This is a genomic window from Mycobacterium sp. 852002-51163_SCH5372311, from assembly GCF_001667115.1.
Taxonomy (GTDB): domain Bacteria; phylum Actinomycetota; class Actinomycetes; order Mycobacteriales; family Mycobacteriaceae; genus Mycobacterium.
The window spans coordinates 1-57,671 of record NZ_LZIJ01000167.1; the positions used below are offsets into that span (position 1 = coordinate 1).

The following is a 57,671-nucleotide window of genomic DNA, read 5'->3' on the forward strand; positions in this document are numbered from 1 at the left end:
GAACCCCCGCCCCCAGCGACACCGTCGGCATCAATCTTCCCAAACCCGAACGACTCCGGACAGCTTGACAACGCCCGTTTTAGGCGATTCTGCGTCTGCTCGCGCTACCTTCCGCACGCCGTTCCAAGAATCCTCCAAGAATCCTTTTAGGCCGCAGCGACAGCGTTGCGTATCGGCCGCATAGGGACAGCTGCGACGCATGGTCCCCTACCCGGCCATGTCCGTCGCACCAGGAAGCACCATGACCGAGATCGTCCACGACCTACCGCCCGTGACCCGTAGCGGCCTCACGGAACTGGCCCCGCTATTAGATGCGTTGGCCGCGGTCGCTGTGCGTGGCGAAGTGCCGGGTCCTGAGCTGCTGGCTCGCGTCGCGCAGGCCCGGTCGAGGCTGTCGATCCTGGCTTCGCCGCCCGCTGATGGGGAGCCGTACTCGCGCTCGATTCTGCGTGTCGACGACGAGGTTGAGATCATGCTCGCGCGCTGGCGTCCTGGACACAGCTGCGCACCGCACGACCACGGAGGTTCGGGCGGCTTCGTCATCCCCGTCGAGGGCTCGTTCATGGAGCGCCGGTTCAGTTGGGACGGCCCGCGACTGGGCGTGGCCGAGAAGGCGATCCGCCCCGAAGGCGCGCCGATTCGCATCACGCCCGACGTCATTCACGACATGACGGCCGGACCGTACGGATTGACGCTGCACTTCTACAGCCCGCCGGCGGCGGGCATGCGGGTGTTCGACATGGAGCGGGCCGAGGTGCTGGAGCTGGTCGGCAACTACGGGGCATGGATTCCGCAGGGCAATCACCCACGCGTCCCCTTCGCGCAGGCGACACCCAAAAGCCAACTGATGCCGTTGATTTGGGTAGCGCACACCACCCACTACCGCGGCGGGTCGGCCGAATTCGCCGTCGCCGCAGTCACCATGGCTCGCGAACTGGCCGCCGCCAATCCCGACGCCGAGGTGGTGGTCTCCGGCCTGCACCACAAGGCGGACTTCGCCGCCCAGCTGGCCCAGTTCGCCGGCTCGGGGCGACGGCTCAGCGAGCTGCACCTGATCAGCCACGCCGGAATGTACGGCCCGATGTTCGGCTCGACGGACTGGCCCGAGCAGTTCTCGCCCCACGAGTGGCGAGAAATGGCAATTCCGTTCTCCCCTAACGGGCGTGCATACTTCCACGCCTGCCGCACCGCGCGCTGGTTCGCGCCGTTCTTTGCCGACGTGTTCGGAGTTCCCACGTTCGGCAACTACAACTACACCACCGTGTCTGCTCGCAAAGACCGGTTTGCGTGGGCGGGTCGCCATCCGGCGGCCCGCCCGAGTCTTTATATGATCGCCGCGCCAGGGAAGAAATCGCATGGCTGGAGCGGAAGCATCCGCAAGTACTCCGGCTGCGCGGCGGAGCCATTGATACAGAGCCTCCCGGCCGCATCACAACCGGAACGGTCCTACGACCGAGTGGCCGAACTCTACGACCGCGCCTACGCGGACATCAAGGTCCGCGAGGCCGAATGGCAATGGATGGCCGAAAGGGTCGGTCAGGCGCGAACCGAACTCGGTCGCGGCCTGCGGGTGCTGGAAATCGGTTGCGGCAACGGCGCTTTGCTGCGCGAGCTGGACGACCGCGGCGACATCGAATTCGGCATCGGGGTGGACAGCTCGGCCGGAATGCTCGACAAAGCCCGGGAGCGCAGCCGCGACCACAGCAGGCTGCGGTTCGTCAAGGTCAACGGGCCGGACCTGGATATTCCCGACGATCACGTCGACGTGGTGATCTCGTTCCTGTCGTTCCGTTATCTGGACTGGGATCCTGTGATGGCCGAGATCCGGCGCGTGCTGGCTCCGGCCGGTCGGCTGTGGGTGGTCGACATGGTGCAGCACCCGGTTCGCGCGCGGGAGTTGGGCGTGCTCGCGCGTTCGTCCGTGGCGCATCTGCGCACGCGACGGGCCCGGCCGCAGTTCGCTAAGGACCTGACCGCGTTGACTACCCACCCCGACTGGCTGAACATGGTGCAACACAATCCGATTCGCGCCGAGCACGAGTATCAGTGGTATTTCGCCAGCCGCTTCCCCGGAACCCGGCTGGAAACACTGACGGCCACCAGGTCTGCGCGGGTGGTGGCATTCGATTCCGGACCATTGGACAAGGGGCACACCGCCCCCCTCACCTATCCGTGACGCCCATGACCACAAATTCATGCTTGGGGATCGTCGATTGGGGCATCGGCGGCATCGGCTTGGTTCGCGCGCTAGATGAGATGGCGCCTGGGCTGCCAATCGTGTACTGGTCAGATGCGGGGGCCACACCTTACGGCCGGATGGGGAGCGACGAGCTGGCATCCCGGCTGACCACCGTGGTCACCGCGCTCGCCGAGCGGGGAGCCAACGAGGTGGTGCTGGCGTGCAACGCGGCCAGCACCGTCGTCGGACGGCTTGCCCCGGCACCGATTCCGGTGCAGGGCATCATCGAGCACGGATTGGCCTCTGTTCCCGACGACATCGCGGGTCCTATCGGTGTGGTAGGCGGACGTCGCACCATCGCCGGCGGCCACTACCGGCGCGGCCTCGAAAGACGAGGCCATGTCGTCTTGTCTCGGGTGGCGCAGCCGTTGTCCGCCCACATCGAGTGCGGCCGCACCGGTACACCGCAATTCCGCACAGACTTGGCCAGGATCATCGCGCCGTTACGAGGGGTCGACGCGCTGGTCCTGGCCTGCACTCACTACCCTGCGGCTAGTCGGTGGTTCAAAGCCGCTCTACCGCAAGCCTTGTTGATCGATCCGGCCGAGCGGCTGGCCGCGGCAATTGCAGCACGGCATCCATGCACTCAGGCAGGGCAAGGTTCACGCGTGTTTTTGACCACCGGCGATCCCGAGGCCATGCGGGTCGGCGCAGCCCGCGCCTGGGGTTCCGTCGTGACCGCCACCACCGTTACTCGCGCATCAGGCATGGCGGCCTGAGAAAGCTCAAAGCGCCCAAGCGGCAAGCGGTTCGAACCCAAGCGCAAGTGCTTTCGCGCGCAACTGCGCCGTGAACTCGTCGTGGCCGGCCTCGTCACCCCGCGCGCGGGCAAGCAACCCGCGGAGGCGCAGTAGGGGCAGTTCGTTGAGAATGTAGCCGGGATCGGTCGGTACCGCTGCGAACCGGTCGATGGCGGATTGTGCTTCACAGAGGTCGTTTTCGGTGCCGCGGGCGACCAACGCCTCCACCAAAGCGGTGACGGCCGACCAGCGCCAGGTCATTTCGCCTTTCGCATAGCTGCTTTCCACGACCGTGCGGGCCAGCTCAACCGCCTCGTCCAGATGTCCGTCCCTGGCCTTCTGCTTTGCAATTTCGGGCTCGACGATTAATGTACCGAGACCAATGAAGCGCTTCTTGATGGCGGCCTCCCAGACCTGAGCCAAAAGAACTACACCCTGGTCGTAGTCCGAACCACCGTGATGAATCTGCGTGAAGCCGTAGGTAAGTCGGGCCAGACCGAGAGCAAAGTCGTCACCGCTCTGCTCGGCGATACGCAGTGCCTTAGCGGTGTCCGCCAAGGCCGCCGCGTCGGCGGCTACGGCGCCGAACGGGATAGCCAAAACGTACTTCCACATGATCGCAGCAACGTAGCTGGTGGCATCGAGTGGAGCCGATATCGCGATTGCTGCATCGGCATCGGCTTGCCAGTCCGGCTTTCCCCCAAGCATTTTCGTGAAACCGGAGAGCCCCATCGCCATTCCCAAGGGTGAGCCGAACACGAGATCGCCCTTGGTCGGGTCCCCCGCGGCCAGGTCGATGACTCGCTGCGCCAACCGCAATGCTGCGTGGATCTCACCGGCCTCCATCTTGGCGTAGATGCCCGCATAGAGCAGGCCCACTGTGAGCGTCGGGTCACCCATCGATTCGACCAGTGCGGTGAACTCGTCTACCAGTGCTGCGGCTTCGCGACTGCGACCATCGGCAGCGAGCGCCATGATGAAGCCCGACATGCCGATAGCCATAGACACCTGATCGTCAGCCAGCCGGCAGAGTTCACGAAGTTCCTCGAACCCGGTGTCAGCGGGACGGACAAGGGCCCAGGCTGTGGTGGCGCACAGCAGAGTTCGGGGCTCGATCTGCATCCGTAGCCGACCCGGTTCATCAGCGGGCAGTCGTTCGGCGACCTGGCATGCACGCTGCCAATTGGTGCGGGCCGATGTCAGGTCTCGGTAGCGAGACCACGCTCCGGCCCGCATGTGCCACTCGAAGGCGGCCTGCAGATCTCCTGCGGCTTCGAGATGTTCGGCAATCAGAGCGGCATTCTGGTCGACAGACTCGGGATCGCGCGCTTCGATGACGGTGGCGACTCGCCGATGCAGTTCGGCCCGTTCGGATTTCAGCTGTGACTCGTAGGCCACCGCGCGGATGAGCGGATGGCGAAACGCGTACTCGGCGGGCGGAGTAAACCGCACCTGATCGATGAGTTCGAGTCGCAGCAGCTCCGAAAGAGCGGCCGCCAGCGTGTCGGTATCGCCCAGCACGGTGTCCAGCACGTCGGGTGTAAATCGTGCTCCGACAACAGCTCCCGCATAGAGCGCCCGCTTTGCAGTGCTCTCGAGGCGATCGACGCGGGCAGCGATTGTGGCCTGCAGCGTGCTCGGTAGGCTGATTGTCGCGGTCGGATGCCGACAGACATAGCCGCCACGATCGCCGTCGAGCACACCCCGTCCGGCCAAGTCCCGGACGATCTCTTCGACGAAAAATGGGTTCCCGACGGCCTGCTCGGCGATTTGCTCGGTCAGCTTCGCCACCGAGGGATCCTCACCCAGCAGCTCACCGACGAGTGCGCGGGTCTGTGTGGCATTCAACGGCGCCAGGGCAATCGTCTGGCCACCTGGCGGATGCGACAGCGGGCCACGGTATTCCGGACGATAGGTAATCAGGACTACTGAGTGGGTTTGCGGGACGACGGTGAGAAATTCGGCCAGCATGGCCTCACTGGCTTCGTCAATCCAGTGCGCATCCTCGACCACATATACCGCGGGCCTGACGCGGGCCAAGCCCGCCGCGTTCAGCATCGCGGTCAACCGGCGCCGCCGCGCGTCGGGAGTGATGGGAGGCAACGCAATTGCGGAGTCAGCGATCCCGAGCAGATCATCGAGCAGCAGCAGGTCCTCAGGGTCCGCATCGGGGATGCGCTCGCGAACCGTGGCCCGGGCCGCATCAGCTGCGACATCGCCGATACGGAACACCGCTCGCAGCAGACGGGCCACCACATGGAAGGGAACGTCTCGGGTGTGGGATTCGCAGTATGTGCTGAACACCTCGACGCCGCGGCGAGCGGCGAATGACGTCGCCTCACCGACCGTACGGCTCTTGCCGATGCCCGCCGGTCCGACGACCCCGGCCACACAACCATCGCCATCGATTGACTGATCGACGATCCCGCTCAGCGTGTTGAGCTCCCAGGTGCGGCCCACCAGGTTCGGCTCGCGGCGCTTGCGCTGCATGCGCTCGTCGCCGACTGCCACCAACCTGCGCGCGGGAACCGGCACCTTTGCACCCTTGATATGCAGCAGCTCGGAATCGCCGAGCACCGTGGCATGCTCCACAAGCGTGGCGGTGGATTCACTGATCATCACGCCCCCGGGCGGTGCCGCCGATTCCATGCGTTGCGCCATCCCGACCTGCTCGCCGATCGCGGTGTAACCTGCTGCACCCGAAGCGATTTCACCGGCGATCACCTGACCGGAATTGAGCCCGATCCGCAATTGCAGCGCGATCCCGTCCGAGCGCTCGAATTCGCCTGCCAGGCTGCGTATTTCGTCCTGTATGCGCAAAGCGGCCAGACAAGCGCGCAGCGCGTGATCTTCCAAGGCTACCGGCGCGCCGAACACCGCCATGATGCCGTCGCCGGTGAACTTGTCGACCGTGCCGCCGTAGCGCTGCACAGCAGCGGCCGACCGGCTGAATACCTCGGCCATGATTTCGCGCAACCGCTCGGCGCCCACCGACACTGCGATATCCATTGAGTGCACCACGTCGGCGAACAAAACGGTGACCTGCTTGTACTCCGCCGAACCGGCGCCGCGCCTCAGCGGCGTACCGCACTCGCTGCAGAACTTCGCCGATGCGGCCAACGGAGTTCCGCACGACGAACACGACACTTCCGTGGTCGTCATTCTCCGTATGGTGTCACTAGTCGACACTTTCGGTGGACGGAATCGCCAAGCAGCTATTGGCCCGTCCGCCGGCCAGGCAAGGGCGAACCGACGCGGTGGGCGGTGACGTCGAATCCGAGCCGGCGGTAGCGGTCAAGCGCGAGATCCAGATTCCGGACTGGGACGATTGGCGATACCGAGGTGAAGTCGATTCCGGGCACACCACAGTCTGGCAGCCGGCGGCACGACACAATGAAGCCCATGAAGCCCATGACCACACCACTAATTGAGCGCGACGCGGGCCAGACCGCCGCTTACCGAATCGCGGCGCTGTTGCTCGGCGTCGGCACCGTCCACTTCCTGGCACCCAAACCCTTCGACGACATCATCCCTGTCGAGCTGCCGGGAAGCCCGCGGTTCTACACCTACGCATCGGGTGTGGCCGAGTTGGTCATCGGAGCGCTGCTGCTCCCGCGTCGGACCCGCCGGGCCGCCGCGACAGCCGCCGCCGCCCTGTTCATCGGCGTCTTCCCGGGAAACGTCAACATGGTCCGGCTGTGGTGGAACAAGCCATGGCCGATGCGCGTCGTTGCGCTCGCCCGGCTGCCGCTACAGATTCCCATGATCACCACGGCGCTGAAGGTCAGACGCAACAGCTGACAGCTAGGACATTTGGCGCAGTGAGCGTCCCCAAATGCCGGACGGCGCGGCGCCTGGTTGTGCAAATAGGGACTTTCGGCCGCAGCTATTGCGCGGCCGGTCTCGGTAGCCTGTTGACTTGTCAACTGTCGAGAGGGGCTGGGCCATGGCAGCGACCGGCGATGGCGTCACCATCCTGTCCGAACACGAATGCTGGGATCTGCTCAAGAGCATGTCGCTGGGGAGGCTGGTCACCGCCGCCGACGGCCGGCCGCAGATCTTTCCGGTCAACTTCGCCGTCCAGCGTCGCACCCTGCTGTTCCGCACCGCGGAGGGTACGAAGTTGATCAGCGTTGCGATCAACAATCAGGTGGTGTTCGAAGTCGACGACCACAACGTTGCCGAGGGCTGGAGCGTCATCGTGGAAGGCACGACACGTTCACTTCGTACCGACGAGGAAATCGAGGAAGCCGAGCGTGCTCAGCTGTTGCCGTGGACGGCGCATGCGAAAAAGCACTATGTCCGAATACTTCCGGAGCGCGTGACCGGTCGGCGGTTCCGGTTCGACGCACCCCGGCAGGACGAGCCAGACCGCGGCTGAAACGCTCCATCAGTACGGTGGACAAGATGAAATATCTGGACTTCGAGGGAATCGGGAAAGTCAGCCGGATCGGGCTGGGTACTTGGCAGTTCGGCTCACGCGAATGGGGTTACGGCGACAGCTACGCCTCGGGACCGGCCCGCGACATCGTGCAGCGCTCTCTTGCGCTCGGCGTCACCATGTTCGACACCGCCGAGATCTACGGCTTTGGCAAGAGTGAGCGGATCCTTGGCGAGGCGCTCGGCGACGAGCGCGCCAAGGTCGCCGTGGCAAGCAAGATTTTCCCGGTCGCGCCCTTTCCCGCCGTCATCAAACAGCGCGAGCGCGCCAGCGCCCGACGCCTGCAACTCGACCGCATCCCGCTGTATCAGATCCACCAATCCAACCCGGTGGTGCCCGATTCGGTGATCATGCCGGGCATGCGTGAGCTACTCGACAGCGGCAGGATCGGCGCGGCCGGCGTCTCGAACTATTCGCTGGCGCGATGGCAACGCGCCGATGCTGCCCTCGGCCGGCCGGTGATCAGCAACCAGGTACATTTCTCGCTCGCCCACCCGGATGCGCTCGAGGATATGGTTCCGTTCGCGGAGCGGGAGAACCGCATGGTGATTGCGTACAGCCCGCTGGCGCAAGGACTATTGGGCGGCAAGTACGGTCTGGACAACCGGCCAGGGGGTGTTCGCGCGGCGAACGCGCTGTTCGGTACCGAGAACCTGCGGCGCGTCGAGCCGCTGCTCCAGACGTTGCGCGACGTTGCCGCCGAAGTCGACGCGAAGCCGGCGCAGGTGGCGTTGGCCTGGCTGATCAGCCTGCCGGGTGTGGTGGCCATCCCGGGAGCGTCCAGCGTCGAACAGCTCGAGTTCAACGTCGCCGCCGCCGACATCGAGCTGAGCGCCGCTTCCCGCGACGCGTTGACCGCGGCGGCACGGGCCTTTCGGCCAGTGTCGACAGGCCGCTTCCTCACCGACTTGGTCCGCGAAAAGCTCGGGCGCGGTTAGCATTTGCCGCGCCAACGCCTACCGGAGGGCGAGGAATCAGCCGCCGCCCTTGAGGCGAATCTTCCAGCGCACGAAGGCCAGATACGCGACGCTGAGGAGTGCCAGCATTCCCATGTCGAACAACCACGCACTGGACGTGTGATGCCAGTGCGAATCCTTGGGGACCTGCTTGACCATCGCCTCCAATTTGAGCAGGTCGACGGTGGAAGCTGACGTCGCGAAGCCCCACCGTGCCGGCGTGGCCCAGGCCATCTGGTCCAGCCCGACGCGGTTGGTGACGGGAATCATGCCGCCGGAGAACACCAGCTGCGACATGACGGCCACCACCAGCAGGGGCATGATCTGCTCGCTGGTCTTCGCGATGGCCGACAATGCCAACCCGAGCATCGCCGAAGCGATGCAGGTGGCCGCGATGTCGACGAACAGCTCGAAGCTGGCCTTGCTCAGTACGACGGCCCCCTGCGTCGGGCCGGGCTTGCCCAACAGGGCGATGATGACCACGATCGCCGACTGAATGATCGCAAAAACGGTATAGATGCAGACCTTGGCCAGCAGGTACGCCGTGGTAGACAAGCCAACCGCTTGTTCGCGCAGGAAGATTGCCCGCTCACCGATGAGGTCACGGATGGTCAGTGCGGTCCCCATGAAGACCGCGCCGACGTTGAGCAGCACCAGGATCTGCCCCGGCTCAGTGGGCGCGTTGCCGAGCGGGTCCGGCATCCCGAAGCCGACATTGCCGGGCACCGACATCGCCAAGGCACCCATGATGAACGGCAATATCGCCAGGAAGGCGAAGTAGCCCCGATCGGCGAGGATCAGCCTCAGCTGCCGCCTCGCGATCGTGGAGAACTGGCGGAGCAGGCTGGTGTGCGCCGCCTCGCCCAGCTCGGCGGGTTCCTCGGTGGGCGGCGCCGGCGGCGGCGGACCGGTCTGCTCCAGGTAGCGAGCCTTGGCCCCATCCGGGTCGTCGGCGACCGTGCTGAAGATGTCGGCCCAGTTGGTCGTGCCCATGGACGGGCCGATCTCGCTGGGTGGTCCGCAGAACGCCGTCTTGCCGCCCGGAGCCAGCAGCAGCACCTGATCGCAGACGTCAAGGTAAGTCAGCGAATGGGTGACCACCAGCACCACCCGGCCGGCGTCGGCCAGCTGCCGCAACATGGTCATCACCTGCCGGTCAAGGGCGGGGTCCAGCCCGGATGTCGGCTCATCCAGGATCAGCAGCGACGGCCCGGTCAGCAATTCGAGCGCCACCGACGCGCGCTTGCGCTGACCGCCGGATAGCTTGTCGACCCGAGTCTCGAGGTGCTTGGTCATTTCGAGTTCCTCGAGGACCCGCGCCACCACCTGTTCGCGATCTTTTTTGGTGGTGTCCGGTGGCAGCCGCAGCTCGGCGGCATACATCAAGGCTTGTCTCACGGTCAGCTGGCCATGCACCACGTCGTCCTGGGGCACCATGCCAATCCTGCTGCGCAACGAGGCGTATTCGGCGTGCACGTTGTGTCCCTCGAACGACACCGTGCCGCTGCTCGGATGCGTGTACCCGGCCACCAGCTTCGCGAAGGTCGACTTGCCGGCACCAGAGGGACCGATGACCGCGGTCAGCATGCCTGGCCGCGCGGCGACCGTGATGTTGTCCAGCAACGTCTTGTTGCCGTCGATCGTCCACGTGATCGCCCGCACCTCCAGGCCGCCGGTGCGGCTCGCCAGCAAGCTCTCCTCACGACGGGCCAACGTGCCATTGGAAAAGACGAGGTCGATATTGCCGATGGTGACGACGTCGCCCTCTTGCAACAGCGCCGCGTAGATCCTGGTGCCGTTGACGAAGGTGCCGTTGATGCTGCGGTTGTCGCGGATCTCGGTGCCGTTGGGTGTCGGGATCAGGGTCGCGTGGTGCCGCGAGGCCAGTACTTCTGGGATGACGATGTCGTTGTCGTCGGACCGGCCTATCCTGAGGGCGCCTTGCGCCGCCCCGGCCACCGCGCTCCCTCTGCCCGGGCGCAGGACCCTCATCATCGACGTCGCGATGTTTGTGCCCTCACCGCCCGCGCGCCGGCCCGCGGGAACCGGGCGGCGCCGGGCGGGGGGATGATCGATCTGCGGCGCGGGCCCCGCTCCACCTGGATGACGCGGTTGCGGCCCGGTCGCCGGAGGTCGCGGCACCGGGCCCGAAGGGGGCCCGGCAGGCGGGGCGCCCCGGCGCTCGGGCGCTATCCGCGATGTGGGCGGATCCTGTTCCGGGCCGGGCCATGCCGCGGTGCCCGGCGCACCGCGGGGTCCGTTGGGCGGGTCGAATATCGGCATCGATGTCGTGTCTGGAGGACGTCCTGCCGAACCGCGATGGCGGCCCACCTCGAAGGTCAGCTCGGGCCCGTCCGGGTTGCCGATATTGATCCGCTGCCCGTCCTGGATGTCGACGGTGGGCACGCGACGGCTGTTGACGAAGAGCCCGTTGAGGCTGTCATTGTCGACGGCGATCCATCGGTCCTGGTCGTAGCGAACCAACAGGTGCACCCGGGAGATCGATGGATCCACAACGCGAAGGTCTGCCCGCAAATCCCGCCCGATGGCTACGTCGTTGCCCGCCGCGAAAGTGCGCTCGGCTCCGTCATAGCGGATGGTCAACACGGGGGGGTTTGATCGGCTCATGAGCACCACCTGCATCGGGGGCACATCCAAAAGGTCGACAATCGCTTGTCAGTCCCTCCGAAGTGTGCCCGGGGGTCCCTCCTTCGGCCGATCATGACACTTCGACTGGTGGCTGCGTCGCAAACTGGTATTATCAATTTGTGGGCTTTACCCCTAATGGGCATGACCCGATTACCCGAGGATTGCGCCGTTGGATACCATAGAGCCCGTTGCGAGAGAGGTGCATCATGAGCGGTTCGAACCGCTTCGTCGGAGAGGTAGAAGTTGACCCCCGGCGTCGGATTTCCCTGGGTAAGGCCGGAAAACCCAGTCACAAGCGGTACCGGGTGGAGGAAGACGAAATGGGTGTACTGACTCTCACGCCGGTGGTCAGCGTGCCCGTCACCCTGATCGCCGATCGTCTTCGGCGGGCAGTCGAATTGGCGGATTCCGGGAAGCTCGTCCCCCGCCCCGAGAAGTCGAAACGAGCCACCGCCCAAAGGGCAGCTCGGTAGCGGGTGGACGACGCGGGCCTACGCGCAACTCTTCAAGAGGACCGGCAATTGCCTGCGCCAGGTCGTCGGCTGACGAGAACCGGCCGAAGGTACCGCCTCTCCGCGGTCGGATTTGTCGACACTCTTGGAGCCAAGGCTTTCGCCGAGAACGAGGTGTTCATGAATGCGGTCGCCTTCATGGTCGATCGGCAGGAACAGATCAACCTCACTCGGCCAGCGGCGAATCCGCTACGCACGTCGTATTTCTCGGACAATATCGGAGCGTCGATTGTCATCGACGGGCTGGACGACGAGCAGCGGCAACGAGCCGTCTGTCAGGTGTTGCGACTTCTCGCCGGCATCCAGCTGTCTTATCTGCTGGAATTTTCGATCCTGTGCCGTGGCGGCGTCGCCATCGGCCAGTGTTTTCACGGCAAGAATGTGTTATTCGGCCCTGCGCTGGTCGAAGCGTATCTGCTGGAACAAACTGCCAGCTGTCCCCGGATAGCCCTTTCGGCCGAAGCGGCACGGCTTGCCGACGGTGATGTCGTACCGTTGCTGGCACCCGAGCCGCTGTTCGACCGCGTCGGCGAGCCAGTGGGTACGGCGCAGTCCATCGACTTCATGGCGGCGGAATTGCCGCCGGCGGGGCCGGCACGTTCGACGTACATCGCCGGTTTGGCGGATGCAATTGCAAGAGGAGTCCACGAGTCGGCTGACTGCGGCACCGATGTTCTTTCCAAATGGCGATGGACTTTGCGCCGGCTGGAAGTGCTGAAGTGCGAAGTCGACGTGGGGTGATTCCCGCTAATCGTCGAAGAGAAAATCGAGGATTATCGGGCCTCGCCGGGTATCGAGTGACCAGTAGATCCACAGACTTGGCGCGCCCAACTCGATGAGCGTGCGCCGGACGGATCGCGTGACGCCCGGCAAGCGGACTTCCTGAGCCTTTTCCCAAGCCGCGGCGGGATCGTCCTCGATTTCGTCGAGCAATTCGATGGCGCGCAGCACTGGGCTTTGCCGGCGGTGCGGTTCAAAGAGGGCATCCCAGGACTCTTTGGCCAGCTCCGTCCACCACATCCGCGGCATGGTACCCCAATACCCGATTGGGGCTTGGGTTTACAGCTCGGGTAGCCGCGCGGGTTCATGACATGTTGGACTTTCTTGACTTCCCCTTCGAATGGACCGCACGTTGAATCTGTTTACGGTGCTCGACCAGGCCGCTGCGCGCTTTCCCGATCGCGGTGCCCTCTACCACGGGGAACGCCGCCTGTGTACCTGGCAAGAGCTGCGGGACCGCGCGCTGCGCATCGCAGCGGGGATCCGTCAACGTCACCCCGCGGGCGCGCGAATTGCCGTCGCCAGCGAAAACCGTCCCGAGATCGTGGAGTTGATGTTCGCCGTCTGGGCAGCCGAGTGTGTGCTGGTCCCGGTCAATTACAAACTCCATCCCAGAGAGATGACGCAAATCATTGACGACGCGGGCGTGTCACGGGTGTTTGCTTCGCGCAAGATCGCTTCCGGGTTGGCCGGCACCACCGATGTTCCGATCGAAACGCTTGACGCAGAAGACTTTTCGCGATGGCGTGCAGCAGCTCCCTTCGTTGCGCCACCCACCGATTCAGCCGCCCTGGCGTGGCTGTTCTATACCAGCGGAACGACCGGGCGCTCGAAAGGCGCCATGCTGTCGCATCGCAGCCTGACCGCGATGACGGTCGCTCACCTCGCCGATATCGACGACCCCGACGAGGAATGCAGCCTCATCCATGCGGCTCCGATGTCGCACGGGTCCGGGCTGTACGTCTTGCCCTATGTGTTGCGCGGTGCCCGACAGGTGGTGCCGGCGTCGGGTGCGTTCGATCCCGACGAGTTCCTCGATCTGTGCGGACACCACCCCGGCTCAAGCTCGTTCCTCGCGCCGACCATGGTGCAGCGGCTCGTCGAGACGGGCCGAAGTCGTCCTGCCAATCTGCGCACCATCGTCTACGGGGGCGGGCCAATGTATGTCGAGAGCCTCAAGAAGGCGATGGCAGCGTTCGGTCCGGTGTTCGCGCAGATCTACGGCCAGGGCGAGTCGCCGATGACCATCACCGGTTTGCGCCGTGGCGACCACGAGACGGCTGACGACTCGATTCTCGGTTCTGTCGGCTACGCCCGGTCTGGCATGGAAGTTGCGGTGCTGCGCGCGGACGGAGGGCCGGCGGGCGTCAGCGAGGTGGGCGAAATCGTCTGCCGCGGAGACGCTCTCATGTCCGGCTACTGGAACAACCCGGCGGCCACCCGCGAGACGCTGAAGAACGGCTGGATGTACACCGGCGACTTGGGGTCATTCGACGCGCGCGGCTACCTCACTCTGCGCGACCGCTCGAAGGACGTCGTGATCAGCGGCGGGAGCAACATCTACCCGCGCGAGGTCGAGGAAGCGCTGCTCGAGCATTCCGGCGTGACGGAAGCCTGCGTGGTCGGTAGCCCCGATCCCGAATGGGGCGAGGTGGTGGTGGCGTTCATCGTCGGATCGGCAGTTGCCGGCGAACTGGACGCACACATGCTGGAACGCATCGCGCGGTTCAAGCGGCCCAAACGCTACGTGTTCGTTGACGAGCTGCCGAAGAACAGCTACGGCAAGGTTTTGAAGCGCGAACTACGAAATCGGTTGACGAACTGCTGAGTCACACCGGCCACTCAGGTACCAAAAAGGTTGGCATGTTTACGGTCTCAAATTTGATAGCGCCGGCGCTATCAAATCCAAAGCTCAATATTCGACGCGCACAGTGACACAAGTGACTGATGTGACTAGAGGCCAATGAGCACTAGCTTTCCCCAAGTAGCCGAGCGGCGTTGCGCCACAACCAATCCTCCAGGACGTCCCGCTGCATCGGCAGCGCGCGCATCTCGTCGCACAATTCCGCGTACGGGCGGTTGATCAGAAACGCGCCGGTGCCGTAGACGATCTTGTCGCGGATGGTCGTTTGTCCGAAACGCATCAGCGCGTCCCATCCGGCCCCGGGCGCACTGAAGTACTTGGGCCGGTGAGCGGCCAATTCGAGGTAGACATTGGGGTGTTTCCACGCGACCAGACATCCCTCCAGCACCCACGGATAACCCCCGTGGCTCATCAGGATCGTCAGTTCGGGGAAACGACAGGCGACTTCGTCGATGTGGCGAGGATGCCCGAGGTCGCTGGGCCGCGTCCGGGTCCAGTTGGCAGAGGTGTGGATAGACAGGGGCACACCGAGTTCGACACATTTGGCATAGAAGGGCACGTAGGCAGGGTCGGTGGCAGGACGTCCAATCATGAAGGGCCGCAAGCTGAGCCCGCGAAACCCGTGGTCAACCACCCAGCGCTCGAACTCGTCGAGACCCGTATTGCCTGCCATGATGTCCGCGCCGGCGAAGGGGATGAACCGGTCCGGGTGACGAGCCGCAAGGGCGGCCACTGGAGCGTTGTTGACGAAAGTGACACCACACGTCGACTTTTCGTCAAAACCGGTGATCAGGCTGCGGGTAATGCCGGCAGCATCGAGGGACTCCAGTATTTGGTCGTCGGTCCACCGGCGTGACTCCACATAGTCGCTGAACTGCTCGGCGCTAACCGTTGTCTTGGTAAAGACTTCAAAGTACGACAGCAGCTCGGAAGGAAACCCGGCCCGAAGGTCGTCGATGACCTCGGCAGAGGGAACGAACGGCGCCCACATGTCAATGACGGGGACGCGTGCCACGGCGGTCATGACGTTGGCCGGGGGCCGACGGGAAACTCGGGGCTCATCGCTGCTGCACTTCCTGCGCTAGTCTCCTGTGCGCGTGTAGGTTTCGTTGAAGTCCAGGCTCATTGCGCAATTCCCGGTCTGTTCATGGTGGCCGTGACCGCTGAGCCGAGTGATGGGGTTCTGCGGAGGTTGCGGCATCGGAAGCTGCGCAGAGGTTTTCACGTGGAGGTCGTGACAGCCGGTGAACTCCTCGGGATGCTGGATGTCGAGAATCCAGTTCCCGCCGCTGAATACCAGCGGCGTGTCAGAGGTGAGCGAGTGGAAATAGCTCATGCACCGATCGCCGGTGCGTAAACAATCGGTGACGACGGACTGGTTTTCCTGTTGTGGCGCAAGCCTGCTCGAGAAAGTTCGGGCGATGTGGTAGCGACCGTGCAGCGCTTCGGCCGGCGACACCACCCGCGGGGCTAGCGAGGACGGGTCGGGAAGGCCGTTGACGTCGACGTCTCCGACGCGCGTGAAGGTCACCGAGCGCTTTTGATTGCACGCATTGGCGGCCGCGCCGCGGTACTCCCCAGTCAGAGTGCCGTCGGCACCTGGTTGCAGAGTGATCACCTCCCAGATTTCAGCCGCCATGCCGCGACACTGATTTGGGTCGAGCGTCACGGCCACCCAACGCCCGTCGACCTGGTCGAACACCGAGGACGACGCAAGGCTGGCTCCGCCGGTCAGCATCGACGCCGTCGCGACACACCCAGTGGAGCGACATACCGAGCGGACCGCATAAGTCGCCGACATCGGACCCGAGCCCGGGCCCGGCTTGCCGTCCAGAGTGGTGCCCTCGCCGAGCTGTACCTGGTAAACGCCGGTGAAGGGGCCGTTGTTGACCGCGGTCGACGGGCTTGGCGGTGCGCCTGCAGGCGCACCGATAGCACCCGGGTTGTGCTTGTGGGTCAACTTGACCGCCGCGAAAACACCGCCCGCGATCAGCAACGCGACGGCGCCCAGTACACCGATCAACAGACGTCTCCGCTTGCCCGACGGCGCCTCCGAGTTTGGCACCGCGCTTCCTGAGGCGTTAAGAAACCGGTTCAACTGATCAGTGAATTCCTGACAACTGCCAAACCGGTCGGACGGCTCCTTGGCCATGGCTGTGGCGAATACCGGGTCCAGCGCGGCCAAGTCGGGCCGAGCCGCACCGATCGACGGCGGCGGAGCGCTGACATGCCGGGCGATCACTACAGCGGGATTGGACTCGCCGTACGGCGGCTTGCCGGTCAGCAGATGAAATGCCGTGCACGCCAGCGCATATTGATCGGTGCGCGCATCGACCCGTTCGCCCTTCAGCTGCTCGGGCGCGGCGTAGGCGACCGTGCCCAATGTCATGTTGGTCGCCGTCAGACCCGCCGCGTCATCCATGTGCCGCGCGATACCGAAGTCAGCCAAGTAAACCTGTCGCCCCAGCCCCTCGCAATCGGACAATAAGATGTTGGCCGGCTTGACATCACGATGCAGCAGCCCTCGATTGTGTGCGTAGTCCAGCGCCGAACCAACCGCGGCGACAATCGGCACCAGCTCGCCCGGCGGCATCCCGCCCGGATAGTGCTCATGCAGCAGCCGTGCCGCATCCGTGCCGTCAACGTAGTCCATGGAAATCCAGAACTGTCCGTCCTCTTCGCCGCGGTCGTGAATTCGGACGATGTGCGGATGAGTGAGTGCCGCCGCCACCTCGGCCTCACGCATGAACCGGGCCCGGAATTCCGGATCAACGGTCAGGTTCGGCGGTAGTACCTTCAGCGCGTCCTCACGCCGCAACCGCGGATGCGAAGCCAGATACACCGCGCCCATCCCACCCGTACCCAACACCCGCAGGATCGTGTAACCGGCGAACACCTGACCAACCTCGAGCGGCATTGCCAAATCGTAGAGCTTGTCGTTTCCGGTCGCGGCCGAATTGGGGTTAATCGCCAGTGCGCGTGAATGTTTCGTCGAAGTCCGCCGTCGCGGCGCAGGGCTCGCCTTGTTCGTGGTGGCCATGCCCGGCCAGCCGGGTGATCGGATTTTGCGGTGGTTGCGGCAACGGATACTGTCCGGTGTCTTTCAGGTGCGTGTTCACGCCAGACCTGCATTGGCCCAATCCGTCGACGTCCCAGATCCACCTCCCGCCACCGAATACCAGGGGTACGTCACTCGATGGCGCGTGAAAGTAGCTCATGCACCGATCGCCGGTGCGTAGACATCTCGTCGTGACCGCATAATTTTGCTGCGTTTGCGGGAGCCCGTTGGTGAACGTTCGGATGGATTGATAGCGGCCGTGCAACGCTTCGGCCGGCGACACCACCCGCGGCGGTTGAGCGACCGGATCGGTGACCTTGTTGACGTCCACGTCGCCGGTGCGGGTAAAGGTTACCGTTCGAGTATTAGAACAGACATTGCTGGACGTCGCGGTCAATGCGCCGGTGAAGGTACCGGCGGATCCTGGTTGCAAGGTGAATACCTGGAAGAACTCGATAGTCGCGCCCTGACATTGATCTGAGCCCAAGGCCACTCCCACCCAACTGCCGCCGATCTGGTCCAGCACCACCGTCGGCGCCCCCACGGGCGCGCCACCGATGCGTGCCGCCGTCGCCACGCAGCCGGTCGAACGACACACCGAGCGCACGCCATAGATGCTCGTTATCGCCGACGGCACAGCCGAATTCGGGGCCGCATCGATGCCATTGTTGAGCGGGCCGAAGTCGGCCCGAAACGTGCCTGTGAATGGCCCGCCGGTGGCGATCGGCTGCGGGTGCCGGCGCTGCGAAAGCTTCTCTACGGCGAATACGCCGCCGGCAATCAGCAACGCGATGCCCAGCAGAGCACCGATCAGCAGCCGCCGGTGACGCGTCCGCGGCTTTGCGACGGGTAGTGCGGGCCGAGTGGTCGCCGTTGTGGTGAGGACAGGCCGGGTCTCGGGGAATGCAATCTCACGGCGCCCGGATGTGTAACCCGGACTCAGCGACTGGCGCAGTTCATGCGTGAACTCTCCGCAGCTTCCGAACCGGGCGGACGGATTCTTAGCCATCGCCACGGCAAACACCCAGTCCAGCGGGGCCAACTCGGGGCGCCTTGCACCGATTGACGCCGGCGGAGCGATGACTTGCTGGGTGATCACCACCGCTGGGTTGGAGTGGACGTACGGCGGCGCGCCCGTCAACAAGTGAAATGCCGTGCAGGCCAAGGCATATTGATCGGCGCGGCCGTCGATCGCTTCGCCCTTCAGTTGCTCGGGCGCCGCGTAGGCAACCGTGCCCACCGTCGTGTTGGTCGCCGTCAGCCCGGCCGCATCGTCGATGCGCCGCGCGATACCGAAATCGGCGAGAAATACCCGGCGCTGCTGTCCGTCGGAATCCGCCAGCAATACATTGGCCGGCTTGACGTCGCGATGCAACAAGCCCCGTTGGTGGGCATAATCCAGCGCCAAGCCGACCGCCGTAACGATCGCCAGCGCCTCGTCGACGGGCATTCCGTGCGGGTAGTACTGCCGCAACAGCTCGCCCGCGTCGGTGCCGGCGACATAATCCATCGAAATCCAGAAGTGGTCATCGTCTTCTCCGCGGTCATGGATCGAGACGATGTGCGGATGGGACAAACCGGCCGCCAAGTCGGCCTCCCGCAGAAACCTCGCCCGAAACTCCGGATCGGTCGTCAGGTCCGCCGGCAGTACCTTCAGCGCATCCTTGCGCGGCAGCCGCGGGTGGGCTGCCAGGTACACCGTGCCCATTCCGCCGCTGCCCAGTACGCGCTCGATGGTGTAGCCGGCAAACACCTGACCAACCTCAATCGGCATGGCCAAATCTTAAGGTGGATGCCGCGGCATCCGGCCGATTCGGTAGTCCCGTGCTAATCGCCGGTGCGCGTCAGTGTTTCGTCGAATTCCGAAGTCAGTGCGCATGGCGGGGTCTGGATGTGCTTGCCGTGCCCGGTGAGCAGCGTGATGGGGTTCTGCGGCGGCTGGGGCAGCGGATATTGCCCGGTTCTGGTCATATGCATTGAGGCGCCGCTGCGCGGGCAATTGCCGTCTACCGATGTGTCCAGAGCCCATTTCCCGCCGCCGAACAGCAACGGTTCCACCTGACCGGATGCCGCGTAGAAGTAGCTCATGCACCGATCGCCCGTGCGCAGGCACTCGGTGGTGACCGAGAAGTCGATTTCTTGTTGCACGCCTTGGGCTTTGAACGTTCGGCGCTGGTGGTAGCGCCCGCGAAGTGCCTCGGCCGGCGACACGACCCGGGGCGGTAAGGCAGCCGGGTCAGGGAGCGTGTCGACGTCCACATCCGAAGTGCGGGTGAACGTCACCGAATGCTTTCCGCCGCATTCGTTCCCGGAGAACACGCTGTAGTCGCCGGTGAAGCCGCCGCCCGGACCCGGTTGCAGGGTGAACACGTCCCACACCTCGGCGGAGTTGTCGTCTCGGCATGTATGTGTGCCGAGGTTCACCCCGATCCAGCGGCCGCCGACCTCGTCGAACACCGGATGCAGCGCGTATGTGGTGTCGCCGTCGAGCCGCGACGCGGTCGCCACGCACCCGCTGGAGCGACACACCGAGCGGACCGCGAACGTTTCGGTTGTCGGAAGCGCACCCGGGGCCGGAGCACCGCTGACAAAAGCGCCCTGTCCGAACTGGACCCGGTAGATGCCGGTGAAGGGACCGGTGTTGGGACGCCCGGCTATGGCTGGCGCAGCGTTACGCGCACCGACCGCGGGATGCTGCTGCTCGGTGAGCTTGACCACGGCGAACACACCGCTGGCGACGAGCAACGTAATTGCGGCCAGCGCGCCAAGCAGCACACCGCGGCGCCGCCGCTTAGCGACCGGCCGCGGCGCAGTGGTCGCGGCTGCTTCGGGTCGCGTCGGTGTGAAAGGCATCTCGATAGCGTGCGGCGAAACAGTCAGGTATCGGCTCAGCTGGTCGGTGAATTCTCGGCAGCTGCCGAAGCGGGCCGAAGGCTCTTTTGCCATCGCGGTGGCGAACACCGGATCCAGTGCAGCCAGCTCGGGCCGATACGCACCGAGGGAAGGCACCGGCGCACTGACGTGGCGGCTGATCACCACCGCGGGGTTTGACTCGCCGTACGGCGGTACCCCGGTCAGCAGGTGAAAGGCGGTGCACGCCAACGCATATTGGTCGGCGCGACCGTCGATTGCCTCACCCCGCAGCTGTTCGGGCGCGGCGTAGCACACTGTGCCCACCGTCGTATTGGTCGCCGTCAAGCCTGCGGCGTCGTCCATGGGCCGCGCGATACCGAAATCGGCCAGATACACTTGCCGGCCTTGCCCGTCGGCATCGGTCAATAAGATGTTGGCCGGCTTGACATCTCGGTGTAGCAGGCCTTGACGATGAGCGTAGTCCAGCGCCGAGCCGACCGCGGCGATGATCGGCAACGCTTCATTCAGCGGCATCCCGTTCGGGAACCGCTCATGTAGTAGCCGCGCCGCATCGGTGCCGGCGACGTGATCCATGGATATCCAGAACTGTCCGTCCGCTTCGCCGCGGTCATGGATCCTCACGATGCGCGGATGCGACAGTCCGGCGGCCAATTCGGCCTCACGTATAAACCGCCACCGAAACTCTGGATCGGTCGTCAGCTCTGCGGGCAGAACCTTCAGCGCTTCCTCGCGCGGCAACCGCGGATGCGAAGCCAGATACACCGCACCCATCTCGCCCGCGCCCAGCACCCCGGAGATTGTGTAGCCGGCGAACACTTGACCGACCTCAAGCGTCATGGCCAAATGGTAAGTCGCTGCTCGCCCGGGAAGACGCAAACGTGCGTTCCTCACTAGTCCCACGGGCCACAAGATCTACTTGGGTATGTCTTTTGTCCGCCTCAGCGCGACAACCCGGGGTGTTTCGACTGTTGGCCAGCTATGAGCGACAACCGTTGCGCAGCAAGCCAATTTGTCGCTACGAGTCGGACAAAAGACACATCGTCCGTTCTGGGGACTGGAGTGACAGGTGGGGTTGACGACGCACAGCAGCCTGAAGGCCCCAGCTTTCGACGGCCTTGCTCGCCGATCAAAGCTGACTACAGGATGGCGCCCTGTTCCTTATACTGCTCGATCTTGTCCCATTCGACGCCGGCCTCGAGCAGCACCTCCTCGGTGTGCTGACCATGTTCGGGCGCTCCCGTCGGCTTCACCTGCTGCTCGTCGAACTGCACCGGGTTGGTGGGCAGGATGTAGGGCGCGCCGTTCATCGCGTTGACCTCAGGAATGTAGCCATTGGCCACAACCATTGGATCGTGCCGTAGTTCGCTCGGCTTCTGCAGCACGCTCCACGCGCCCGACAGCGGCGCCAATATCTCGCGCCATTCGTTGACAGTGTGCGCGGCGAACTCCGCGTCGAGGATGTCGATGAACTCGCCCCGATTCTCGTAGCGCGAATGAGGGTCGGCAAATCGCTTGTCCTCCAAGAGATCCGACCGCCCGATCACGGAAAGAAACTCGGGCAAGAATTTCTCGCCCTGCAGCATCATCAAAGTGATGTAGCGGCCTTCCTGGGTTTTGTAGGTACCCACCAGCGGGTTGGGCATGTCGCGGTGGGTGAAGTTCGGCATCGGGTCGCCGCCGTACAGCATGGCCGCGGTGACCTGCGGACTCATCGCCCAGGATGCGAGGCCGAGCAGAGACACGTCGACCACCGACGTCTCCCCCGTCGCCTTGCGTTTGTACAGGGCCGCCGCGACGCCGCCGGCAATCGTCAAGCCGCCCAGTAGATCGCCGAATGCCGGTGTCTGCATAACCGGTTCGGGGAAGTCGCGGGTGAACGCGTCGCTGATGCCGCCGCGGGAGAAGAACGAGACCCCGTCATAGCCGGCCTTGTCCGCGTCGGGGCCCTTGGGTCCGTAGCCGGATCCGCGGACGTAGATGATGTCGGGGTTGACGGCGCGGATGTCGTCGAGCTCGATGCCGAACCGCTTGCGCCTGCTCGGCAGATAACTGGTCAGGAACACGTCGCAGGTCTTGGCGAGCTCGTGCACCACCTCTTGTCCGCCCGGCGTCGTCATGTCGACACCGATCGACTTCTTGCCGCGATTGGGCATCTCGATCATGTAGTTGACGCCGTCCGGGCCGCCGGGGACCAGACCCATCGTGACCAGGCCACGCTGGGGATCGCCGCCCACGCGCGGCTCGATCTTGATAACCTCGGCACCCCATTCGGCGAGCACCGCCCCGGCCGCAGGCACAAATGTCCACACGGCCGCTTCCAAGACCCGGATACCTTCGAGTGGTTTCGCCATTGAACACCCTTCGTTTTTGTCGGACGCGCTTTGTCGAGTATTACCTGACCCCTTTCGACCGCTTGCGCGGCCTGCCGGATCGAGACTGCGCCCAGGGCTATCTGCCGACGGAAAGTCACACTCTGTGCGCAGTTTCGGCGCCGCCAACGCGGACTCGATGGCGGGGATGCAATCGCCGACTCGCTAGCCGATCAGCTTCGTGAGCCAGCCCGGCTGCTTGTAGTCGACGGACTTGGTGCCGTCCCACACGAACGGCGTTCCAGTGGAATTGAGCCCGGACATCGTTCTGTTGCCGTTTGCGGCCTTGGTTGTGGCGGTGCCGAGGTCGGCTCCGGAGTTGATGCAGCCGACCACCGAGTCGTCAGCGCCGACAGACTTGGCCAGTTGCGCCAGTTCGCCGTCGGTGTGGTCGGTACTGCCGCCTTCCGCCGGTTGAAAGTTGCTGGCGAACAGGCCGGAGTAGAAATCGGAATAGATCTTCGGATCGTTTTGTGCTGCAACGCAATACGTCGCGGCGACTGCACGTGTCGAGTAATTCTTGCTGGACGACGAGTTGTCGAGGAAGTTCAGCAGGTGGTAGCGCACCGTAAGCTTCTTAGTGTTCACCGCGGAGTTGATGTCACTGGCATTCGAGCGAATGAAGGTGCCACACGGCGGGCAGAGTGGTTCGTTGAAGACGTCAATCGTCATCGGCGCCACTGAACTGCCGGCCGACACACCGTCGTCGAGAACCTTGAGCGCGACCGCATCTGGGGGCGCTGACGGCGACGGCTCGGGCGTGGGAGACTCCCACGGCTTGGCGACCACGATGAGCACCCCGCCGACGAGGGCCATCACGACGGCGGCCGCGACGCCCACCCACACCCACGGCGTACGTGTGCGTGGGGGCGGCGGCGCATACGACGGCTGACCCCATGGCGGTGTCCCGGTCCAGTGCGCCGGCTGCGGCAACGGTCCACCCGGAGTAACGGTCTGCCCAGGGCCCGACGGCCAACCTGTCCCCGGTGTGGGACCGTAGGTCGGTGGACGAGTGGGCGCAGGCGGTACAGCCGCAAAGCCGCTGGGCGGAGCGGCCGCAAACCCGGCCGGCAGCTTCGCCACCTGGCTGCGCTGCAAAATGTCGGTGGCACGATCCTGATCTGGCGTGGCCAGCGCTGCGTAAGCGGCCGCGGACAGATCACCGCAGGTCGGAAATCGGTCGGCGGGATCCTTGGCCATACCCCGTGCGATCACACTGTCGAAAGCCAGTGGGATGCCCGGTCGCGCCGCGCTGGGCCGCGGGACCGCCTGGTGCAGGTGCGCACTCATCACGCTGATCTGGTCGCCCCGATAGGGCGGAGAACCCGTCAAGCACTCGTACAACACGCAGGTCAATGCGTAGATGTCGGCCCGATACGTGACTTGGGAGTCTTTGAATCGCTCCGGTGCCATGTACTTGAAGGTGCCCACCGTGCTGCCGAGCTGCGTCAGCTTTTCGTCCGACGTGGCGCTGGCGATCCCGAAATCGACAAGGTAGGCGAAGTCATCGCGGCTGACCAGAATGTTTTCCGGCTTCACATCGCGATGGGTCACCCCGGCGGCGTGCGCGGCGTCGAGCGCGGAACCGATCTGACGCACGATCGCCACCGCCCGCGGTGGCGTGAGCGGCCCATAGCGGCTCAACATCGTGCTCACATCGATGCCGTCGATCAGGCGCATGTCCACGTAGAGCTGGCCGTCGATCTCGCCGTAGTCGTGGATCGGCACCACGTGCGGCTCCTGCAGCCGGCCAGCGGTGCGGGCTTCACGCTGCATGCGTGCGCGGAAGACCGGATCGCGGGACAGCGTTTCCGACATCAGCTTCAGCGCCACGATGCGCTCGCGCACGGTGTCCTCGGCCTCATAGACATCGCCCATGCCCCCGCGACCAACCAGGCGCCGCAGCCGATACGGCCCGAACTGTGTACCCTCCCGCGAACCGGGGGTTTCACCCATCGCCGACTCCTTACTCGCCAACGCCTGCCGCAAACCGATTAGGAGCACATGTGTGCCCCGACCGCAGTTGCGACGGACCCGAGTACGCGCCGGCGTGCACGACAAGGCTAATGGTTTGAGCAATGCCGGCGCACAGTTCGAACAGTGAGGCTGCTATCCAGCACCCTTTAGGCCAAGATGGAGCTCGACCCCGGCCAAGGAGATCCAATCGTGCTGTGGCGCCAGGTGCCCAATCGCCGACAAACCACACTTGTGGTTTGCGGTTTTGCACTGGCTGTGTGCGTCCTGCTCGCCGGTTGCACAAGCGTCGTCGCGGGCACCCCTAAGGCCGGCAAGCGCGGCGCATCGAACGGTCCGATCTTCCCTTCCCAGCTGGTCGACTTGTTGACGCCGTCGGAGTCGCTGTCGGTGGTAGCCGGCAGTCCGCTGTTCGAACAGGACATGCAGTCCGCGTTGTTCAGCGGCGCAGATCCGGCGGAATGCCAGGGCGTCGCGGGTTATGGCGGCTACGCGCTGTTCCCCAAGAACTACACCGGCCGGGAGGCACGTACCCAGTCCGACGCCCTGCAGAATCAGCACCAGCTGCTCGAGGTGTCGGCCACCTATCCAAGCGGCTTCAACGCAGCAGGCTTTCTCGACTCCGTCCGCAAAACGGTGTCCGGGTGCCAGCAACCCATCACCTCGTGGGGCAACGATCAGCGCAAGGTGACCGTGCAACCGGCCGCATTACAGCCCAGCTCTGCCGAAGTCGCGCAATGGTCGACGAAACTGCAAGGTGACCAATGGATTTGCGACTTCGCGGTGATCGCCATGGCCAACGTGGTTTCGCAGATCGTCACCTGCTCCCCCGACCACTCCATCGACATCAAGCCGCTGGTGGCCAAACGGATCAAGAAGATCGAAGAACTGATCAACTCGACCGCATAAGGCTTGCACGCGACACCGATTTGCCCACGCGAAAGTGCAACTGGCAACGTATTTCTCGAGTAGCGCCGTCGCCAGCTGCACCTTCGCAGCAGTCAAAGCGGTTGCTTGGTCGCGACGAGCTTGTCGACCACTTCGCCCAGGCAGTTAAAACCGGGCGCCGCGGCCATGTCGGCAGCGATGCGCTGGCTTGCTTCGCGGTAGCGCGGCTGGTTCAGCACGTCGAGGATGGCCTTGCGCAAGGCGCGGGGCGAGGGCTGGTCGGTGCGGAGCCGGCGCCCGACGCCGGACCACTTTACGCGCGCGCCGACTTCGGGCTTGTCCTCTTTGCCGCCGGTGGCGACGACCGGTACCCCGTAGCGCAACGCATACTGCACGCCGCCGTATCCGCCGTTGGTGACGACGACGGCCGTGCGTGGCAGTAGCTCGTCATACGGGAGAAACGTTGCGGCGCGGGCATTCTCCGGCAGTTCGGGCAGTGTGTCGAGGGGTCGTCCGCCGGTGCTCACCACCACTATGACGTTTTCGTCGGCCAGCGCCTCAAGCGTCGGCGCGATGGCTTGCCGATAGTCGACGTTGGCGACTGTCCCCTGGGTGACATGGACGACGGGCCGGGTGCCGTCGAGGTCGGACCACCACTCCGGTAGCGGCGCCTGCGAACCCACGGCACAGAGCGGACCGGCGAAATGTAGGTTCGGCGGCGCATCCGAACGCGGATACTCGAACGCGGGGACGGTGAATTGAACGATTGCGTCGGCCTGAGTGCCCCAGTCGATAAATGCGCACGGAAGATGTGTCTGGTGCACCTGGTAGTACTGGCTGTCGACGATGTTGTTGGCCTGACGGAATATTCGGCGGGTTAGCGCGGAAAGTACGGCGTTTCGTTGCCTGTTGCCCCAACGGGCGGGCAGGAGCCCCAGGCCGAACGGCGCGGTGTCCGCGCTGCTGATCGTAAGCGGTATAACGCCACACATCACGACCAGCGGGCGCACTGCGCGCGGATGTCCGAGCAGGATCGTCGCCCCGATGAAAATCCCTTCGGCCAAGACGATGTCGGCAGGATGCGCGCCATGGAGTGCCATGAGGGTCTCGTATTGGGTTCGTGCCGGACGAGCGAAGAAGTGCTCGACGTCGAACGCGGCTGCTTTCATTCCCTTCAATTTCGCGCGCTCGGGAAACTGTTCGAGACAACTCTCGTCGTAGTCGATGTCGGGCGGCAGCGGGATGTGCGTGGCCCCTGTCGCGGCAACCTTGTCGGCGAAACGGGCGCCGGTGATGAACCGCACCTGATCACCGCGCTCTACAAATCCGCGAGCAATGCCAAGCATCGGCGCCACGTGGCCCTGGGCGGGGATGCTGGCGATGAGGATGGATTTCACGGTGCGTCCCCTTGGCTCACGCTTCACTGCGTGGTAGTAGTATTCATTACTATGGCACCGCAGTCAATATCCGAAAAGGCCACCCGCCGGTCGCGGGCGTATCGGTCAGAGCTGCGTCAACAGCAAGCGGAGCAGACTCGTTCGCGGGTGATCGCCGCAGCGGCCGAACTCTTCGCCGAGAACGGCTACGCCCGTACCACCCTGGCGAGGATCGCCGAGGCGGCCGGCGTTTCTCCCGAAACGGTGCAAGGGCAGGGGCCCAAAGCGGCACTGCTCATCTCGGCCGCCGAATACGCCGCACTCGGTGTCGCCGGCGAAGAGAACCTTCTCAATCTGGAGGTCGGTCGCCGCTTGATCGCCATTCAGGATTGCGACAAAGCGCTCGACTATCTGGTCGCTTTTGTGGCCGAGGTGCACGAACGGACCGCGAAACTTGGGCTTGCCTTGATCGGCGGTGCCAGCGTCGATGCAGAACTAGATCGCTATCTCAATGACTTCATTGCAGGCATCAACCAACAGGTTCGGCGAGTGCTCAGGGTCTGGCGCGGCCGGGGATGGCTACGGGAAAACGTCTCCTTCGACGAACTCGTCGAAACCAGCGCGGTGATTTGCAGCGTCGACACCTTCCTGCGTATTACCCACCGAGACGGGTGGACCGTGAGTCGCTACAAAGCTTGGGTTCGGCGCATGTTGGCTGAAACGGTCTTGCGGTCCTAGCTGGTCGGAACCAACTGGAAGACCGGGGTGACTCGGTCGGTACTCGCCGGAGCCCGGAGCGCTCGACGACAGTCATCGTCAACTACGCGTCGTCGAGGATTGCGCGAGCTACGACATCGATGAGTGCGGCTCGCGCCCGCCTGTCGCTCCACCGTCGGTCGACGGTGAGCGAGCGGTACGGCCCGGTGCTGTGGCCAAGTGCCCACCACAGATCCACGGCGTCGTCGATCGAGACTCGCAGCCGTCCGGCTTCTGCGAGCAGTTGGACCAGCCCCCGAAGGTCGCTGCGCCGGCGGCGTTCGAGTTCCTCCTGAAGTTCGGCGATCTCGGGATCGGATGCGGCCACTGAGCGCACGATTTCGTCGATCGGAGCAACGCGGCGGAGAACGCCACGGGTCGCGTCGGTGATCAGCTCGAGTCGGCGCCGCTGGCTGGGCTCGGCCCTCACCCGATCAAGCCATGCTCCAGTTCGCCAGGCGTCGGTGCTGGGTGCGCCTGCAGATGCTTGCTCGACCACCGCCCGTAATACGTCTCGCTTGGTGCCGAAAACGGCATACACCGTCTCCGGCGACACATCGGCGCGCGCGGCGATCTGCGCCACCGTGGTCGCCGCATAGCCATTGTCGATGAATGCTGCCGTCGCGGCGTCGACAATCGCCGCGCGCGTTGCCTCACGCTGCCGGGTGCGCGCCGACGAGCGGTATCGGCGACGAGGATTGACTTCTTCGGTCATTTCGGTACAGTGCTACTGTATTAATTCAATTGCTTCTGGAATCACACAAGTGCATCATCATCGCATTTCACCACGTAGCGATCGCGACGAGCAACCTCGACGCGGTACATAGGTTTCGCGCAGAAGCAACGGGTTCCGGCGGGGGTGCGCCGTGAAAGGAGCCAAAATGCCAACGGACGCGTTTGATATGGCAATCGCTCATCGGGCGTTTCGAAATGGGCTACATGATGCCCCGCTGCTGGTCCGGAGCGTAGTGGCCGGCGATACAGCGCGATCCGCCGTCGTCGGCGCTCACCTCGAATTCATCGTGGCCGCGCTACACCACCACCATGCCGCTGAAGACGATCTGATCTGGCCGAAACTGCATGCGAGAGCCCCCGCCTCTGCCGAGGACATCACCCGAATGGAACAAGCCCATCACGGCATAGCCGAGGCTGACGCCAGAGTGATGTCAGTCTTAGCTTCGTGGGTCACGTCGGCCGACCCCTGGCTCGCTCAGCAACTTGTCGAAGCGCTGGAGGACCTATCTACTCGAGTCAATCAGCATCTTGCCGACGAAGAGCAGAACATCGTTCCCCTCATCAACCAACACATCACTCCCGAGGAATGGCAGAAATGCGTCGCCCGCGGGGCTGAATTCATATCGCGGAAAAATCTCCGGCTCGGACTTGTGTTGAGCGGCCTGGTCCTCGACGCTTCGTCGCCTGACGAGGCACGGCGGCTCCTTTCCATCGTGCCTCTGCCCCAACGCATTTTGATCCAGTTATTCGCGAGACGCACCTTCGCCAGGTACCAAGCCAACCTCCACCCCATTGCTGTCTAGCCCTGCGGCAGCAAGTGACCCACCGAGACGGATGGACCGTGAATCGCTACAAAGCTTGGGTTCGGCGCATGTTGGCTGAAACGGTCTTGCGGTCTTAGCCGATCAGGCGGGAACCAACTCGAAGACCGGAATGACTCGGTCGGTTCGCTGCTCGTACTCGCCGAATCCTGGAGCGCGCTCGACGACGGTCGGATAGATGGAATCGCGTTCGTCACGCGGCAATTCGCGAGCGGTCGCCGGCTTCGGGGCTTCCGAACCGATCTCGATGCTTACCTCGGGGTTGGCGCGAATGTTGTGGACCCAGGCTGGGTTGTTATCCCGTCCCGCCGCCGAGCCGACGATGTAGATCTTGCCGTCGATATCGAAGTGGGCCACGGGATTGACTCGCGGGGCGCCACTTTTCGCGCCCGTCGACGTCAACAGCAGCAGCGGGAAACCCTCGAACTGTCCGCCCACTTTGCCGCCATTGCGGCGAAACTCCTCGATGTTGCGCTCGTTGAAATCGCGCTCCCCGCTCATTGCGTCGTCACCCATTTCCCCAGGTTAGTGCTTGCCTCACTCCTCGAACGTGGGTGGTATGGACGAAAACGATGGGCAACGCGTACCTATGCCCCACGTTCGACGCGACCATAATGCCGAACGTGAGTCTCCTAAGTCTTGATGCCGACGGTTATCAGGTCGGAGATGAGCCGGGTCCACAGCGGCCGCGGGATACGGTGCTGGTCGCTGACGGTAAATCCCGCGTTTTCGAACAGTGTCCGCATCTCGGCGGGTGAGGCATTGTGCTGCGGTTTCCACCGATGGTCCGACGGGGCCTGGAGCACCTGTTGTCGTGCGCTCAGAGCCGCGACGGCCACCAGTCCTCCGGACGCCAGCACACGGTGGAACTCTTGCAACGCGGCTGGCTGGTCGAAGAAGTGAAACGCAGAGGTGGTCACGACGGCGTCGAGCGCGCCGTCATCGAAGGGCAGCTGCTCGGCCGGGGCGCGCAACCACTTCACCCGGTCGGATCTGCCGCGGGCCTGCTCGAGCATGCCGTCGGACATGTCGATGCCGTAGATCTCGTCGGGCTGTAGTTCACGCTCGATCCGATCGCTGAGAATACCTGTGCCACAGGCGATATCAGCTATTCTTCGCGATCCGTGGCCGCGCAACCGGGCGATCACCTCGTCGTGCGGCGGACGGTAAACCCACTGCTGCAGAAACGGCAGATCGTAAGCCGGGGCCAGGAATGTCCACATCCGCGTGACCGCGTCGTTTAGCCCCCGGCGTCGCGGTTCAGTCATTTGCGCAACACTACCGCGACGGTTTTGACAGCCGTTGCTAGTGGCGTCCCGGTCCCCCGGGTCCGCCCGGTCCCCCGGGACCACCTGGTCCGCCCGGGCCGCCGGGTCCGCCGGGGCCACCTGGCCCGCCGGGGCCGTTTGCGGCGGGAAGCACGAATACACACTCATTGAGCTCGACGCTCCAGGCCCAGCCGGGAGCGCAATCGTCGTCGGCCCGGCTCACTGCCGGAGCGGGAAGTGGGGCCATCGGCAAGGCTGCCATGACAAGCGCGACCGTACCGATAGCGCAACGCCGCCGAAAATGCCCCATTGCAGACCTCATTTTCTTTAGCATCAGTGCCCCGAGCGGAGTTGCTGGCGGGCCTTTACTCGACCTTGACCATCTATTGAATTGTGCTACCGACGATGGCTGATGTGAGTACGCTTTCATCGGTGGAACTGGGGGTTTTGGGACCTCTCCAGGTCCGGCAGGACGGCGGGCCCGTCACTATCCCGGGCGCCAAGCCGCGCGCCATCCTCACGATGCTGGGCTTGCACAGTGGGTCGGTGGTTTCGGCTGACACGCTGATCGAGCTGCTGTGGGGCGACGATCCGCCACGCACCGCTGCCAAGGCCCTGCAGACCCACATCTCCTCGCTGCGCCGGACTCTTGGCGACGGCTTCGTCTTGACCCAGGGCGCGGGCTGGATCGTGGCCGCGGCCGCAGTCGACGCCACGCGATACAAGTTGGCGGCCAGAACGGGGCGTGAGGCCGCGGCGGGCGGTGACATCAGCCAGGCGGTGGCCCGCTTCGACGAGGCGCTCGCCCTATGGCGAGGAGTTCCCGAACTGCCCGACTGCCGACGGGGTTTGTCCGAAAAGACCCGCTGGATCGAAGGACACGCCGCGCTGGTGGAGGATCGTGCAGACGCGTTGCTCGCGACGGGTCGCGCCGCGGAAGTCATCGGCGACCTCGAGGCGGCGGTGGCTGAGGCGCCGCTGCGCGAAAGGCGTTGGGGCCAGTTGATGCTCGCGCTCTACCGTGCGGGCCGGCAGGGTGAAGCACTCGGCGCTTACCAGCGTGCGCGGGCGTTACTGGCCGACGAGTTGGGCGTCGACCCCGGGCCGGAGCTGCGTCGGCTGGAGGCCGCGATCGTCGCGCAGGATACGTCGCTGGATATCCCTGTGGCGCAGCATCTTTCGTCGGTAACGCGGGCGGTGACCTTTTTGCTCACCGACATCGAGGGATCGACCGCCGCCTGGGAAGCAGACGCCGATGCCATGGCAGCAGCCCTGGCACGCCACGACGAACTCATCGAACAGGTCGTCACGGCGCGCGCTGGACGGCTGATCAAAACACGCGGCGAGGGCGATGCGACGTTTTCGGTCTTCGAACGGCCGTCCGCGGCTGCGGCCGCTGCCATCGAGATCCAAGACGCGATCGGTCACGAGCCGTGGGCATTGCGCGAGCCGCTGCGGATCCGCGTCGCACTTCATACAGGCGAGGTGGAACTGCGCGACGGCGACTACTTCGGGCGGGCAGTCAACCGGGCCGCGCGCCTGCGGTCGTTGGCCGAAGGTGGACAGATCTTGTGCTCCGGAGCGACCGCGGAGCTCGTCATCGATTCACTGCCAGACGACGTCGACCTCACTGACTTGGGAATGCGTCAGCTGAAAAACCTCGCGCGACCGGAGCACGTATTCGAGCTGCGTTTGCAGACCGCCGACGACAGCCCGCAAGCGCCGACCAGCGATCCGCCGATGCAACGGCCGGTATTCCCGCCGGTACTGAGCGGCCCCGGGCCTTTCGTTGGGCGTGGCGACGAACTCGAACGACTCCTGTCGGCGTGGCAGGCCGCGCTCGCCGGTGGTGTGCGCACGGTGCTGATCGCCGGCGAACCCGGTGTCGGCAAGACGCGCCTGGCCGGCGAATGGTCTCAGCGGGCGTATGAGCAAGGGGCGGTCGTGCTGTACGGCCGTTGTGACGAGGACCTCGGCGCGCCCTATCAGCCATTCGCGGAAGCCCTGCGTTCACTGGTGCCGTGCATGGGCGCAAGCCGGCTGCGGGGGTTGCGCGGTGTTGAGGCGCTGCTTCCGCTGGTTCCCGGGTTGCCCGATGTGGTGCCCGATCTGGCGACGCCTGCTCGCGCGGATCCCGACACCGAGCGCTATGCGCTTTTCGATGCCGTCGTTGCGCTGTTGGACATTGCCTCCACGGGCGCGCCGATCGTGCTGATACTCGACGACCTGCACTGGGCAGCCAAGCCGACGCTGCTGCTGTTGCGGCACCTGCTGCGGTTCGGCGATCGCGCCCGCGTGCAGATCGTCGGCACTTACCGCAGCACCGACCTGGACCGCTCCCACCCGCTGGCGGCGATGCTCGCCGATTTGCACCGTGACGGCACCGCATACCGCCTCAACCTGAGTGGCCTCGACCAGGACGACGTGACCACCTATGTGGCTGAGGCCGGGTACGACGACGAGGAACTCGCCCACGCGCTGGCGTCGGTCACGGGTGGTAACCCCTTCTTCCTCATCGAGGCGTTGCGGCATGTCGATGAAAGTGGCGGCGTCTGGGATCAGAGCACGCTGCCGCAGGGGGTCCGCGAGGCGGTGAGCCGCCGGCTCTCTCGGCTTCCGGCCGAGACCAACAAAGCCCTTGCGGCCGCCGCGGTCGTCGGCAGCCGTTTTGCCGTGGATTTGGTGGAGCATGTGGTCGGCAACGATCTCATCGACGCGTTCGACGAAGCGTGCCAAGCCGGCATCGTCATCGAAGAAGCCGGCGGTCATTATCGTTTCAACCACGCCATCGTGCGGCAGTCCCTGCTGGCCGAATTGGCGTCGGTGCGGCGCATGCGCCTGCACCAGCGCATCGCCGCGACACTGGAGACCCAGCCAGGTGCCGACGACGAGCTGCTGGCCGAGTTGGCTCACCACTACTTCGAATGTGCCTGGGCGGGAAACGCTGCCAAGGCCGTCTTCTACTGCCGGCGTGCCGCGGACCAGGCCATGGCGCGACTGGCCTACGAAGGCGCCGCAGACCTGTACGACCACGCCCTGCACGCGTTGGAGGAGCTTGACGAGGAGCTGCCCGATCGCGACGACCAAGTCGCCGAACTGCTGATCGCACGCTGCGAGGCACTGCTGGCCGCGGGCGACGTGAGTTCGGCAGCGGGTGCGGTCTCCCAATTGCAAGAGGCGACAGTCGATTCGGCCCGGCTAGCGGCATGGGCGACATGCTTCGACGGTCAGCTGTCAGTACTGATCCATCCCGAACGGTTGGACGAGGTCGAGACTGCACTGGGTACAGCTGCCGAAAAGCTTGCCGCACTTGACGATGCCGCAGGCGAAGCCAATGCCCATACCGTGCGAGCAACGTGCCTGGGCCGGCTTGGGCGAATCGCCGAGTGTGAAGTCGCGCTGGACGATGCTCTGACCGCAGCGCGACGCGCACGTGAATATCGGCGGGTGAATGCGGTTTTGGCGGGCGCGCCCCTTGCGGCCCTATGGGGACCCAACCCGGTTCCGCGGGCGGGCGGGCGATGCCTTGATGTGGTCCGGCTGTTGCGCATCACGACGGACTCCCCCGCGGTCGAAGCGACGTCGACCCGATGCCAGGCCGTGCTGGAGGCATTCCGCGGCCGCGATGCGGCGGCCCGACGGATGATCGATTCGGCGCGACGCACGGTTACCGAACTGGGCCTGCGCCATGCGCTGCTGGAGGTTGAGCAGTTCGCCGGCATTGTCGAGCTGGTTGCCGACGATCCTGCCGCGGCCGAACCACATCTGCGCCAGGCTTACAACGGTTTTCGTCGCATGGGTCTGGACGCCGACACGGCCGAGACCGCCGCGCTGCTGGGTCGTACTTGTCTGGCGCTCGGCCGAGAGAACGAGGCCGACGAATTGTGTTCGGAGAGCGAGCGCCTCGCTGGGCACGCACTCAAGGCGTCGATCGCCTGGCGCACGCTGCGGGCGAAGCTGTTGTCGCGCAGAGGTGATCACGCGGAGGCTCGTCGGGCGGCCGAGGCTGCGGTCAACCTGGCCGGCCGCACCGACGCGTTGGTCGACCATGGCGATGCGTGTCTGGCTCTGGCCACGGTTTTGGACGCCGCTGGAGATGCGGCCGGGGCGCGAGCTGCCGCCGAACGAGCGGTGGGCTTGTATGAGCGCAAAGGCGCTGCGGCGCTTGCGGAGAAGGCCCGCCGCGTTGTCGGCGAGCCCAAGGCGCCACCAATTCTGCGCGAATTGCCGAGCATCGAACCGACCAACGCCTGTGTGCAAGCGGGCAGCCGATTGATCGATGCGGTCAATCGCGAGGCCTTGGACGAGGTAGTGCAGCTGTTTGCCCCGTATGTGTCCGTCGAAAGCCGCAGGAAGGTCGTCGGCTTTCCGCGAGTCCAAATCCCGTCGGACCAGTGGCCACACGAGATGCGACGTTTTCTGACGACGGGCATGGTGCGCTACCAACACGCAGCCGTCGCGGTGCGTGGTGAGCGTCTTGCTCTCACCCGCGTGGTGATTGGCACTTCAGATCGGAGTTCCGGTGCGCCGCAAGACGAGATGCTGCATGTGGCCGGCCTCGACGAGGACGGTCGAATCGCGCTGCAGGTTTGGTTCGACATCGAAGACATGGACGCGGCGGTGGCCGAACTCGATGCCAGGCACGCCCGGTTTGAGGAAGAGCAGCCGCGGCGGCTACGGCTTGAGAATGCAGCCAGCCGAGTGGACAAGCGCCTCCACGCCTACTTCGCCGGCCGCGACTGGGAAGCGGCGGCCGAGGCTCTGGCCGAGGACATGCTCTACCACGATCGTCGTCGCGTTGCGAATGCCGGTCTTCGGCATGGTCGTGACGCTGAAATCGTAAACGCCCGAGTGCTAGCCGATCTGGGAGCGCATGTGACGTCGACCGTCATTGCGACCCGCGGAGAGCGCCTGGTCCTCACGCAGGCTCGCTTCACTGGCACCGATCCAGGGCCCGAGGCCTTCCATAACGTAATGCTCTCCCTCCTCGAGATTGACTCCGACGGACGGGTGCTGAGCCGCGTCGTGTTCGACGCCGACGATTTCGATGCCGCACTAGAAGAGCTCGACGCGCGATACCTCGCCGGCGAAGCGGCCGCTTACGCACACACGTGGTCGGCTATCTCGCGGACCTACGCTGCGTTCAACCGGCGTGAACTTCCCCCGACGACGCCCGACTGGGTGAATGTCGACCATGGGCAAGGAAGATCGTTCGCCTCGGGCGACACGAACGCGTATCTCCGTGCCACGTGGGACCTTGCACCGGATATCAAGATCTACATCGAGGCTGTGGAACGACTGAGTGACATTGGCGGGGTTGTAACGCACGCTGCGCGTGGAACCTCGCGAGGAGGCTTCGACGCGGAGTGGCGAGAGACCGCCATGTTGACGGTAGACGGCGAGTTAGTCAACCGCAGCGAAGTTTTCGACGAGGCGGACTTGGAAACCGCGATCGCGAGGTTCGAACAGCTCAGCACGCCGGCGCGACAGCTGGAAAACGCGGCCAGTCAGACGTACGACCGTTTCAATGCGTACTTCGCCCACGACTGGAATGCGATGGCGAAGCTTATGGCCGACAACTTTTCGAGTGACGACCGTCGTCGGCTGGTGGGTGAAGGAGCTTTACGCGATCGAGACGCTCAGATGGCAAATATACGGGCGAGTGCTGACCTCGGGTTCACGAATGTGACATCGACCGTCATTGCCACCCGCGGACAGCGCCTGATACTCACGCGTGTTTGCTGCTCGGCCAGCGATCAAGGTCCTGAGCAGGCCCTCGTGGAGGTACTCAGCGTCGTCGAGACCAATGACGTCAATCGGATCGCCGCAATCGTCGTGTTCGACCCTGACGACATCGACGCCGCCATCGAGGAACTCGATACTCGCTACCTCGCCGGCGAAGCAGCCGACCATGCGCACACGTGGTCGGTGATCACCGAGGCGTACTGGTCTCTAAACCGGCATGAGCTACCGCCCACGACACCGGACTGGGTGAACCTCGACCACCGGCGCGGGATCGCTTTTGCCCCCGGCGATATGACCGCATATATCCGCGCCAAGTGGGACCTTGAGCAAGACGTCCGTTCCTACATCGAGGCTGTGCATCGGCTCAACAACGTCGGAGCGATTTTCACCCAAGTGCTGATCGGGACCTCACAAGAGGGCTTCGATGCAGAGTGGCGCATCGTCGAACTCATGACGGTCGAAGGCGACCGAATCAAACGCGCCGAAATCTTCGACGAGACTGAGCTCGATACCGCTCTCGCGCGGTTCGAACAGCTCAGCCAGCCGACACCGCGGCTGGAAAACGCGGCAAGCCACGCAAATGAACGGTTCCTTGCCTCCTTCGAGGCCCGCGACTGGACCGCTATGGCAGCCATACTGGCTGACCAACTTTCCAGCGACGATCGTCGGCGGGTAGTGAATGCCGGTCTCCAACAGGGCCGGGATGTCCTGATCCATAATTTCAGGGCAGCTGCCGACCTCGGGGTCACGCGCGTGACGGTCGACGCTATTGCGACCCGTGGGGAACGCCTTGTACTCACTCGTGCCCGATACTTGCGCGGCGACGAAAAACCCGAGGCCTTTCAAGTCGATCTGTTACAGATAGTCGAGAGCGACGCTGACGCGCGGATCGCGGCACTGGTCACGTTCGATCCAGACGACTTTGAGGCCGCCATTGCCGAGCTCGACGCCCGCTACCTTGCCGACGAGGCGGCCGCTCATGCGCACACATGGTCGGTCATCAGGGGTAGCTACGTCGGATTCAATCGGCGCGAGCTCTCCGCGACGACGCCAGACTGGGTAAACATCGACCACCGTGCTGGAGCAGCATTCGCTCCCGGTGACATGATCGCGTATCTCCAAGCGGCATGGGAGGATTCGCCTGACACCAAGATCTACATCGCGGCGGTGCATCAGCTCAGCGACATCGGAGCGGTCGTCACCCATGTGGCGCGCGGGATCTCACAAGAGGGCTTCGACGCCGAGTGGCGCGATATCCACCTGCTGACCGTAGAAGGCGACATGCTCAGCCGCTCCGAGCTATTCGACGAGGCCGACCTGGACACCGCGATCGAGACGTTTGGACAGCTAAGCCGGCCCACACCTCGGCTGGAAAACGCGGCAAGCCAAGCGTGCGAACGCTTTCTGGGGCACTGGTTGTCAGGCGACTGGGACGCCGTATCGCAGATACTGGCCGACGACGTTTCCCACGACGACCGCCGTCGTGTGGTGGGCGCGGGAGTCCGGCATGGTCGAGAGGCCGAGATCGCCGACCTTCGGGAATTCGACGACCTGGGCATCACGAACGTAACGGTGACCGTCATAGCCACCCGCGGCGAGCGCCTTGCCCTTATGCGTGGTCACCTCTCGTTCCGCGAACAAGGGCCCGAGGCATTCCGGATCGAAATATTCGGGATCACCGAGATCAACGCCGACGAGCGCATCGTGGCGGTCTTGATGTTCGACTCCGACGACTTCGACTCTGCCATCGAGGAACTCGACGCGCGCTACCTCGCGGGCGAAGGGGCCGCTCACGCGCACACGTGGTCCGTCATCACACGAGGTTGCGCCGCACTTAACCAGCGCGAGCCACTGCCAACGACACCGGACTGGGTCAATATCGACCACCGGCGAGGGATTGCGTTTGCTCCTGGTGACCTGACGGCCTACGTACATACCGCTTGGGATCTCTTGTCCGACGGCGGCGTCTATATTGAAACCGCTTATCGCGTAAGCGATTTCGGAGGAGTCTTTACCTGGGTCGGCTACGCGACTTCCGAGGAGGGCGTCGACGTCGAGTTCCGCGGTATCAACGTGCTCACCGTCGAAGGCGACCTCACTAACCGAATCGAGATCTTCGACGAGACAGATCTGGACGCCGCGCTCGCGAGATTCGAAGAGCTGGGCGGCCCCGCGCATCTGCTGGAAAACGCGGCAAGCCGAAGGGGCGAGCGGTATTTGGCACACATTGCGGCAGGCGAGTGGGAAGCCATGGCGGAGATGCTCGCCGAAACCTTTTCCACCGACGATCGTCGTCGGGTAGTTGGCGCGGGAATCCGACACGGCCGAGATGCCCACGTGGCGGACATGCGAGTGATCGCTGACCTGTCTAGCATGGATATGACGTCGACAGTCGTGGCAATCCGCGGCGAGCGCCTCGCCCTCTTACGTGCCAACTTCTCGGGCCGCGATTCAGAGTCCGAGGCATTTCTCACCGAGGTGCTCGTCATTGTCGAAACCGGGGTTGGCGAGCAGATCGTCGCAGTCGTCTCACTCGACCCCGATGATTTCGATACAGCCATCAAGGAACTCGATGCCCGATACCTCGCCGGCGAAGCGGCCGCTTACGCGCTCACGTGGTCGGTCATGTCGGAAGGCTTCGCCGCGACCAACCGTCACGAGCTGAGTCAGATCTCTCCCGACTGCGTCAGCATCGACCACCGTCGTGGAGCAGCGTACGGCCCGGGCGAGCTAGTCGAATACGTCCGTGCCGGATGGGAACTTGGTCAGAACATCCGAACCTACGTCGAGGTGGTGCATCGGCTGAATGAAGTCGGGGTTGTCTGCACCCATGCCGCACAGGGTATTTCGCGAGAGGGCTTCAATGCCGAGTGGCGTGGGGTTGACCTCTTGATGCTCGACGGCGACATGGTCAACCGCTGCGAGCTATTCGACGAGACAGACCTGGACGCTGCGATCGCGAGGTTCGAACAGCTCAGCCGGCCGACATCGCGGCCGGAGAACGCGGCAAGCCGCGTTGCCGAGCGCTTCTCGGCGCACTTCGTGGCAGGTGACTGGGACGCCATGGCGGAGACACTGGCGGACAACTTTTCCAGAGATGATCGCCGACGGGTCGTCGGCGCAGGAGTACGACATGGCCCAAACGCCTGGGTCACAGACGCGCGATCGACCGCCGACTTGTGGAGCGTGAACGTGACGTCGACCGCCATAGCGACTCGCGGGGAGCGTCTTGTCCTCCTTCGGGGCAGCTTCGTGCACCGGAATAAAGAACCAGAGGCATTTGTCACAGAGTTGCTCGTCATCGCCGAGATCAACGCCGACGAGCGGATCGTCGCCTTCATTTCATTCGACCTCGATGACTTCGACGCCGCCATCGAGGAACTCGATGCCCGCTACCTCAGGGGCGAGGGAGCCACCTACGCGCACACCTGGTCGCTGATCTTGGGGGCTTTCGCCGCGTTCAACAGACATGAGCTCCCCGCTGTGACGCAAGACTGGGCGAATGATGACCACCGTCGCGGGAGGGCTTTCTCGCCCGGCGACCTGATTCCATACATCCGTGCCACAGTGGATCTCACGCCCAACGTCATGGCCTACGTCGAGACCGTGCATCTGCTGAACAAGCTCGGCGCTGTCCTCACCCACGTGGTGCGTGGAACCTCGCGAGAGGGCTTCGATGCCGAGTGGCGGGAAGTCCTCCTGTTCACAATCGAAGGCGACCTGCTCGACCGCTGCGAGATATTCGACGAGGCAGACATTGAAACCGCGCTCGCGAGATTTGAAGAATTGCAGTCGCAGTCACGTCGACTGGAAAATGCGGCAAGCCGAGCGGACCAGCGTCTCATGGCGTGCGTCAGTGCCCGCGACTGGGACGCGATGGCGGCGATGCTAATTGATAGTTACTCAGTCGACGATCGTCGCCACGCCGTGAACGTCGGACTCCTAACGGGTCGCGATGTCGCGATCGCAAGCGCGCAGGAAATCGCCGGACTCGGAATCAGGATCGTGCCGTCGGGCGTTATCGCCACCCGTGGAGAACGTCTCGTGCTCAGCCGCCTCCGATGGCAGTGGTCCGGCCCAGATCAGGCGCCGGAGGGATTCCACACCGAGGTACTCAACATCGTCGAGATCAACGCCGAGGAGCGCATCGTTGCGCGTACCTGGTTCGATGTCAACGAAATCGACGCCGCCTTCGAGGAACTCGATACCCGCTACCTCGCCGGCGAAGCGGCCGCCTATTCACACTCATGGTCGGTCATCACAAGGGGTTACGCCGAGTTCAACCAGCACGAATTCTCCGCGCCCGACTGGGTGAACATCGATCATCGACGTGCACGAGCGTTCGCACCCGGTGAATTGACCGCGTACATGCACGCCACAATGGATCTCGCGCCCAACGTCACGGTCTATGTCGAGGCTGTGTATCGGCTGAGCAACCTCGGTGCTGTCGTCACCCATGTGGTGCGTGGAACCTCGCGAGAGGGCTTCGACGCCGAATGGCGGGAAGTCCTTGTGCTCACAATCGAAGGCGACGCGTTCAACCGCTGTGAGGTATTCGATGACGCAGACATCGACACCGCGATTGCTCGGTTTGACGAACTGGACTCTCAGGCACCGCGGCTGGAAAACGCGGCAAGCCGTCTGGCGGAGCGCTTCCTAGAACTCTTCAAGGCCCGCGACTGGGACGCCATGGCGGAAATGTTGGCCGACAACTATTTTAACGACGATCGTCGTCGCGTAGTGGGCGCGGGAGTTCGACACGGTCGAGCTGACCAGATCGCAAGCATGCGACTGCTGGCCGGGGCCGCGGCGAACATCACGTTAACCGTGATTGCGACCCGCGGAGAGCGCCTTGCCCTCACGCGGATGCTTTCCTCGAACAGCGACCTGCGGCACGGGGAGTTCGGCATCGAAATGCTCGGCATCGTCGAGATCGACACCGACAACAGCATCACGACGCAACTGTTGTTCGACCCCGACGACGTCCACGCCGCCTACGAGGAACTCGAGGCACGATACCTCGCCGGCGAAGCGTCTGCTTACTCGCAAGCCTGGTCGGTCATTGCGGGAACATTCTCCGGATTGAATCGGCGCGAAGTTCCACCGACGGCACCCGACTGGGTCAACGTCGACCGGCGACGAGTGACGACGACGGCGGCGGGAGACCTCGTCCCAACCCTCTGGGCCACATGGGATCTCATGCCCGACTTCGCTATTCGCCTCGAAACAGTCCATCGGCTAACCGATTTCGGCGCGGCCTTCACATATATGGCACGTGGGACTTCGGAAGACGGCGTCGAGGCCGAATGGCGCGAGATCGCGGTGTTGTCGATTGAAAACGACCGAATCACGCGCTGCGAGCTCTTCGACGAATCGGATATCGACGCCGCGCTCGCCCGGCTCCAGGAACTGCGGCCGCGGCCGCGCGTGGAAAATGCAGCAAGCCGGGCACATGACCGCTTTTTCACGTATTTCCGGGCCCGCAACTGGGCGGCGATAGCAGAGCTCTTGACCGAAGACAGTGTCATCGACGATCGCCATGACATGGTGACGACTGCCGGATTCTGGGACGGTCGCGATGCCGTGATCGCAAACCTGCAAGCCCTGGCCGAGGCGGCGCCCATATCGTGGTCGGTAGTCGCGACCCGCGCCGAGCGCCTCACACTCACACGCATCTGTTCTCCCAACCGCGATCAGCGACAAGGGGAATTCAGCATCGAGATGCTCGTCGTCGCCGAGATCGACACCGACGAGCGGATCGCGTCGCAGCTCTCGTTCGACATCGACGACATCGATGCCGCATTCGAAGAACTCGACGCTCGCTACCTAGCCGGGGAAGCCGCCGCCCACGCGCAGACCTGGTCGATCATCTCTGACGCTTTAGCCTTGCTCAACCGACGCGAAATCCCTGCGATGGCACCTGATTTCGCAGAAGTCGACCATCGCGCGCTTTCAGTTATCGGTGCTGGCGACCTGAAGGCGTTCCTCCGCGCCACATGGGACCTTCTGGTGGACACCAACATACATATCGAGGCCGTTCATCGGCTGACCGATCGCGGTGCGGTCATCAGCCATCTGGCAAAGGGTACGTCACACGATGGCCTCGACGCCGAATGGCGCATGACCGACGTTATGACGGTTGAAGGCAACCAGATCAACCGTTGCGAATTCTTCGAAGAGGCAGACGTCGACCCCGCTGTCGCGAGATTCGAGGAACTGCAACTGCAGCAGCAACGGCTCGAAAACGCAGCAAGCCAAGTATTCGAACATCTGCAGTCGCGCTTCTTGGCCCGCGACTGGCCCGCCGTCGCCGAAGTGCTCGCCGAGGACATTTGCACCGAAGATCGGCGGCGGGTGGTGAACGGCGGGATCCGGCACGGTCGAGATGCCGAGATGGAAAGTTTGCAGGGGGCCGCGAACGTTGGGACTGCGAAAGTAACGTCGGCATTCCTGGCGACTCGTGGGACGCGCCTCGTTCTCGCGAAAACCCGGCTGACGTCAAAAGATCCGCGGCCCACTGCGTTCCACGCCGAGATGCTCGGCATTGGAGAAATCAACGCCGACAATCGAGTCACGGCGGAGATCGTGTTCGACCTCGACGATATCGATGCCGCCTTTGAGGAACTCGACGCCCGCTACCTCGCCGGCGAAGCGGCCGCGCACGCGCAGACATGGTCGGTCATCGCCGGGCTGTACGCCGGGTTCAACCGGCGCGAACTCCCCGCAACAACGCCGGATTGGACCTACGTCGACCACCGACCGCTAGTGAAGATCAAGGCGAGGGAGCTGTCCGCATCCATCCAGGCTCTCTGGGAGCAAACGTCGGACATCAGCATCTACATGGAGGCCGTGCACCGGCTGAGCGATCTCGGAGCGGTCGTCACCCACACCGCGCGCGGCATTTCGCACGACGATTTCGACGCCGAGTGGCGGATGATCAACCTCTACCGGGTTGACGGCGATTCAATCAGCCACCTCGAAATGTTCGACGAGGCAGAACTCGAGGCCGCGCTGGCGAGGTTCGACGAGTTCGATCGACCTGGTTCCTCCGTCTGACAGCGTCACCGTCCGACTTATGCCCCCTCGGTGACTCGGTACACCATTGGCCACAGCGGTCACTCGCATCACCGGAGAAGAGACTTGTGTATCTTTGTCCGCCTCCGAGCGACAAATTGGCTTGCTGCGCAACGATTGTCGCTTGAAGGTGGACAAGAAGACATACACCCCGGATTCGGTGACGGATAGGACTCATGAGAAACATACGGCCGCCGGTTCTACGCACCACCAAGCTGCCCCGGCCCGACACCATCTTTGCAACAACCGAGCCAGATCTGTCGGCCACCACGACGAGGAGCAAGCCCATCGTGTCAGGCGCGACGGCAAATACGCTGTCTCGGGCTTCGCGGGTGAATCCTGGGTTTTGCCAGTGAATCCAGGGCGGACAATTCGGCCGGATCCCGCCCTGGTTTCACGCGCAAAGCCCTGGCTTCACACCGAAAGCCGTGGCTTCACGCGCAAAGCCCTCAGCTCACACTGAAAGCCCTCAGCTCACACCCGATGCAGTAGCCGACGGGCGTCACTTGCTCAGCACCGAGCTGTAATACACGGTGTCGGCGATGGACACGGAGTCGTGAGTCTGCGGGAGAGCCTCAAGACCGTTGTCGGCCAAGAGTTGACTCATCGGCGTACCGACGGACCGCCAACCCAGGCCGTCCAGATAGTCGGCGACGTCCTTGCGCTCACCCTCGAAACCTAGCTCTTCCCAATCCAATTCGAATCCGTGCTCGCGCCACTTGGCAGTGGACTTGCGCATCATCTCGCGCGCCTGCTCGGTGTCTCGCTGCGGCCTGCTCGGAATTGCTTCGACCGCAAGCCGGCTGCCCGCGGCGCTGAGCGCGGTGATGTTATCCATCAGCCGGTCCTGCGCTTCCGGCGGCAGGTATCCCAGCAATCCCTCGGCAATCCAGGCGGTCGGCCGGCTCGTGTCCAGACCGGCCTCGCGAAGTGCTGAAACCCAATCCTGGCGAAGATCGATTGCGACAGTGCGTAATTCGGCTATCGGGGCGGCGCCCATACCGGCGAGGGTGGTGGTCTTGAATGCAATCACCTGGGGCTGGTCAACCTCGAACACCGTCATATCGTCCGGCCAGGCCAACCGGTAGGCGCGGGCATCCAGACCGGAGGCCAGGATCACGGCCTGACGGATGCCGGCCTGCGTCGCATCCTGAAAGAAGGAGTCGAAAAAGCGGGTTCGGGCGGCCATCGCAGCGGGCATGTGCTCGAGCTTCCAGGTGGACTCCTCGTCGTCGACGTCAGCGGCGAGCAGGTCGCCGGCGGCCCATCGCGTGAAGAAGTCAACGCCGACGGCTCGAACCAGCGGTTCGGCGAATTGGTCGTTGATCACGGCAGGGTCGGCCTTGGTCGCGATTGCGCGCGCGGCGGCCACCATGGTCGCGGTCGCGCCCACGCTGGTCGCCAGGTCCCAGGTGTCGTTGTCTGTGCGAGGCACGCTTGTTCTCCAATGTCATGATGAGGGATATTTAGCCAGTTTAACACTTAGTCTGTTTAACAACACTCCGGCTGACATCACCATTGGTCGCGAGCGTGCGCTGTTGTACGGCGACACGCCGTAATGCGGGTACAACTATGCACGCTCGCGCCGGAGGTGCGTCCCGTCCGAAGTGCTCGAATCGGTGGCAGCGCGGGGATGCCGACAGTAAGAATGTCGCTATGCCGCGTTCGTTCGAGATCTTGGCCGAATCGCTCGCCAGCGTTGAACAACTTCATGCGGCGTTCGGCCGCGAAGACTACTGGCTGGCCTGCATCGAAGGCGGCGGCAACGCCAACAATCGCGTAACGCTGGATTCGCTGACCGTCGACGACGACGGAACGGTGTCGGTGCGCTCCACCCAGCACGTGGGTAGGCAGCTACTGCCCGGCCCGGTTTTGAAATTGCTTCCCGGGGACCTGAAAATCGTGAACTGCGAGACATGGAAACCGGTCGGTGACGGCCGGGTACACGGGCAGTCCAGCATCTCGGCGCCCGTGGGATCGGGCGAAGCTGAAGTGTGGTTGAGCCCAACGAGCAACGGTTCGCGCCTGCGCTACGCCGTCAAAGTGGAAGTGAAGATCCCGTTAGTGGGCGGCAAGTTTGAAAAGGCCATCGGAGCAAGTTTGACCAAGAGCATCCCTGCAGGGTTGCAATTCGCCGAGGCGTGGATCGCAGAACATGCGTGACGTTGTCTTCGAGCCGTCTAGCGGCCGGCCGGCTAGCGCGTAACGGTGTGCGGTGACCGAACTGGCACCACAACTCCAACCGCTGTATCTGCTGGCGGACAGCCAGCTGCTGTTCTGGAAGCGACAGGACCGACTGCTGCTCGAGGCGGCCCTCGATGGATTGGCTCCGAACACACCGCTGAGCGCGGCCTACATTGGTGCCTCCAACAGCGATCGCCGGGAGTTCTACGAGATCTTCGAGGCGGCGGTCGACGAGGTCGGAATCGCCGAGCGCCGCATGATCGATTCGTCGTTCGGACCGGATGACCGGACCTTCCTGAGTCGCGCCGACCTGATCGTCCTCGCGGGCGGCGACGTGCAGCTCGGCTGGAACACGTTCGAGAGAACCGGCATGAAAGATGTGATCCTTGGCCGGTACGCCCGAGGAGCAATTCTGGTGGGTGTGTCAGCTGGCGCAGTTCAGCTGGGACGCTACGCGGTTGTCGAGGCACCCGAGTCCCCGGTGACCGGGCTGCTCGATCTGTTCAAGCTGGTCCCCTTCGTGATCGACACGCACGACGAGAAAAACGAGTGGGCGCGGCTGTCGGCCACCATTCATTCGCTCGAAGGAGCCGCCACCGGCCTTGGAATCCCCGCCGGTGGCGGAGCCCTGGTGCACCCGGATGCCACGGTCGAGCCGCTGCGGCGTCCCGTGCACGAAATTCGCTTCGACGGCACTCGCGTCACGCACTCACTTTTGTACGCCGAAGAGGTCGATTGACCGGTTCTGCGGGCACTTGGCTCGCTCAGCGAAGGGCTCCCGGCCGGTTACCAGTGGGTCTGCTGTGACATGACCGATAAACCTGATTTTTCGGCCACCACGGTGACGATTCTCACAGTACGCTTAGGTGCCGACATCTCCTCAAAGACGGGATCGTGGGGTCTTCGAGAATGGTCATAAGTAGACCGGATCGGCGGCCATGGGCCGTCGGGTTGGGCGATCGACACCCCTGGTTCGTGGTGGCGTTCGCAGTGCCGCTCACGGTCCTCGGCCTGGCCGGGGTCGCCACGAATCCGGCGCTATTCGTACCGCTGCTGGTGCTGGCCGGTTTTGCGTTGGTCGTCGTTGATTTCTACGGCTACCAGCGAAGAGAGGCTAAGGAACGAGCGCTGATCGCGGCGCGTCCCCCGAAGCGAAACCCCCAACCGCGCCCGGCCCCGGCGCCGACGCAGGTCAAGCTGAAGCAAACGCCCTCGGAGTTGGAAGCAGAGGCACGGGCGCGCGCAGATGCCGCCGAAGCCAAGGCCCAGGCCGCCCAAGCCGAAGCGCTGGCCGCCGAGGCACGCGCACGGGCGGAAGCAGCCGAAGCCCAGGCTCTGGCCGCCGAAGCAGAAGCGCTCGCCGCCGAAGCAGAAGCGCTGGCCGCCGAGGCACGCGCGCAAGCAGAAGCCGCCGCGGCAGAAGCACTCGCCGCCGAACCGGAGGCGCTGGCGGCCGAGGCACGGGCGCAAGCCGAAGCCGCCGAAGCCCAGGCCCTCGCCGCCGAAGCCCGGGCAAGGGGCCAGGCGCGGGCCGAAGCCGCTGAAACCGAAGCGCTGGCCGCCCAGGCGAGGGCGGAGGCCGAAGCCGCCGAAGCCGAGGCCATGGCCGCCGAGGCGCGCGCGCAAGCCGAAGCCGCCGAAGCCCTAGCCCAGGCCGCCAGGGCGCGGGAGCAGGCAGAAGCGGCCGAAGCCCAGGCTCGGGCCGCCGAGGCTCAGGCGCAGGCAGAAGCCGCCGAAGCCCAGACTCGGGCCGCTGAGGCGCGGGCACGGGCGCGAGCACGGACTGAAGCTGCCGAGGCCGAAGCCGTGGCCGCCCAAGCGAGGGCGGAGGCCGAAGCCGCCGAAGCCGAAGCGCGGGCCGCCGAGGTGTGGGCTGGGGCTGAAGCCGCCGAAGCTCAAGCGCTGGCCGCCGAGGCGCGGGCGCGGGCAGTCCGGTTGCGGCGTGAGGCGGAAGCCAAGACTGCGCGGCGCCCGAAGGAGGACCGCCCCCAGGGCGACTCACCCTAGGCTGCGCCCGGACGCAGAACGGGAGCCAGGGCCGACAGCGGGATATGCGCCTGGACAGTGCCACCGTCCATTGACCACTGCAACGCTCCGGGTGTGAAGTTGATCGGCTCGTCGTGGGCCACTGGATAATCGGGCATGTAGAGGATCAATTCGTCAGGTGTGATCGCCCACGCCTTGTATGCGCCGGAAAAGACCTTGTCGGGCGTCCAGCGATCGACGACGAACGGGTAGGTACCCGGATCATGCGGTGGTGCAGCCTGATTGAGCGCGGTTTCGACGAACGGCTGAGCCAACGGCGGGATAGCGGTGAGCGGATTGCCGTTCGTCAGGTCTGCCAGCTGCACTCGCCTGCCGCTTGCCATGTCGAAGGTGAAGGTTCGGTAGGCGTTGTTGGGTTTGGGCCCGTCGGCGTGGTAGTCCTCGTGAAAGACCGCGCTGAGCAAGTTGCCGTGGCGGAATACCTCGTAATTCTCCTCGCCATAGCTGTCTGCGGCCATGTGCGCGTTGGCGTTTCGCCAGTTGCCGACCAAGGTGCGCAGATAATCGCGGACCGTGGGGCCCGTGGTTGGGTTGTCGACGAGGTCGGCGGGGACGGCGACTTTGATGTCACGGACGGCATTGCGTTCGGAGGTCACCGTGGTGTGGCAGTACTGGCCGTCCCAGCCGCCGCCGAGCTCGCCGCAGAACGACTCGGACGAAGCATGGGCCGTGCCGGCGTGGGGCACTCCCGACATTCCGGCCGCTGCAACCAGAATCGAGGTGGCGACCAATCTTTTGATCATTGTTGGCTCCGAATGCCTTAGAGCAGTTGGACTTTGCTTGCCCGCCAGCGGCCGTCGACTTTGTCCATCGTCATCTTGATCCTGCTGCGATCGATACGCGGATCGGGCACCGCCATGTTGGTCACGGTCTGGTCGATGAAGACCAGTACGACGACCTTGTCGGTGGACGCGGAGGCAATCGCCGAGTCCACCACGACCCCGTGTGCCGTGGCCTTGTTGTCGATCAGCAGTTGCCGGAGTTGGACACTGGAATGGGTGTACATGTCTTTGAACTCGCCGGTGGCGCCGTCGAGCACCTGACGGAAGTTCTCGTCGACGTTGTTGGAGTCAATGCTGGTCAACACTTGCGCGTACTTGATTGCCGCTTGCTGGGCCTGCTGGCCGGCCACCTTGACCTGATGCTCTTGCCACTGCTTCCAGCCGAGGAATCCGGAAAGAGCCAGGGACGCAACAAGTAACAGCGGCAGCACACTGCGACGCAGATACTTCCGCCAGGGCCGTTTGCCGCGCTTGGTCTTCTCGGCTTTGTTCTTGGCCCGCTTGCCCAGCAACGGCCCGTCGTCGTCCTCGTCTTCGGAGGCGTCTTCGTCTTCGGAGTCGCCTTCGTCGACGTCACTGTCCGCTGCCTCGGTGTTCTCGGCGTCAAGATCTTCAGATTCCACGTCTTCGCTTGTGGATTCGGTCTTTTCAGCTTCGGCTTCGGCTTCGGCTTCGGCGGGCTTCTCAGTCGTGGTGGTCATCGTCATCTCCTTGGCGTAGATGTGTTGGGCTTAGTGCGGCGGTTCGATCGGCAGAACCGGGCCGCCGTACGGCGTGGGAATGGTGAAGCGGCCCTTGGGTGTTGGGTCGGTTCTCCTTCCCAGGTCCGCTCCCGGGGGCGGGCCTGCAGTGTCATCGCCACCTGGGCGCGGCGCGTTCTTGGCTCCCCGGATCCCGACCCCCGGGTCGTCGTCGCGGCAGTAGGTGTACATGAACGGCTCGTAGTAGTCGGCGGATGAAGGGGGATGCGTCGGTGTTCCGTAGTCGCACGCGTAGCGGGGGTAGAGTTCGGCAGTTGCCCACACGCCATGGTCGTGAAAGGCGCTCGCCACGGCGTCCAGTACCGACCCGCGGTAGTCGGGAAACAGCGCGTTGAGTGCCGGTACGCGCAAGTAGAGAAGCTGCGACGTGGTGGCCAGACTGCCCAGCAACTGCACCATGGTTTCGGAGTTGTCGTTGAACAGGCTGTCCACGGCGCTAAGCGTGCGCGGAGTGCGTTCGGTCAGGCGCCGATAGCCGGCCTGCATGCTGGCCACGCCCGCCAGGGTTCGATTCAGGCCGACGGTCGCCGCGGCCAAACCGGCGTTCTTATCGGCTGCCAGGGTCAGCACGACCCGGCTGGTCTTGATGATGCTGGTGGTTTGGGGCAGCACCGAATCGAGTGTGGAAAGCAGCATCGTGCCGCCGTCGACGATCGCGGCCAGCTTGGCCGGTCCCTCCTTGCTGAGGCTGAGTTCTTTCTTGATCAGCTCGATCTTGTGGGGATCGACCTGCGCCAGGAGTCCGTCGGCGTCGCCGAGCAGTTGCGCCAAGCTGACCGGCACGGTGGTGCGGTCGAGCGCGATGAAGCTGCCGTCGTGCAGATACGGGCCGGCGTCGGAAGTGGCTTCGAAGTCGATGTACTGCTCGCCGGCCGGAGACAGCGCGGACACGTGCACCACGGCGTTGGCGGGGATCCGCACCTTGGACGTGATACTGGCGACGGCATTCACGCCCCGGTCGGTGATCTGCAGCGACTCAACCCGTCCGATTCGCACACCGCGCAGCGAGACGTCCTGATTAGGTAGCAGGCCACCGGATTCCGCCAACTGAACGGTGACCCGATACGACGATGCGAACGGCGTCACCCGCAGCGCGCCGATCAGCAGGTACGCGGTCGCGACAACCAGGGTGAGCACGAGTCCGGCCACCGACAGCCAGACCTGGCGACGGTGGACTGCCCGCACCACGCCGACGATGGCGCTGGCGGCCGACTCGATCACGGCGGCGGTCCTGGCGTCAGGAGGCCCGGCAGGTGTGGTCCGGGCGCCTCGCCCGGCGGAGCTCCAGCAGGCGGTGGAGCGACAACGATCTCGCCCGGCACATTCGGATCGGGCATCACCGGCACCTGCACCGAGTTCGGCCCCCGCCCGACGACCCGTTCTTGCAGACGCCACAGGGTGTACTTCAGCGAGCCGACGAACTGGTTCCAGGTGTACCTGTTGGGCCCGTGCAGCCCTCTGTCGCCCGGGAACCCGATGTCGGGTATCGACCCGAGGATTAGTTGGTCGACACCTACATTCACCGAAATAGAGTTCCCCGCAGTCGATTTGACCAACGCGGGAATGAGCCGGTTCACGGACAGCCAACTGGTATCCGGACTTACCACGACATCGTTGGCGGCCGCGGCGACCGTATTCAGGTCGCGAATTATGCTTCGCCCGCTGGTATCAGTTCCCCCCAGCGACGGGAACCTGGCAAGCAACCGGCTGGTGTCACCGACTTGTATCACCAAGTTGGACAGTTCGGTGGTGTTGGCGGCCAGGGCGTCGGTAGCGGGATTGGCGGCGGCCATGAGTTCGGTGAGGCTCTGGTTCTTCGCGTCGAGTTGCTCACTGAGCCGGGACAATTCGGTCAATGCGTTGGAAATCTGTCCGGATCGGGAGTCCAGCGTGCCGAGCAGCTGGTTGGACTTGCGGATGAGATTTCCGAAGGCCTGGCCCTGGTCCCCGGTGGCCCTGCCGAACCCGTTGATGATGTTGGTGAAGTTGCGTACCGCGCCGCCGTTCACCAGGATGGCCGCCGAACTCAGCACTGACTCGACCGTGGCCGCGGACGCCGTCGAGTCCAAACCGATGGTGTCGCCGTCCTTGAGCATGGGTGCGTTAGGGGCGGCCTCAGCGGGTGGGCGAACGGACACGAACACGTCGCCAAGCGGGGTCGCGGTGCGCAACTCGGCGGTGCTGCCCTTAGGCAGGAGGACGCCGTTCCGGATGCGCAGCGTGGTGACGGCGGTGTAGTTGCGGGCGATCATCGCTTCGACCTGCCCCACGTCAGCGCCGGCGAGTTTCACCTTGGCGTTCATCGGCAGGTTGAGCGCGTTGCCGAACACGGCGGTCAGCTTGTAGCCTCCCGAACCAAGTCCGGGAGCCGGAAGGGGCAGGCTGGCAAGGCCATTGGTGGCGCATCCGGAACCGAAAACCGCCGCGGTCACGATCGCGGCAGCGGCTTTCCCTCGTGCACCTATCATTTCTGGCCCATCGCTGCCAGGCCGTCCAGCACATACGTCAAGCCGAAGTCCGGCCCGAAGTCTTGGATGGTTCCCGTGCTGCAGCCGAGTTGCCTGAGGCCCATCAGGTTGCAGATCTCTTTGGTCAACTGGCTGTCGAAAATCATCCGGTCGGTGAGGAAGTGCGCGCGCACCGCGCCGTTCTCGCGGTCGATCATGTTGTAGGCGTTGTCGGCCAGCAGTGGAGCCAAATCGAGAGTTTCGGCGAGTTCGCGCCGTTGGTCGGCAAGCGCCTTCACGGTGGTGTTGCCTTTGAGCAGGGCTTGCCTGACGGCCTCGCGATTGGCGTCGAGGAGGTCGCCGGCCCGCGCAACCAGCTGATCGAGTTTCTTTCCGGTGCTGCCGCTGCCGATGTCCTCGTCGGCCAGAATCTGGCTGACCTGATGGATGGTTGAGGCGAATTCACGCAGCTTGGTGTCGTTGGTAGCGGCAGCCTCGAACAGCGAGCTGATGTTCTTGACGATCGTGGTGATCTGCTCGCGGGTCTGCGCGCCGCCGTCGCTGCTCAACCGCAGCGCCTTGGACAGCTCGTCGAGTGCTCCCTTGATCTTGGCGCCGTTGCCGTCGACGACCTCGGTGCCACCGTTGATGACGTCGGCGATGGGCCCGCCACCGTGCCCGTCGCCTTCCAGCGACTTGGTCACCTTGTCCAGAACGGCTAGCACGCGGCTGAATTCGATGGGGGTCTTGGTGCGGAGCAAGCCGATGGTGTCGTGGTTCTCCAACACCGGGCCGCCGTGATAGGGCGGTGTGAGCTCGATGTGCCGGTCGGTGAGGATCGACGTCGACACGGTGACGGCTTGCGCGTTCGCCGGAACCTTGACGTTGCGATCCACGGTGAACGTGACCTCGACATAGCCGCCCCGCGGATTGATCTTGGTCACCTTGCCGACCGGCATGCCAAGGACGGACACCGCGTTGCCTTCGTACAAGCCTGAGGCACTGTCGAATTGGGCGGTCACCGTGATCGGTTCCGAGCCCTTGCCCAGATACCACCATCCCGCGCCGATTACCACCGCCAGCGATACCACGATGGCGACGACCGTTACGACCCGGCCTCTCATTTGCAGTCCTTGAAGTACGGGATCATCCCAAACTGCTGGGCGCGGCCGCTGATTGCGCACATCCACGAATCGATGAGCAGAGCGTTGGGGGCGTTGAAGCTGACCGCGTTGGCATCGCCGGTGAGGTTGGTCCCCTCGCGTAGGAAGATCGGGGTGATCTGTAGCAGATTGCGCAGCAGATCGTCATGGTGAGACATCATGTCGGTGAACTCGCGCACGTCTTTGAGCAACGCATCGATGCCCGACCGGTCGTTGACCACGAGCTGGTTCATCGTGTTCACCAGGCTGGTGAGGGATTGCATCATCGCGTGGAACACGGCACGACGCGCCACGAATTGGGATAGCAGGTCTTGCGCCTGGTTGACCACGTTGCCGATGTTGGATTGCTGGCGGCGCAAGGTGTTGGTGACCTGCTCGGTACTTTTGAGCAGCTGGCCCAATTGGTCTCGGCGTTGCGCAATGATCGACGACAACGAGTTGATGTTCGCCATTGCCTGGGGCACAACTGCCGGCAGCTTCTCGAGTTGCTTGCCCAGGACGGCAAGTGATTGCGCAAACCGGTCGGAGTCGACCTGCTCGAAAGTCGTTGTGGCATCCTTCAACGCGGCCTGCAGATCGTAGGGTACCTCGGTGTGTGACAGTTCGAATGTGTTGCGCGGCAACGAACCCGGACCATTGGGCTCGATCGCGAGATAACGCGAACCCAGGATGGTGGTGACCTTGATCGAGGCCTTGGAATTCTTGCCCAAGACGATGTCGTCGCGAATCTTCAGACCGGCCTCGACGTGGTCGCCATCCAACTTCATGCTGGTGATAGTGCCGACCGGTATGCCCGCAATCGTGATGGGATTCCCCGCTCGTAGCGACGCCGCCTGCAAAAACTCTGCGGTGTAATGCCGATAGCCGACACCGAGCATATGGACAACCAGCATGGACCCGATCACCACTGCGACCACCGCGGCCGCGATGAACCCGAGCCAGGTCGCGTTGTAGCTCTCGAGCGGACGCTTCCTCAGCCGCTCGAGGCGAAGCCGCACAGTCGAATCGGGCATCTGGGTCATCCGCCCCCCGTGTTCCTGCACCGCGGGGTGTGCCACGCCTTGTTTCCTGGCGTTGCCGCATTGATGATGATCGGCGTGACGTCATTGAGGCCGGGGAAGAAACCGAAAATGTTCACATCACATAGATAAGCGTTACCGTAGGCGCCTTTATTGGCGATGCGGGTGAGCCCTTTCAGCAGCAGCGGAATGTTGTCGCCGAAGAACGCCACCTGAGGTTCGACGTCAAGCAGGTGCCGCGTGACACCAGGCTTGCGGCTGATGAATTCGCGTAGCGCCGGGTAATCTTCCGCGGCGGCAGCCGACAGGTGGGTCGTCAGTCGCGACAGGGCGCCCACCGAGGCCACCAGTTCCGGACGCCGTTGGTCGAGGGCGGCAACTACGTCGCGAGTCTGGGTGAGGACACCGTCGAGATTGTCATTTTGAGCGGCAAGGTTGACGACCACCCGGTTGAGATTCGTGATGACGTCACCGAGCGCCTGATCGCGTCCGGCGAATGTCTCGGTGAGCGTGGATGTTTGGCTGACCAGGGTGGCAAGCGAAGAGGTGTCGCCCTGCAGTGACTCGATGACACCCTTGGTGAGATTGTCTGCGTCACGCGGGTTCAGCAGGCTGAACAGGGGCTCGTAGCCGTTGAGCAGCGCAGTGACGTCGAACGACTGTTCCGTACGTTCCAGCGGGATGGTGCTGCCCGGCGCGACTTGGCCGGGACTGCCTTCCTTGCCCAAAGACAGTCCCAGGTAACGCTGTCCGACGATGTTCTGGTAGATCACCGAGGCAACGGTGTTTCCGAACAAGTGCTGTTCCTGCTGCACCACGAAGGAAACTTTCGCGAGTTTGCCGTCAAGATCGATCTTTTCGACTCGGCCGACGCGCACGCCGGCCATCCGGACGTCGTCGCCCTCGCGAAGCCCGTACACATCGCTGAATACGGCTGAATACGAAGCCGTCTGACCGGCAACGTCACGCCGAAGGCTCACATAGACCAGCCAGGTGAGGGTCAACGCGACGACCATGAAGAGAGTCAGGCCGATGAGGGGACCACGGAATTTCATTTGGGTCCCCCAGCCGGCGGTGAATGAACCAGCGACACGGTCGTCCCGCGGGCCACTGGTCCCAGCAGCAGCTCGGTTGCGGCCGTGGCGGACCTGCCGGTGATCACGCTCAACATGTTTCGCTCGTAGTCGCTGCCGACGGGCCCGACGTTGCCGCCGAAGGACGACGTCCTGATCGATCCCGCTGCCGGAGGCCCTAGTAACGGCGGCGGGGGTGCTACTCCCCGCCCAGGCGGCCCCGGGTTCGGGTCGTCCGGGTTGGCGCTTTGCGGTACCGGCGGCGACGGGGTATGGAAAGGCGGCAGAGGCGGATTGGGATCTTGCAGGTTGGGCGGACCATTGATCAGCGGCGGACCCACAGCGACCAGGTTGCCGTCGGGACCGATGACCGTTCCTGGTGGCGGGGCAAGATCCTTGGGAGGCTGATAGTTCTGCGGCAGAAGCACTTCCGGCAGGTCAGGTTTGTTGGGAATCAGCGGCGCGGTGAAACAGCTCGGTCCCTTCAGCGAACCGTAGCGAGGACAGTCAGCACGGGTGTAGGCATACGTCTGGGTGAACGAAATCCTCGCTCGCATGTTGCCGACGCCGTTCTCCGGCATCCACACTTCCTCCATGAATTTGTTGGCCAAGTTGTCCAGCTTGGTGACCGCCGGCACGAAGTTGTTGGCCTTCATCGCCAGCACACCCAGCACCGGCGTGAGATCGGTCGAGATTCTGATGAGCTGATCGATATGGTTGGCGAACGATTGCCGCGTGGTGCCGACCGTGTAATCGGCGCCGGAGAGCAGTTCGGCCAGTTGTCCGCGTGTCTCGGCGAAGGTCTGCATCGGCACCACGGCCTGGTGCAGTGCGTCGACGAGGTCGGGAGCTGTCGACTGTAGCCCACGTGTCGCGTCGACGAGCGCGGAGACCGTAGACGGCCCGGCGTCGGTGCTGACGATCGAATTGAGCTGATCGATAAGGCGATTCAGCTGTGCTCCGTCGGTCAGCAGTGCCGCCCGGCGATGATCGGTGGCTGCAGCGAGCGCGGCGAGAATACCCACGGACCTGTCTTCGCGTCCGCGCCCGACCGCAGCCAGCAGATCGCGCAGCTTGCTGACGGTGGTCTGGAACAACACCGTCGGCAGCTGCTTGTCTTCCCCGATGTGCGCGCCCGCGCTGATCGTCGTCCCGGATCCGTTACCCACCAGCTGAACTGACGACACTGCGAACACGTTGGAAGGCACCACTCGAGCGGTAACCGCCGCCGGAATCGACTTGGCGTACTCGGGTTTCAGATCGATGTGGACGTAGTTGGGCTTTCCGTTGGTCGCGGGCACGACGCTGCTGACCATGCCGACAAGCACACCGTGATACTTGACGTCGGATTTCTGCGGCAGGCCATCGCCCACGTTGACCAGATCGGCGACCACCCGCACGTAGTCGTCGAGCCGGCCCGTCGACTTGAACAACAGCCCCACGGTGAGCAGGGATGCCACCAGCGCAACCGCCACCCCGTAGCCCAGCAATTGTCGGTCAGAGGGGCCGCGACCGTCCGTGTCATAGGAATTCGGCATGTACTACCCACCGAACCTTGCGCCGGCGTCGACGCCCCACAACGCCATTGTCAGCAGCATGTTCACCATGATCACGACGGTGATGCTGGCCCTCATGCCGTGCCCCGCGGCCACTCCCACGCCCTCGGGACCTCCGCTGGCGTAATAGCCGTAGTAGCACTGGATCGTCGAGGCGATCCACACGAAAATGACTGCCTTGAACAAGGAGTAGACGATGTCCTTGCCCGCCAGCATCAGCGTGAAGTAGTGCAAATACGACCCCGTGGAGCCTCCGCTGCTGACCCCTACCACCACCTGAGTGGTCAGGTAGCCGATGGCCAGACACGCCGCATAAAGCGGGACCGTCGCGACAACGGAGGCAATCAGTCTGGTGGTCACCAGGAACGGAATAGGCCGAATCGCAATCGATTCCATGGCGTCGATCTCTTCGGCGATGCGCATCGAGCCCAGCTGTGCGGTGAACCGGCAGCCGCCTTGCATGGCAAACGCGAGGGAGGCCATCAGTGGGGCCAGCTCTCGGGTATTGACCAACGAAGACACGAATCCGGTCGCGGGTCCCAGGCCCAGCAGGTCGAGGAAGTTGTAACCTTCGATGCCGACCAATGCGCCGACGGTCATGCCCAGTACCACGGCCACGCCCGCGGTGCCGCCGCCCACCACGATCGAGCCATTGCCCCAAGTAATGTTCGACAGCAGCCTGAGAAACTCGTGGTGGTACTGACGCAACGCGATCGGCACGGCGACCACGGCCCGCACGAAGAAGACCAGCATGTGGCCCAGCCGAGTGATCGGCTTGACGGTTCTGCGATAGAGCCGAAGCAGCCGCGTCGTGACCGGCGCCAGCGGCAGGTAAGCGGACGCTGCCACTGCTAAAGCCCCGTCCTGGGCACCAGCATGATGTAGAGCTGGCTGATGGCGACGTTGACGATCATCAGCAGCAGGATCGCTTCGACGACGGCGGCATTCACTGAATTCGCGACACCGGTCGGTCCGCCCTTGGTAGACAAGCCTTTTTGCGCCGACACCACCGCCACGATGGCACCGAACACGATTGCCTTGAGCAGCGCCAGGATCATGTCGTCGGTAGTTGCGAACGACGCGAACGTCGCGACGAAGCTGCCAGGGGCGCCGTTTTGGAAGTACACGTTGAACATGTAGCTAGCGAAAAACCCGACGAAGCATACGACTCCGGTGAGCGCGACGCCGATCATGATCGCGGCCGCGAAGCGCGGTACCACCAGGCGACGGATTACTGATACGCCCATCACTTCCATGGCGTCGGTTTCTTCACGCATGGTCCGCGAACCCAGGTCGGCGGTGATCGCCGACCCGACGGCCGACGCCATGAGAACCGCGGCAACCAGCGACGCGCCCTGACGAATGACCGCGAGTCCGCTGGCCGCGCCGGCCAGTGAGGTGGCACCGACTTGCCCGGCCAGTAGCGCGAACTGGATTGACAACGTGACGCTGATCGGCAACGACACCAGGATCGTCGGCAACACGGCCGTGCCGGCCATGAACGCCCCCTGCCGGACGAAC

Annotated in this window: 39 protein-coding genes and 1 pseudogene (1 of these 40 running past the window's edge); 15 read left to right on the forward strand and 25 right to left on the reverse strand. The window is 64.1% G+C overall.

Annotated elements, in window-relative coordinates; translation table 11 throughout:
* Positions 1-241 precede the first annotated feature (241 nt).
* Together A5791_RS18405 and A5791_RS18410 are read left to right on the forward strand one after the other, a co-directional pair.
* Entirely contained in the window at positions 242-2,176 is a 1,935-nt protein-coding gene (locus A5791_RS18405; protein WP_197504725.1) for a methyltransferase domain-containing protein, read from the forward strand.
* Between the two features lie 5 nt (positions 2,177-2,181).
* On the forward strand, positions 2,182-2,958 hold the full coding sequence (locus tag A5791_RS18410; protein ID WP_156661486.1) for a glutamate racemase: 777 nt from the start codon (positions 2,182-2,184) through the stop codon (positions 2,956-2,958).
* Positions 2,959-2,964: 6 nt separating this feature from the next.
* Here A5791_RS18410 and A5791_RS18415 read toward each other — a convergent pair whose 3' ends face one another.
* Together A5791_RS18415 and A5791_RS27290 are read right to left on the reverse strand one after the other, a co-directional pair.
* Complete coding sequence (locus A5791_RS18415; RefSeq protein WP_067239911.1) at positions 2,965-6,141, reverse strand: adenylate/guanylate cyclase domain-containing protein; 3,177 nt, start codon at positions 6,139-6,141, stop codon at positions 2,965-2,967.
* A 92-nt stretch (positions 6,142-6,233) separates the two neighbouring features.
* A pseudogene (locus tag A5791_RS27290) lies at positions 6,234-6,332 on the reverse strand (VOC family protein); the annotation flags it as partial.
* A 58-nt stretch (positions 6,333-6,390) separates the two neighbouring features.
* Here A5791_RS27290 and A5791_RS18425 point away from each other — a divergent pair.
* The 3 genes from A5791_RS18425 to A5791_RS18435 all read left to right on the forward strand — a co-directional run bounded on the left by A5791_RS18425 (position 6,391) and on the right by A5791_RS18435 (position 8,358).
* Entirely contained in the window at positions 6,391-6,780 is a 390-nt protein-coding gene (locus A5791_RS18425) for a hypothetical protein (RefSeq protein ID WP_067239916.1), read from the forward strand.
* Positions 6,781-6,925: 145 nt separating this feature from the next.
* Entirely contained in the window at positions 6,926-7,360 is a 435-nt protein-coding gene (locus tag A5791_RS18430) for a pyridoxamine 5'-phosphate oxidase family protein (RefSeq protein WP_067239918.1), read from the forward strand.
* Positions 7,361-7,386: 26 nt separating this feature from the next.
* On the forward strand, positions 7,387-8,358 hold the full coding sequence (locus A5791_RS18435) for an aldo/keto reductase (protein ID WP_067240018.1): 972 nt from the start codon (positions 7,387-7,389) through the stop codon (positions 8,356-8,358).
* A 36-nt stretch (positions 8,359-8,394) separates the two neighbouring features.
* Here A5791_RS18435 and A5791_RS18440 read toward each other — a convergent pair whose 3' ends face one another.
* A complete protein-coding gene (locus A5791_RS18440) occupies positions 8,395-11,004 on the reverse strand; it encodes an FHA domain-containing protein (protein WP_067240020.1) in 2,610 nt (869 codons plus the stop codon).
* Between the two features lie 227 nt (positions 11,005-11,231).
* Here A5791_RS18440 and A5791_RS18445 point away from each other — a divergent pair, with 227 nt between their 5' ends.
* Both A5791_RS18445 and A5791_RS18450 read left to right on the forward strand, forming a co-directional pair.
* Positions 11,232-11,498, forward strand: coding sequence for a hypothetical protein (locus A5791_RS18445; protein ID WP_067239920.1), 267 nt, complete (start codon positions 11,232-11,234; stop codon positions 11,496-11,498).
* Between the two features lie 159 nt (positions 11,499-11,657).
* The gene (locus A5791_RS18450; RefSeq protein WP_156661488.1) at positions 11,658-12,278 is read left to right on the forward strand and encodes a hypothetical protein; all 621 of its coding nucleotides are present in this window, start codon (positions 11,658-11,660) and stop codon (positions 12,276-12,278) included.
* A 6-nt stretch (positions 12,279-12,284) separates the two neighbouring features.
* On the opposite strand, the gene A5791_RS18455 is transcribed toward A5791_RS18450, so the two are convergent.
* Positions 12,285-12,557, reverse strand: a complete 273-nt coding sequence (locus A5791_RS18455; RefSeq protein ID WP_067239924.1) for a hypothetical protein — start codon at positions 12,555-12,557, stop codon at positions 12,285-12,287.
* A 100-nt stretch (positions 12,558-12,657) separates the two neighbouring features.
* Here A5791_RS18455 and A5791_RS18460 point away from each other — a divergent pair, with 100 nt between their 5' ends.
* On the forward strand, positions 12,658-14,145 hold the full coding sequence (locus A5791_RS18460) for an AMP-binding protein (RefSeq protein ID WP_067239925.1): 1,488 nt from the start codon (positions 12,658-12,660) through the stop codon (positions 14,143-14,145).
* A gap of 142 nt (positions 14,146-14,287) precedes the next feature.
* On the opposite strand, the gene A5791_RS18465 is transcribed toward A5791_RS18460, so the two are convergent.
* The 6 genes from A5791_RS18465 to A5791_RS18490 all read right to left on the reverse strand — a co-directional run bounded on the left by A5791_RS18465 (position 14,288) and on the right by A5791_RS18490 (position 24,438).
* Positions 14,288-15,172 (reverse strand): amidohydrolase family protein, encoded by an 885-nt coding sequence (locus A5791_RS18465; protein WP_369828099.1) that lies wholly within the window; start codon positions 15,170-15,172, stop codon positions 14,288-14,290.
* Between the two features lie 90 nt (positions 15,173-15,262).
* The gene (locus A5791_RS27555) at positions 15,263-17,098 is read right to left on the reverse strand and encodes a protein kinase (RefSeq protein WP_067239928.1); all 1,836 of its coding nucleotides are present in this window, start codon (positions 17,096-17,098) and stop codon (positions 15,263-15,265) included.
* Between the two features lie 46 nt (positions 17,099-17,144).
* Entirely contained in the window at positions 17,145-19,013 is a 1,869-nt protein-coding gene (locus tag A5791_RS27560) for a serine/threonine-protein kinase (RefSeq protein ID WP_067239929.1), read from the reverse strand.
* 53 nt (positions 19,014-19,066) lie between these two features.
* Positions 19,067-20,950: a serine/threonine-protein kinase gene (locus tag A5791_RS18480; RefSeq protein WP_067239932.1), complete on the reverse strand. Its 1,884-nt coding sequence runs from the start codon at positions 20,948-20,950 to the stop codon at positions 19,067-19,069.
* Between the two features lie 299 nt (positions 20,951-21,249).
* Positions 21,250-22,464: a CaiB/BaiF CoA-transferase family protein gene (locus A5791_RS18485; RefSeq protein ID WP_067239935.1), complete on the reverse strand. Its 1,215-nt coding sequence runs from the start codon at positions 22,462-22,464 to the stop codon at positions 21,250-21,252.
* A 183-nt stretch (positions 22,465-22,647) separates the two neighbouring features.
* Positions 22,648-24,438 (reverse strand): serine/threonine protein kinase PknE, encoded by a 1,791-nt coding sequence (locus tag A5791_RS18490; protein ID WP_067239938.1) that lies wholly within the window; start codon positions 24,436-24,438, stop codon positions 22,648-22,650.
* Positions 24,439-24,648: 210 nt separating this feature from the next.
* Here A5791_RS18490 and A5791_RS18495 point away from each other — a divergent pair, with 210 nt between their 5' ends.
* Positions 24,649-25,365 carry a sensor domain-containing protein gene (locus A5791_RS18495; RefSeq protein WP_231995953.1) on the forward strand — a complete coding sequence of 239 codons (717 nt, stop codon included), beginning with the start codon at positions 24,649-24,651 and terminating at the stop codon, positions 25,363-25,365.
* A 92-nt stretch (positions 25,366-25,457) separates the two neighbouring features.
* Here A5791_RS18495 and A5791_RS18500 read toward each other — a convergent pair whose 3' ends face one another.
* Positions 25,458-26,741: a glycosyltransferase gene (locus tag A5791_RS18500; protein WP_067239941.1), complete on the reverse strand. Its 1,284-nt coding sequence runs from the start codon at positions 26,739-26,741 to the stop codon at positions 25,458-25,460.
* 51 nt (positions 26,742-26,792) lie between these two features.
* Here A5791_RS18500 and A5791_RS18505 point away from each other — a divergent pair, with 51 nt between their 5' ends.
* Complete coding sequence (locus A5791_RS18505) at positions 26,793-27,458, forward strand: TetR/AcrR family transcriptional regulator (protein ID WP_067239944.1); 666 nt, start codon at positions 26,793-26,795, stop codon at positions 27,456-27,458.
* An 82-nt stretch (positions 27,459-27,540) separates the two neighbouring features.
* Here the strand turns inward: A5791_RS18505 and A5791_RS18510 are convergent, their stop codons facing one another.
* Positions 27,541-28,191: a TetR/AcrR family transcriptional regulator gene (locus A5791_RS18510; protein ID WP_067239947.1), complete on the reverse strand. Its 651-nt coding sequence runs from the start codon at positions 28,189-28,191 to the stop codon at positions 27,541-27,543.
* A gap of 166 nt (positions 28,192-28,357) precedes the next feature.
* Between A5791_RS18510 and A5791_RS18515 the strand changes: the two genes are divergently transcribed.
* Complete coding sequence (locus tag A5791_RS18515) at positions 28,358-29,014, forward strand: hemerythrin domain-containing protein (protein WP_067239950.1); 657 nt, start codon at positions 28,358-28,360, stop codon at positions 29,012-29,014.
* Positions 29,015-29,116: 102 nt separating this feature from the next.
* Here A5791_RS18515 and A5791_RS18520 read toward each other — a convergent pair whose 3' ends face one another.
* Together A5791_RS18520 and A5791_RS18525 are read right to left on the reverse strand one after the other, a co-directional pair.
* Positions 29,117-29,548 carry a nitroreductase family deazaflavin-dependent oxidoreductase gene (locus A5791_RS18520; RefSeq protein ID WP_067239952.1) on the reverse strand — a complete coding sequence of 144 codons (432 nt, stop codon included), beginning with the start codon at positions 29,546-29,548 and terminating at the stop codon, positions 29,117-29,119.
* Positions 29,549-29,664: 116 nt separating this feature from the next.
* The gene (locus A5791_RS18525; protein WP_067239953.1) at positions 29,665-30,300 is read right to left on the reverse strand and encodes a class I SAM-dependent methyltransferase; all 636 of its coding nucleotides are present in this window, start codon (positions 30,298-30,300) and stop codon (positions 29,665-29,667) included.
* A gap of 522 nt (positions 30,301-30,822) precedes the next feature.
* On the opposite strand from A5791_RS18525, the gene A5791_RS18530 reads away from it, so the two are divergent.
* The gene (locus A5791_RS18530) at positions 30,823-43,101 is read left to right on the forward strand and encodes a BTAD domain-containing putative transcriptional regulator (protein ID WP_231995956.1); all 12,279 of its coding nucleotides are present in this window, start codon (positions 30,823-30,825) and stop codon (positions 43,099-43,101) included.
* A gap of 520 nt (positions 43,102-43,621) precedes the next feature.
* Here the strand turns inward: A5791_RS18530 and A5791_RS18535 are convergent.
* Positions 43,622-44,554 (reverse strand): SAM-dependent methyltransferase, encoded by a 933-nt coding sequence (locus tag A5791_RS18535; protein ID WP_067239955.1) that lies wholly within the window; start codon positions 44,552-44,554, stop codon positions 43,622-43,624.
* 221 nt (positions 44,555-44,775) lie between these two features.
* Here A5791_RS18535 and A5791_RS18540 point away from each other — a divergent pair, with 221 nt between their 5' ends.
* From A5791_RS18540 to A5791_RS18550, 3 genes are all read left to right on the forward strand, one after another.
* Positions 44,776-45,282, forward strand: coding sequence for a DUF2505 domain-containing protein (locus A5791_RS18540; RefSeq protein ID WP_067239957.1), 507 nt, complete (start codon positions 44,776-44,778; stop codon positions 45,280-45,282).
* A gap of 52 nt (positions 45,283-45,334) precedes the next feature.
* A complete protein-coding gene (locus A5791_RS18545; RefSeq protein ID WP_082967007.1) occupies positions 45,335-46,042 on the forward strand; it encodes a Type 1 glutamine amidotransferase-like domain-containing protein in 708 nt (235 codons plus the stop codon).
* Positions 46,043-46,212: 170 nt separating this feature from the next.
* On the forward strand, positions 46,213-47,310 hold the full coding sequence (locus tag A5791_RS18550) for a hypothetical protein (protein WP_156661491.1): 1,098 nt from the start codon (positions 46,213-46,215) through the stop codon (positions 47,308-47,310).
* On the opposite strand, the gene A5791_RS18555 is transcribed toward A5791_RS18550, so the two are convergent.
* The 10 genes in view from A5791_RS18555 to A5791_RS18600 are tightly spaced (at most 24 nt apart) and all read right to left on the reverse strand, a layout consistent with a single transcriptional unit that may run on beyond the window.
* Positions 47,307-48,092, reverse strand: a complete 786-nt coding sequence (locus A5791_RS18555) for a mannan-binding family protein (RefSeq protein WP_067239961.1) — start codon at positions 48,090-48,092, stop codon at positions 47,307-47,309. The genes A5791_RS18550 and A5791_RS18555 overlap by 4 nt on opposite strands.
* A 17-nt stretch (positions 48,093-48,109) precedes the next feature.
* On the reverse strand, positions 48,110-48,838 hold the full coding sequence (locus A5791_RS18560) for a tetratricopeptide repeat protein (protein WP_067239963.1): 729 nt from the start codon (positions 48,836-48,838) through the stop codon (positions 48,110-48,112).
* A gap of 24 nt (positions 48,839-48,862) precedes the next feature.
* Entirely contained in the window at positions 48,863-50,113 is a 1,251-nt protein-coding gene (locus A5791_RS18565) for an MlaD family protein (RefSeq protein WP_067239965.1), read from the reverse strand.
* The gene (locus A5791_RS18570; protein WP_067239968.1) at positions 50,110-51,360 is read right to left on the reverse strand and encodes an MlaD family protein; all 1,251 of its coding nucleotides are present in this window, start codon (positions 51,358-51,360) and stop codon (positions 50,110-50,112) included. The genes A5791_RS18565 and A5791_RS18570 overlap by 4 nt, the downstream gene beginning before the upstream one ends.
* Positions 51,357-52,463, reverse strand: coding sequence for an MCE family protein (locus tag A5791_RS18575; RefSeq protein ID WP_067239970.1), 1,107 nt, complete (start codon positions 52,461-52,463; stop codon positions 51,357-51,359). Before A5791_RS18575 ends, A5791_RS18570 begins: the two co-directional genes overlap by 4 nt.
* Positions 52,460-53,515, reverse strand: coding sequence for an MCE family protein (locus A5791_RS18580; RefSeq protein WP_067240024.1), 1,056 nt, complete (start codon positions 53,513-53,515; stop codon positions 52,460-52,462). Before A5791_RS18580 ends, A5791_RS18575 begins: the two co-directional genes overlap by 4 nt.
* Before the next feature lie 5 nt (positions 53,516-53,520).
* Positions 53,521-54,576 carry an MCE family protein gene (locus A5791_RS18585; RefSeq protein WP_067239973.1) on the reverse strand — a complete coding sequence of 352 codons (1,056 nt, stop codon included), beginning with the start codon at positions 54,574-54,576 and terminating at the stop codon, positions 53,521-53,523.
* Positions 54,573-56,132 (reverse strand): MlaD family protein, encoded by a 1,560-nt coding sequence (locus A5791_RS18590; protein ID WP_067239979.1) that lies wholly within the window; start codon positions 56,130-56,132, stop codon positions 54,573-54,575. The genes A5791_RS18585 and A5791_RS18590 overlap by 4 nt, the downstream gene beginning before the upstream one ends.
* A gap of 3 nt (positions 56,133-56,135) precedes the next feature.
* Entirely contained in the window at positions 56,136-56,999 is an 864-nt protein-coding gene (locus A5791_RS18595) for an ABC transporter permease (protein WP_067239980.1), read from the reverse strand.
* A 2-nt stretch (positions 57,000-57,001) separates the two neighbouring features.
* Positions 57,002-57,671, reverse strand: partial view of an ABC transporter permease gene (locus A5791_RS18600; protein ID WP_067239981.1) — the 3' portion only. It continues 170 nt past the right edge of the window; 670 of the gene's 840 nt are visible here — the last part of the coding sequence; its start codon lies beyond the right edge, outside the window — the gene reads right to left on this strand; it ends in the stop codon at positions 57,002-57,004.

Bases quoted from the DNA above. Each gene is read 5' to 3' on its own strand.
- A5791_RS18405 (WP_197504725.1), top strand. From the start codon at position 242: ATGACCGAGATCGTCCACGACCTACCGCCCGTGACCCGTAGCGGCCTC.
- A5791_RS18410 (WP_156661486.1), top strand. From the start codon at position 2,182: ATGACCACAAATTCATGCTTGGGGATCGTCGATTGGGGCATCGGCGGC.
- A5791_RS18415 (WP_067239911.1), bottom strand. From the start codon at position 6,141: ATGACGACCACGGAAGTGTCGTGTTCGTCGTGCGGAACTCCGTTGGCC.
- A5791_RS18425 (WP_067239916.1), top strand. From the start codon at position 6,391: ATGACCACACCACTAATTGAGCGCGACGCGGGCCAGACCGCCGCTTAC.
- A5791_RS18430 (WP_067239918.1), top strand. From the start codon at position 6,926: ATGGCAGCGACCGGCGATGGCGTCACCATCCTGTCCGAACACGAATGC.
- A5791_RS18435 (WP_067240018.1), top strand. From the start codon at position 7,387: ATGAAATATCTGGACTTCGAGGGAATCGGGAAAGTCAGCCGGATCGGG.
- A5791_RS18440 (WP_067240020.1), bottom strand. From the start codon at position 11,004: ATGAGCCGATCAAACCCCCCCGTGTTGACCATCCGCTATGACGGAGCC.
- A5791_RS18445 (WP_067239920.1), top strand. From the start codon at position 11,232: ATGAGCGGTTCGAACCGCTTCGTCGGAGAGGTAGAAGTTGACCCCCGG.
- A5791_RS18450 (WP_156661488.1), top strand. From the start codon at position 11,658: ATGAATGCGGTCGCCTTCATGGTCGATCGGCAGGAACAGATCAACCTC.
- A5791_RS18455 (WP_067239924.1), bottom strand. From the start codon at position 12,557: ATGTGGTGGACGGAGCTGGCCAAAGAGTCCTGGGATGCCCTCTTTGAA.
- A5791_RS18460 (WP_067239925.1), top strand. From the start codon at position 12,658: ATGGACCGCACGTTGAATCTGTTTACGGTGCTCGACCAGGCCGCTGCG.
- A5791_RS18465 (WP_369828099.1), bottom strand. From the start codon at position 15,172: ATGTGGGCGCCGTTCGTTCCCTCTGCCGAGGTCATCGACGACCTTCGG.
- A5791_RS27555 (WP_067239928.1), bottom strand. From the start codon at position 17,098: ATGCCGCTCGAGGTTGGTCAGGTGTTCGCCGGTTACACGATCCTGCGG.
- A5791_RS27560 (WP_067239929.1), bottom strand. From the start codon at position 19,013: ATGCCGATTGAGGTTGGTCAGGTGTTTGCCGGCTACACCATCGAGCGC.
- A5791_RS18480 (WP_067239932.1), bottom strand. From the start codon at position 20,950: ATGACGCTTGAGGTCGGTCAAGTGTTCGCCGGCTACACAATCTCCGGG.
- A5791_RS18485 (WP_067239935.1), bottom strand. From the start codon at position 22,464: ATGGCGAAACCACTCGAAGGTATCCGGGTCTTGGAAGCGGCCGTGTGG.
- A5791_RS18490 (WP_067239938.1), bottom strand. From the start codon at position 24,438: ATGGGTGAAACCCCCGGTTCGCGGGAGGGTACACAGTTCGGGCCGTAT.
- A5791_RS18505 (WP_067239944.1), top strand. From the start codon at position 26,793: ATGGCACCGCAGTCAATATCCGAAAAGGCCACCCGCCGGTCGCGGGCG.
- A5791_RS18510 (WP_067239947.1), bottom strand. From the start codon at position 28,191: ATGACCGAAGAAGTCAATCCTCGTCGCCGATACCGCTCGTCGGCGCGC.
- A5791_RS18515 (WP_067239950.1), top strand. From the start codon at position 28,358: ATGCCAACGGACGCGTTTGATATGGCAATCGCTCATCGGGCGTTTCGA.
- A5791_RS18520 (WP_067239952.1), bottom strand. From the start codon at position 29,548: ATGGGTGACGACGCAATGAGCGGGGAGCGCGATTTCAACGAGCGCAAC.
- A5791_RS18525 (WP_067239953.1), bottom strand. From the start codon at position 30,300: ATGACTGAACCGCGACGCCGGGGGCTAAACGACGCGGTCACGCGGATG.
- A5791_RS18530 (WP_231995956.1), top strand. From the start codon at position 30,823: ATGCTGGGCTTGCACAGTGGGTCGGTGGTTTCGGCTGACACGCTGATC.
- A5791_RS18540 (WP_067239957.1), top strand. From the start codon at position 44,776: ATGCCGCGTTCGTTCGAGATCTTGGCCGAATCGCTCGCCAGCGTTGAA.
- A5791_RS18550 (WP_156661491.1), top strand. From the start codon at position 46,213: ATGGTCATAAGTAGACCGGATCGGCGGCCATGGGCCGTCGGGTTGGGC.
- A5791_RS18555 (WP_067239961.1), bottom strand. From the start codon at position 48,092: ATGATCAAAAGATTGGTCGCCACCTCGATTCTGGTTGCAGCGGCCGGA.
- A5791_RS18560 (WP_067239963.1), bottom strand. From the start codon at position 48,838: ATGACGATGACCACCACGACTGAGAAGCCCGCCGAAGCCGAAGCCGAA.
- A5791_RS18570 (WP_067239968.1), bottom strand. From the start codon at position 51,360: ATGATAGGTGCACGAGGGAAAGCCGCTGCCGCGATCGTGACCGCGGCG.
- A5791_RS18575 (WP_067239970.1), bottom strand. From the start codon at position 52,463: ATGAGAGGCCGGGTCGTAACGGTCGTCGCCATCGTGGTATCGCTGGCG.
- A5791_RS18580 (WP_067240024.1), bottom strand. From the start codon at position 53,515: ATGCCCGATTCGACTGTGCGGCTTCGCCTCGAGCGGCTGAGGAAGCGT.
- A5791_RS18585 (WP_067239973.1), bottom strand. From the start codon at position 54,576: ATGAAATTCCGTGGTCCCCTCATCGGCCTGACTCTCTTCATGGTCGTC.
- A5791_RS18590 (WP_067239979.1), bottom strand. From the start codon at position 56,132: ATGCCGAATTCCTATGACACGGACGGTCGCGGCCCCTCTGACCGACAA.